The following is a 57671-nucleotide window of genomic DNA, read 5'->3' as shown; positions in this document are numbered from 1 at the left end:
GTATTTTTCAGCCCCCTTCCCCCGGAAGTCATATCCGCAATCCCAATCCCGTTGTCCCGATAGGTGACCAGCAAATAACCACCTCCGGAATCAAAGGATAAATGCGCCCGGCCAGCCCCGCTGTGTTTCTGCATATTGACCAGTAATTCCTGTAAAACAGGAATAAGCTCCGCCTTGGCGGGGTCACTGACCTTTTGCCAAAGACTTTCCTCATTACCGGTCACTGCAAGCCGGATCGACCTGCTCTTGAAAGCACCCGCCAGCTCCGCGATCTCCGCACTGAAAGGACGCTCAGACCGCTGATCACTTTCATGCGCAATATCCCGCGACCGCTCGTACATGGTTTCCAACTGGTCGAGTAAATCTTCCCTGACCAGCTGCTCGCCATACTCCACCTCATTCATCACCCGGTAAATACCATTGGCGACCACATCATGGACCTTCCTGGAAAGCAGCAGTTTAGTTTCCTGCACCCTTTGATCGGCTGCCCGCTTCATGCGCTCCCTTCTTATCCGAAACAGGAAGATACCCGCGGCTGTACCAGACGCGATTAGCCCGATCAATGCAGTCAGCTGGTATTTTTTTGTCGTATTTTCCTGCTGCAAACGCAGGTTGTCCGCTTTATTCTTTTCCGTATCATACCGGATCATGGCAAACTGGTTTTTCGCCGCTTTGCGGGCAAACATCAAACTGTCACTAAGCGCCTGGTAACGTAAAAAATAAGGCCTGACTGCCACGGGGTTAGCCAACCGCGCCAGCTTCTGCAAGGCCTCCAGTTCATCATCGGCACTTTTCAGCCGCCGCGCCATCACCAGCATCTTATCTGCATAATACAAAGCGGAATCCGGACGGGAAACCATGTAAAAATCAGCCAGGTGGGCAAAACTCGAATTCTGTCCCCAGGTATCCTTTTCCCTGACCCGGATAGCAAGCGCCCCGCACAGATCCAGAGCTGCATCATAATGGCGGTTCCTCAGCCATAAAGTCGTAGCCAGATTCGTCAAAGCACGCGCGTATACCGTGCCCTTCCGGTCGCAAAGCGCAATCACCCGCCGGTAACTGGCGAGCGCCTCCCCATACCTTTGAAGCTTTTGAAAGGCATTGCCCTGATTCGTTAAGATATACTGCAATAATTCGGGCGCCCTTGTATAACTAAGCGCCTGCTCGCAATATGCAAGCGAAGCAGCATACTCCCGCAGCGCGTAGCTGCTCATGGCCAGCTCATTGAAATCTGTAGCCAGGTAATCGCGGTCTTCCGGCCTGCGCTCGTCAAGCGACCTCAGAGACATTGTCAAACTCTCCTGCGCGCCGTAATGATCTCCAGCATCCGACTGGATCAAGGCCATATTATAAGCGGCCAGGGCCGCCACCCGCCTGTCCTTCGTATTTTCCGCCAGGCGGTTAAAATGTAAAAAGGCAGAATCCCGGTTAACCTCCAGCAATTGATAAGCCTGATGATAAGCGGCGCCGTAATCGGCCACCATTTGATTCTCCTGTTTCCGGCAGGAAAAAAACAGCAGTGGGATAAGGAGCAGGGATAACAGCAGTTTCTTCATGCTGATTTTTGAAACCAAGATACAAAAAAAACAGGCACCGCTGCGGGTGCCTGTTTTTAATTATTAATGAATCGGGGGCGGAGGTATATGTCCGCCATCTCCTCCGGTATCATTTTGCGTAGTTACCGTACCGTTATTATCATGTGGTTGCGCCGGGCATGAACATGCCAGAAAGAGCGCCCAAAAAAGCTCAAACATTTCTTTAAAATTTAAAAGGTGATTAAATCCGGCAGCCTGCCCCGGAGACTATCCCCGGAGCACCATCTGCCGACCGCATAAGAGGCGCCTCTTATAGTTTTTTGGGAAGTTTGAGCGCAGATCACGGAAGCCTTAAACCGCTTCCCAGGCCGGTTACCAGATACCGCTCTCCCCGCTCGCAGAAATCGTTCGAATCGATTTCTGCAGCAAACATAAAACGAGTCAATCAACTTTTTATCAAGCGATTACGGAACTTCCATCAATTCCGGAGCGATTCCACCCTAATTCCGGAAATGTTGGCCGGTTTAAAAAAAACTGTTAGCTTTAGCCATCAATCTGGCTGAAAATGACCCAGGATAATTACAGAATTTTGGTCCTCGAAAACTTCGATCAACAAGCAGAGGCACGCCTATTGCCGCAGGAACTGGTATCCCCCACCCGGAAGAACCTGAAAGCGCATGCCCTCCACGTTTGTACGGAACGATTTGACCCTAAAGACGAATTAATGCTTCGCGCTGTTTTCGGCAAGAAAGATAACCGGGAAGCCTATATCAGGGCCATTGAAATCTCCAGCGCGGAAAAGTTCCGGACCTTGAATAATTTCCTGAATGACCGGGAAATCTACACCGATTTTAAAAACATCAGCCTGCTGGCCTGGCTGATCGATTTCCAGCCGCGGCCCTTTCATCATGATTTGACCATTCCCGACAAATCCGTTCAATTGCCCCCGCGGCCGACAACACCTGGGGAAGATCCGCCGACGATCACCAAAGCGAAAGTGCGTCGTTACCTTCCGATCTTCTATGCCCTGGCGTCCTTGCTCGTTCTAACGGCAGGTTATCTGCTCTGGGATCATAACAAAGTAAACCACGCCTTGGGGTGCATGATCTGGGCGGCTGATCATTACGAAGCTACCAACTGTAAGGAGATACCGGCAAACACAACGGCATACCCGGTTAATCAGCAGCTTATACAAACTTTCCGGAAGATAACCCAGCCGGATACCCTGACACTGCATTCTATCGGAAAAGTCTGGTACGCCAAGCACAATGGCCGCGTAGAGTTTTTTACATGTTCCGGCATCCACCCGTTAGACACCAATAAACGACTGTTGCCCATGTCTGTACACATTCTGGAAAAATATGTCTACCACATTACCAACTGAAATTTCACTGATATCATGACCATTCTAATATGAGCGTGATGAAATAACCCTGTCTATTATATAGCGGCTATGCCCTGAATGTTACCCTAGATTACCGGATTGTACAGTCCGACCATTTGATTATAGATAAGAATTTAGTGTGTAGACTGGAAGATATTGAAGCTCCCTAATGGGGAAAAGATAACGTATATTACTTTATGGATATGGCCCTGGCTTATAGTAAAACAGATAAAGCCTTTACACATTAACCAAAAAAGCCCGGTCGGTGTCGGGCTTTGCTGTTATTTCCAGTTTTTCAATACTGTGTTATAGAAGATATTCTTCACTATCCGATCCTGTGATATGGGCTTATCATTTTCATTACCATCTTTATCACAATAGTTGACTTACTTAAACAAAACACTTACATCTAACCAGCCATCATGATTTATGTCGTTATTAGCCATTATTACAGGTATTGTTAAGATCAACCTTTTTACAATATGTTATGACTGTGCTATTTTTTGTTGGTACCGCTTCAGCATCTAAAGCGGTACACGCTGGATACGAATTGCAAACGTAAAGGGTTATGGTCAAACTCAATACCTTTAATCATATAGTTAAATCCTACTTTTGTGAATTTAGCTATTTATCCTAAACGCTAAGACCATATTAACTTATTACAACTCAATTTGTTTATCCGCTGTCCTAAGTCAAACACATTCAGAGACATCGGATAAAGCCTATTTGTCAAATATAGCATTTATTTCAGGATTCGTTTTTAAATATTCTACTTCTATGGAGTCACCCACTTTAAAATGAGAACTTCCCGAATTACCAACGAAGGTTCTTCCACCAATATCAAACTGATAATAATAGTAAAATTCGTGAGATACGGGACTGTTTGGCAAGTAATACTTTTTATTAATTATCACTGCCTTTGTTTTAACCGGATTTTTTTGAAGCTGCTCATAATCATTGTTGCTATTAACACAGGATTGCAAAAAGCTCTGTATTAGCAGTATTTTAACTGTCAAAATAATTTTATTTTTATTACGGTTTAACATTTGTATTGTCTTTAAGTCCGTTCAATGATGAGTTAGTTTTACCATTAACTACGCCGGTAGTAACAGTTCCTACAACGTTTTTAATTTCTCCTGCCAAAACATTTTGACCTTCTCTAATCTCTTGACCAATTACACTTCTTACTCTGGAATTTAAGCCAGTCGATTTCAAAGCATTGGCAACTCTACTTCTACTAACTGTCACTTTGCTGGCAATTTTATTTATTGTTTTACCTCCAACCTTGTCTCCAACATACTTCGCTCCTTGTCCAATTTTTGAAGTAACAGCACCTGCAACTAAATCAACTGTGGCGTTTTTTGCAACATTTACAACATCTGTATTCACATTTACTTTCAGCCCCTCATTAGATGTTTTTATCTCCAATGTATTATTTATAGCGGCTACTCCTACTTTTATTGCAAGTTTGGTTCCTACGCTTTTTATGGCGCTTTCGCCATTCGTCAAAGCGCCTTCAAGTGCTGATGTTCCTATAGATACAAGATTTATATTCTTCGTCCATGGGTTACTCCGTTGACTTTGAGGTAGGGTGCTATTAGTCTGATAGTTTGCATATACTTGTGTACCATAGTCAACTGCAGCACCTACGACTGCCCCTATAACCTGTCCCCATATTTTACCATCTGGATCTGTACGGGAAATTGGGTTGTTTGCAACATAAATGTATGGATTATCTGATTCCTGGTCTTCTTCGTCTGCACTTGGATCTACAGTAGTCCATCTCCCAATTACAGGATCATAGAACCTTGCGCCATAATCATACCAGTTCACTCCATCCTGCAACTCCTTCTTATTGTAAAGATAGTTATTTTTTGTACTCGGCTTACTACCTATCGCCACATCCATGCCGAACGGATAGTAATCATCCGCCTGCACTTGTCTTGCCACACCCGAACCCGTATCAAAGTTCACCCGTGAGTTACCCAAATGATCCGTTAACGTATACTCGTAATTGTACGCCGATACGCCATTCGGTAAAGCCCTGCCTTCCTCCGTCTGGATAAAACTCAGTGCCGGTGCCGTCGAGGTCGTACCATCATATTCGATTCCGTCGATGTAATCCGTTGTCGACAGTCCCGCTACGCGTCTCAGCTTACGGCCCGTCGCATCATATACATACGTCATACCCATGCCCGCGATCGACTGCGGCAGATTCAGCAGGTTGTAAGTAATCGAGGTGATCCCTTTACTGTTATCCGAGTTCAGGTTACCGTTACCATCATAAGTATAGATCGCCGTACCATTCTTTTGTCCAGCGTCACTGCCCGAAGCGTCCGTCACCTGCTGCAGTTGGGTCGAGCCCGCAGCATACGTATAGCTCAGCTGGTCGCTTAACACATTACCCGAATAACGTGCCAGCGCCTTAATATTTCCCATCGCGTCATAACTGATCCCCGTCTCGTTATTGCCCGTTGTCGAGATTCCCGAGGTTAAACGGTTCAGCTGGTCATAAGTATACGTATACACATTCGTCGCCCCGCCATTCGTCTGCCATAGCTGGTTGGCGATATTCCCGTTGTACTGCTTGCCCCCTGTTCCTGTATTATAGTACAGGTACATATTAAACAGCGGCGACGTGCCCGACAACAGCCAGCCCCGTTCATTATAAGCATAGGCCACATCCTGACGGAAACTCCCTCCCTGATCTGTACTGTGCAAATGTTTTACACTCACCTGGCCCACCTCGTTATAATCAGACCTGGATACCAGCACTCTCGTGTCGGGGCTCTGGCCTCCGTTCTGAATCTGTTCCCAGCTATTCGTACGCCTGCCCATATGGTCATAATCGTAACTTGTCGTTACCGTTAGTTTGGCAACGGATGCATTGGCTGAGGTATAATGCTGGCGCACCACCACCGAATCGGTATTCAAAAAAGTATACGATGTCGTCACCACATCGTAATTTCCCGCCGTCAGCACCCCCCCAAGGTAATGCTGATGATAGCTTTGGGCTTCTCTGCCCTTATCATCATAGTAATGCACCGACGACAGCATATCCGGCGCCGTGTTGCCGATCGTATTCAGCACCGCTGTCCTGCTCCCGGTCAGCAAACCTGTAGGCTGGGCCATCGTGTTGGCTATTCTCGCGGTGAAAGGCAACTGCGGGAACTGATAATCATCATAATAATTCACCGTCAGCACCTTGCTCAGCGCCGGGTAACTCGTCACCCGATAACCCAACGAGTAAGTGACCACATCGGCATTCTTATCCGCTTTATCCCATTGATCCGCCGCATAGATTTGTCCCTGTAAATCCGATAAGGCCTTCACCGAGCCAGCGTTCCACAACCCTGTCATCACCACCCGGCCCTGCGCGTCATACTTGGTCACCGTCCACTGGTTCATTGTTCGCTGCACGCTATCCTGGCTCAGCACCGGCTGGTCCAGCTTATTATAGATCGTAAACTCCCAGCCTTTTCCCGGAATCTTTTTCTGCGTCAGCCGGTTCCGTTCATCGTAACGGTAAGTATATCCCAGGCTCCCCGTATAAACCGGTATGCCTGCGCCGTCAGGATTCGTCCCCGGGGGCAGCACATAAGCCAGGTTACCCATCTCGTCATATACATAGTACGTTGACAGCATCTGTAAAATACCACCGGCGTAGTTAAACGTCCTCTTCAGTACTACATGCCCGTCTTGGTCTTTATACTCCTCCGTCGTACCGCCTCGACCACTCTTCCAGTTCTCATCCTTACTCACGGTCACATACAGCCGGCCCGCTTTATAGTTGATGTCCGTCCCGTTTCCACGCTTCAGTGTCCGGCTACCGTTCGGATTCGAGGTAGCTATGTACATCGCCGCCAGGGTGCTGGTCGCTGTATCGGAACCGGCAAACGCTGTTACATTATTGGTCATATACACGATCTTCTGCGTATGCCCCGACGCCAGTTGCCAGTCCAATCCCGGAGCACCCTGCTCCAGCACCCGGTTCAGCGGGGAGGCCTCAAAACCAGTCACCGAATAGGGGTTAGCATTGGTAGCAACACCTGATGAGGGGGGCGCGTAAAAACCCATTTGGTCCGTCAAAGCGCTGCTCCTGTATTTACCGTCCGCTGTTCCCGAAGCCGCGTAAGGTAGGTATTTGACCGCCTCCCGGCCAAACTGGTCATAGACCACTGGCTGCACCACATCCAGACCCAGCGTGCTGCCCTTCACCTGTATCGTCTGCGACAGACGTCCCAGACCGTCAAAATACTGAGCCGTCTGCATTAGCTCACAGGTGCTTCGACCCGCTAGGTCCGTATTTTGCTTCATCCCACTCTTACTCGGTATCGTCGTCACGATAAAGTTCTTATCACTGCTTAAGCTCCCCGCGAGCGGCTGACAGTCCGGGCTCAGCGCATAGGCATGAAAATCGTCACAGCTCGTTGTTGCTGTAAAGCTGAATCCCGTGCTTAATATAATGCCGCTGTAGCTATAATATTCTCCGGAGTTAGCAGCTCCGCTCATCGGCGCCGTTACCAGGACCGGCACGGTCGAAGCGGGTGTGCAGGTCCCTGTCCCGCCGGTACCACCGCCCGTTGGTGGATTTTGAGGGTTTACCGTTACCGTGGCCACCGCGCTCGTCGCGCTTTGGCTCCCACTCGTAATCAAGACCCGATAATACGTCGTTGAGGTCAGAGAGGCTGAACTGAAGCTCTGTCCTGTACCGACTGCCGGCCAGCTTAACCCGCCGTCCGTTGACTGTTGCCACTGGTAACTGTAAGTTCCTGTACCACCGCTTGCCGGTCCGATTGACAGCGAGGCTGTCCCGTTATAAGCGATAGTTTGCGATCCCTGGATATAAGCACCCGGTACTACGGCAGGCGGTGGATTTACCGTCACCACAACAACATTGCTCGTCACATTTGCCCCCATATCCGTAGTAATCATATGATAATAGGTCGTCGATGTCAGGTTAGCCGGTTTATATTCCAGCGCATTAACCGCCGGCGTCACATCCTGCCAGCCCGAAGAACCGTTGGGCGACCATTGCCAATTATAGCTATAAGATCCGTCGCCCCCCGTAGCCGCGGCGCCTTGAAGCGTCCCCGCCCCTCCATAACTGATCGTTTGATTCGCGGGACTGATATTTCCGGATACCAGCTGCGGATAAACCGTTACCGTAGCTGTATTACTGGCTACTGCTGTTCCCGTACTGGTGGTCACCAGGTGATAATAGGTGGTGGCGGTGAGTTCTCCCGGGTTATAATTTAAACTGGAGACTCCAACGTCTGACCAACCAGATCCGTTAGCTGAGGACTGCCATTTATAGCTGTAGTTACCGTCACCGCCTGTGGCCGCAGCAGCGGTCAAAGTCTGTGTTGACCCACCGGAAAAAGCTTTTTGAGTAACCGGACTGATATCTCCACTCACTAGCGGTGCGTATACATGTACTGTGAGCGGTGCGCTGGTACTCGCACCATAGCTATTGGTAGCTTTACAGCCAATGACTACAGGCCCCGAATATGTAGCGCTCCAGGCTATTTGCGCCGATCCAAAAACCGCATTTATCGTTCCGGCATTAGCCGGGATTAAAAACCAGTTAAAATCGGTAGCGCCCTCTCCCCCAATGGTGTGATAAGGATACGAAGATCCCTGAAGTACTGACGCCTGGCCGGCAATAGGTGTAAGCGGCCCAGGAGCATTGCTTCCCCCGCCCGGTGCGGAATTCGTATGTACCTGCGCATGTATCCGCAGTTGACATAAAAGCATCAGCAGCAAAGGTATTCCGGTAATCGCAGCTTGCCGCAATATATTTCGGATATACATCCGGCTGCCGCTAACTGTTAATAAAAATCGTTTCATTGAGTGATAATGGTCTGTAGATTTATACTTTTATTATTGCCCCTGATAATGGTAATCCATATGCCGGATGATGTTTCCGTTCTCATCCTTTACATTCATCAGCCGCTGGAAACTGTCATATTCGTACGTCGTCGTCTTGCCTTTTGCATCGGTTGTGCTGGTCATACCTATTGACGGCTCATAAGTACTGGTTACCATTGTAGCGTTTAACGGGTAGAGCCGTAACTCATCTATGTTGCCCGTTCCGGAAATACTGACCGAATTCACTCCGCTCACACGATGAATATAATTAGTCCAGCCATTTACGGTAGCGTTTTTGATGGGATAGCCGCTTATCGTCCCGGCTATGGTAAAAGGAGCGCCGTTCTTCGTCCAATAGGATAATTCATAAGTGGTTGCCGCTGTTAATCCGGATTTGCTGACCAGCCCATTGGAGAGCGGATAAGAAAACCTCCCGGTTTTTGCAAGGGTAGTACTATCCCGCTGCGCCGATCCAACTATCCAGTTACCGGTATTATCCGCTTCAAATGAAGTAAAGGCGATATCTGCCGGGTCGCTATTTTTAATTTGTGCTACTGGATAAAGCTGGTCATAGTCCCAGATATAACCCGTGGAAGGCCCGTTTATCAGTGACTCCGACAGGACCTGCCCATGATCCGTATAAGCATTGAAAACAACCCGATCTTCGGCAACATTGCTGCCTTGTTTCACATTATATAGATGTGGCAGCACCAGTCCGTTAGGGTATATTAGGTAGCTTGTCTTTATCGTGGAAACTTCAGCACTTCCTTTAGTAGTGTGCCGTAAAAGTACCGGGGAAAGATTGTGCTGAGCGATCAATGCCAGGCGGGCCGTTTCTTCTGCACCCGTAAGGGCTATATCCTGCGGATAGTTTAACGTAATAGTATTTATTTGGCCATCACCAGCAATCGACGTCGATTTGGTCAGTAAGGCATGTTCGGGGTTACCATATTCGCTGGTGTTAATGTCCTCTATATAATCCGAGCCTGCAGTATTATAGGTCCAGGTCCTTACCGTATCCGGGTAGACCCAGGTACAGAAGTGCGAATAGGATATCAAGTCATAAGCATCGAATTGTGTTTGGTTGGGGGGAGATGTCTCGCAGGTTGCTGAATATTTTTTGTTGACAATATAGGATTTATATTCCTGGTTGACACGGGTATCCTCTTTATAATGGCTGAATACCTTCTGAACCGGAACTTTGATGCTACCATTCATTTTAAAGGTATAGGTATAGAATTCCCTGCCGTTTCTCCAGCTGTAATCACTTAGCGGAGCACTGGGCATAGGTTCTCCCAAAATTGACTGACCGGGTATATCCGCCTGGAGTTGAAAATGATGTTCAACACCCCCATTTTCAAAATTATCCCCGAACGATTCCAAAACCGAGGTGTAGTTGACCGGGGTGGAATAAGCATACAGATTCGTTTGCGAGTTCGAGTACATGCTGTAGTAATCGTATATGGTCGGGGCACAGATAGGCCCCCCGGAGCTTGTCAAACTCTGTGAATACACGTGCAGGTATTTTTCGAACTGAGGTATAAAAATCCTTGAGCCGGATGATTTGGTCGGATCTTCAGGGTTATAGTAATAATAATGTTTGATTTGTGCCGTGCCGCTATTATCTCCGGGTGTTGTAATTACTTTACTGATGCGCAGGCCTGCCACCGGCACATTCTCAAATGGAGCCACATAAGTATCGTCGGGATAAGAAAGATTGGCTGAACCCTGAGCCCCCGCACCACGTGGTATGATCTGCAATTGATAAGTGTGGCCGCTGGTTAATAAAAATGCATCAGGGTTAATAGATTGCCCCAACGACAAAATCTGGGTAAAAACCGTTGTACCTGCCGTGATATCGAATACACTGACCGTGCACTTGTTATGCAATTCATCAACCGGGTTTCCGGAATGCGGGTCATAAACACATTGGGCATGAAGCGTTGCTGATTTATTCGAAGACAGTTGAAACGGCGGCGACGTAAGGGTATTAGGAGCAAGCTGGTCAATTCCAACACCGGTGAGATAGATAGTTATTTTGGGCGTATTACCCACGCGTTGCTGATAAGTTGTATTGGCTTCATAAACTAAGGAATCATACCCTCCTGTGGGATATTTGATCCTGTTTAATAGCCCGCTGGTCGCGCTCACGGGATCCGAGTTCCGGTTGGCGGTAGCACCGGGCAGAGCGGGTTGCCATTCATCATAAACCGGTTGGGGTATCAGCGTGGTACTATTGTACGCACCGTTAAAATATCCATAGGCGTCCTGGGCGTAAGATAACCTTGGCGGAAGAAAACCCAGTCCGTTATAAGAAAACTCGTGTATTCTGGCCTTGCTACCGGATGAATCCCACTCTGATATTCTGGTCAGAAACGGACGGTTATCCAAAGAGGTGTCCGCAGTTGTATAAACGTTTGAAAAAAGAGTTGAAGCTTTCGCAGTTTGGTATTTAAATGAAAAATATTTGAAACGAACAGCTTTACCACGCTGGTAAACTTCCATTGCGCTTAGAAGCTTGTCCCCGATATCCGGCCGGTCTGTATATAAGAACTTTAGCTTTCCACCGGATGTGGAGTTAATTTCCTGCAGATAAACCGTATTGGTTTGTAACCAGGACAGGCAGGAAGTATTGGGCGGCGCCGATGGTGAGTAGGAAGCCCCTTGAGGCAAAGAAAAATTCCCGCTATATGCATACATTGCCTCGTTAACCCCTGTCTTATAAAGATAGCCTACATGGTCATATTTGAAGTTTAATGTATCCCGATTGGGATGGATTACTTGTGTCAGGTACCATGCAGTCGGTACAAAGGACGCATAGCTTTTACCACAACCGCTCTGATATTTATTGGTTGTTTCGGTGGCGGAAGCGCCACCAAAGAAATACTGCTCACCCGCCGGTGTCGTTATTTTGAAGTTCCATGAGCCCGTTTCGGAAAAATCCTTTTCGATCCGGAGTGCGGAATGGTTTAATGGAACCGGGTTAAGGTTGTCATCCAGCAAGAATTTTCCGGTATAGCCGTTAAAATTAAAAGAGAAAATATCAGGTTCAGCATCATTGGCATCACGGACGTTTAAGGTTTCTACAAAATTAATAAGATTTTGGGTCCTTTGGGGGAAATCTTCCGGCGGGATCAGTCGCTGAACCTTTTCATCGGCGGCTCCCATTACCGTACGGGTAATTACGCCACCTGCATTCAACGACCATGACATACCCACCCGGGAGGCGATCTCATCCACCTTTAACCCATTACTGAAATAACTTAGGGATACCGGTAACTTTAAATTATTGGAAACATATTGATATATTGGAATATTGATATTCAGCACACCCGTAGTCAGCCCTATATCCAGGCCACCATATTTTCCCAGTGACGCTGCATCAGGAGAAGGGGGAAGTATGTCTGTCAACTTGCTATAATCAGCCGCGGTAGCCCCCGACCCGGGCTGAACAGCCAGCGATGATTTGACCTGCGCATACACGAACCAAGGACTGCCGATGGTCGTCATTAACACCATACAAATCCCTAAAACTTTACTTTTTATCATGTCGATATCTTATTCTTTTATTTACTACCCGATTTTTTTATTCAATCTTTGACCTCTTTATCGCTTCCTGCTGTTGCATCAGATTCAACAGTTGAGTATGGGCGAGCGTAGAAATAAATAATGAGGCTACAATTGTTAAGTAGGTTCATTTCATTTGAGCTAGTAATCGGGTTATTGTTTGCCTTTGCTGATGAGCTGTCGCAATTGCTGCTCGAGTCTGTCAATCCTTCTCCCCTGTTTATCAATGGTTGCCTTTTGCCTGGTTTCTTTCTCGTCTTTTTCAATCAGATACAACGTTAGCTCCTCGACTTTTTTGAGTAGTAATTTGTTCATCTCACCCAGGTTAATCCCCTCTTTGGTGATTTCCTCCGCCGAAGGGATTTCGGGCAGGTGCTGGTTATTATTGATGTAGTTCTTGACTTCCGTTAATGAACGCAAATCATAGTTCTTTTTAAAAACATAGTCGGGCCAGGTGCCATAGGTTTTCACCGTCACAGCTGTTGCAATCATGGATCCGTTGACAGCCAACTTATATCCTTTTGGATCCGTAGTACCGATTCCAACGTTTCCGGTCGGATCAATCACCATACGGCTGTCGACATTATTACTGCGGAACGATAAGTAAGCTGCTCCTGCAGCACTGTTGAAGCCATTGGATGTATTACTGGTATAAACGCCACCTGTTGACGTAAAATATTGATTTGTATTGACTACTCCGTTAACATCAAGGGTATAGGCCGGGTTGGATTTTCCGACCCCAACAAAACCGCCGTTCGGATTCAGGCTCAGCATGTAAGCTAATCCCAACCCGAGTTTGTCAGTAGCCTGAATCCAGGTATTCACGCTGTTGGTGCCAAAGTCTATCACCGCGTTGTCACCACCCTCGATGCGAAGCCCGGCTCCAGGTTGAATATTACCGGTTGTTGCCGGCAAGGCATTTACCCCACTTCGGACGGTGAGTTTAGGACCAGCGCTTGTGCTTGTCGTACCAATACCAATTGGCCCGCTAGTTTGCCAAGGAGTGTTTTGGGCATAAAGTTTAGACCCGATAAAAAAAATGATCAAAAATAAAATGTAAAAATGTTTCATATAATGGCTTGGATTGAATTCGGCTATTTATTGCTCTTTAAAATTTGCAGCTGGGCTTTGATGGCCTGAATCGCTGACTTCTGCTCAACTAATTGCTGTTGAAGTGCTGGGTTTTCGGCTGATTGTTCTTATTCTTATATTACGGCAAGTACTATTTTATTCCTGAAAAGATTTTAGCAGTCATGTGCGTTCTCAAATATGAAGAGACTTGTAACCAATACGACTGATTCCAGCTTATTGTATAGAAATAGACCACTATTCTCCTGTTAACAAGAATAACGTAGGGCAGATATCAAAAAAGAAAATTTCAGTGCAGTGAACTTTTTATGTTAAAATTGACTTATTCAGCGCAGGGATGGCAGGTCCTTTGAGCCGCATAAATGTGAATTGAATAAAAATAGATTTGGGGCATGACAGGGATAAGGTGAGCCCCACGGACGTGTTAAGGTGTTTTGGTTATCATAGTGAATCAATAATAGGTCGTCAAATATAGCTAAATATTATATGGTGCAAAATATAAAAATATAATGTTCACGGGAGGCGTCACCTCCTGCCTTTCCGGTTATTTCAACCGGTATTTTTTAATATCATAAGGAATTGCCAGGTAAATAATTATTTTTGCAGTGCTAATATTATTTTAGCGTATAATGAAACTTAAACTTTTACCATTTTCCCTTATTTTTTTCTTTTTCCTGATCGAAATCATTTCATCCTGTAAAGAGTTTATCGAGCCCTCCATCACTAAAAGAGCGATGATACTGAATGCCCCGGGCGACAATTACCAGAGCACGAGCTATTCGGTCAATTTTTGGTGGGGTGATGTGGAAGACGCCCTGTATTACCGCCTGCAGGTGGTCACCCAGCGGTTCGATTCTATCGGCGGACTGGTGCTGGATACCCTGGTCAAAGACACCAAGTTTACACAAACGCTTGACCCGGGTAACTATCAATGGCGTGTCAGGGCCGAGAATGGCAGCACCCAAACCGCTTTCAGTACCCCCAGGACGCTGATCATCCTCGCCTCAAGCCTGACTAACCAGACCCCGGTCCTTTCCAGCCCCGCCAATAATACGGTAGTCACCCTACCGTCCGTTACCTTTAAATGGGGAAGTCTCTATAAAGCGACGAGCTACCATTTGCAGATAGATACCAATAATTTTATTAAAGAAGACGCCCTGGTCAGCGACCAGGTCCTGCCCGGCCAGCAATTTACCTTTCGGCTGCCGAAAGAACAGACCTATCAATGGCGGATAAGGGCGGAAAGCGACTCCAGCCAGTCCAAATGGTCCGCGATCAACCAGCTGACCTTTGACGCCTCCGCTCCCGACATTGTATCCCTTAACCAGCCGCAGAATAACACGACGGTCAGCTTACCGGTTAATCTCTCCTGGAACGCCGTCAGCACCGCGGTAAAATATAAATTATATCTCTACCAGGCTGACGGAACCACTTTAATCACCGGCTTTCCCGTTACGGTCAGTGCTATCACCTACCCTTATAATTCCGGCAATACCGGTGATCGGATCAGTTGGAAAGTAAGCGCGCTCGATGCCGCGGGTAATGAGGGGAAAGCCAGCGAGACCAGGACTTTTACGTTACAGTAAACCAAGCGATGAAAAGTAAAAAAATGACTTATGTTTTAGCTGTCGTGACCGTTTTGATCTGGGGAGCCATCATCTATCGCGTCATCGCGGCGCTCAATGATGATCAGGTACCGACCACTTTTACCGAACCTCCGCACAGGGAGCGTTACGACGATTATAAATTACCCAAAGACACGACGAAATTACACGGCGCTTACCGGGACCCTTTCGGTATGACCGTAGAAAAGTTGCCGGATACGGCAACCCTCAAGGTAAAAGCCATAAGCCCCAAACCCCTTCCGGTAACAGCCGCGTTTCCCGCTGTCAACTGGGGAATTTTCAACTACCGGGGCTATGTGCGGAACGCAGGTTCCAAAAGGCTTATCGCGGTTATTGCCGTCAATGGTAAAGAAATCATGCTCAGCGAAGGGGAAAGTGCCGGTCAGGTTAAGTTATTGAAAAACATGAGAGATTCCGTAAAAATCTATTACCAGGGACGAACAAAGTTTATCGCCCTCAATACCGCTGCCTTATGAGATCAGCCCTTTTATTGTTCCTTATCTGCAGCCCGCTCATCCTGATGGCCCAAAAAATGCCGGATTACGGTAATACCCAGGTCCGCATCAACGATACCGATAAAACGATACGGGCAGGCATCGAGGCTGTCCCCTCCAATCCTAAAACCTATCCCGATCTGAACTATTACTGGCTCGGGGGAGGCATTATCCATCAGTTACAGGGAGGCTACAGCGGCCAGTTGCTTCACGGCAGCTACCAGGAGTATGATCTCCGTAAGAATTTGAGGATGCAGGGAACATTTCAACGGGGTCTGAAAGATGGTATCTGGAAAACCTGGAACGAATCCGGAAAACTTGTGAGCATAGTCACTTGGGATAAAGGTTGGCTAACCGGCCCATTTACCCTCTACACAACGGAGGGCAAGGAGAAAACCTCCGGGTACTATGATCATAACCTGTTGGACGGACCATTGACCACCGGCTTAGAAACAGACTCTCTCAAAACGGTGCGCTATAAAAAAGGAAAGATCGTACCGCCCAAACCACATAAACTTCTGCAACGAATCAATATTTTTAAAAAACATAAAAAGCCGCAGGCGGCTCCGCCGCCCAAACCCTGATCATGCTCAAGGCCTCCGCTTTATATATCGTTATTATCATCGCGCTGGTGATCGCCCTGCTTTGTTCAGCATTGATCCTTTCCGCTTATTTTTACAAGGTTGAATACCAGCAAAAATTCCGGCATGACCGTTTGGCGCATAACCTCCGTTCGGGGGTCAATATCCTGCTCAGCGATCAGGACAACAGTTACCTCCGGGCACAGCCTATCAGTCTCTTCGATAACGAGCAGGATTCTGTATCCTTACAAAAATATCCCTGGGGCATATTTGACATCGGTATTGTCAAGGCGTTCATCCAGCGCGATACCTTATATGAGGTATTTAGCATGGCCAACCGTATCGATTCGACCAAATGGTCCGCCCTTTATCTCATCGATGAAGATCGCCCGCTTTCCCTGAGTGGTAATACCACGATACGAGGTGAAGCTTATTTGCCCAAAGCCGGCGTCAAAACCGCTTATGTGGACAACCATTCCTACACCGGGAATGAAAAACTGGTGCAGGGCAAGATCCGCAACAGCGAACGGACGCTGCCCCTGCTGTCTGAACCAAGATTACAGATCCTGGCTAAACTGAAAAACGGAGGTCTAAGAACGTCTCTTCCCTTACCGGAAACTCAGCGGGTTGGGCGTTCGTTCCGGGTATCTCCACTCATCGTAAAATTAGGAAAACAAGCGGTCAGCCTGCAAGATTTGCAATTAAGTGGAAATGTGATCATCTATTCCGATACCACCCTGGTCATCGAAGGCAGCGCTGTACTCCGAAACGTCCTAGTCTTTGCTCCCGGCATTGTCGTCCGGGAAGGATTTCACGGCAATTGTCAGCTGTTCGCTACCGACTCAATCAGTATCGCCCCCAATTGCCGCCTGGAATATCCGTCCTGTGCTGGCGTCCTACGGGACACCTCAGCGGTGATCGGTTTTCCGGAAAAGATCAGCATTGGAGAAAATTCCGCGTTGGAAGGATTAGTTTTCAGCTACGAGAAAACCAAAGGCAAACTACCGCCGGTCATCAGTTTAGGTAAAAGCAGCCGGATCACGGGGCAGGTCTATTCCCAGGGGATTCTATCGCTCAAGGATCAGGTCCTGATCCAGGGTAATGTCATGACCTCCCGTTTCTTATATCAGAACAACTTTACCGCCTATGAAAATTACCTGATCGGGGTTACCTTTGATGCTCCCGCCTTGTCACCTTATTTTCTCATCAGCCCGATGTCGCCGGTATCGGCGAACGGCCAAAAGATATTGCAATGGCTAGAAACCCGATAAAGCATCGAACCCTACTTCGGGCCTCTTCACTGACAGAAGTCGTCATCGCGATGGTCATCATCATGCTGGTCTTCGGCATCGCCATGACCATCTATGCCAATGTTATCCGCTTATCGCTCTCGGTAAAGAAAATGAGGGCTCAAGCCGCGCTGGAAGAAGCATTATCCGGCGCTATCAACACAGGAAAAGCCGAAAATCACACAGAACAGGCGGACGGGTACCGCATCGAACAAACCGTTCAGCCCTACGGCACCGCGCCCGGACTGATCGTTATTCAACTAACCGCCATTGATGACCAGCAACAACCAATAGCCAAACTGCAACAAGTCCTGATCCATGAATAAGCGCCCCGATAAGCTACCCGCTTTTACCCTCCTGGAAACCATCATCGCGATGGGAGTGACCGCTATTGTGATCGGTTTTACCTATTCCGCCTATATCATTGTGACCCATTCGTATCTTTCCTTTTCAACGAAAAATAAACACATGCAGACCGTGATCCTGCTGGATAAATTATTGCAAAGGGATTTTAACCGGGCTGTGCGCATTACTGCCGGAGACCACCTCATCCGCTTTCAACTGGACAGCGGCGCGATTCAATACGAGTTCCAAAGAGACCGGGTCATCCGGAACCAGGGCAAACCCGATACCCTGCCGGTACAAATCCTCAACCTGCGTACCGCCTTTGAACAGCAGGAAATTGACAGCACAGCATCAGACACCGCCAGGCTGATCGATGAAGCGCAACTGGCCCTTATTTTGGAAAAACAACAAATCCAGTACCATTATCACAAATTATACAGCTCCGCAAACCTTTTTAACGCTAACCCCTATGCCATCCATTGACCTCAGCAGGTACGAAAAAAAGAAAAAACAGCAACCACACCGGAAAACCGAAAGCTTCGATTTCTTCGCCTTCATGAACAAGGATATTACGTTCGGCAGTAAAGAACTCAGCGATAAAAAAAAGGAATACCTGTACCTGGAACTCTATTCGCTGCTGGATGCCGGCATCGACCTGAAGAACAGTATTGAGCTGATCGCCGGCGGTCAGGAGAAAGAGGCGGATAAGGCATTATTTACGGGCGTCCAAAACAACGTTTTAAAAGGGGCATCGCTTTCAGCCGCGCTCGGAAAAACCGGCAAATTTTCATTGTACGAGATCTATAGTATGGAAATTGGCGAAGAAACCGCCCGGTTAACCGAGGTCCTGGAGGACCTGGCCAAATATTACCAGAATAAGATCCAGCAACGGAGAAAAGTGGTCTCGGCGCTCACCTACCCCAGTATCGTGCTCTGCACCTCGATGGGCGCGGTACTATTCATGCTTAAATTCGTAGTCCCCATGTTCAGCGACGTCTTCCGGCGTTTCGGCGGTGAGCTGCCCTGGATCACCCAGCAGATCGTTGATCTCTCCAATGCCCTGGAAATGTACTCCCTTCCTTTCTTTCTTGTTGCCGGCTGTCTTGGCGGCCTGTTGTGGTATATCCGTAAAATGGAACGCTTCCGGAAGATCAGTTCAGCCATCGTGCTCCGTATACCGGTGGTAGGTGCCCTGGTCCAGAAAATATACCTGGCCCGCTTCTGCAATTCCATGCGGCTACTGCTCAGCGCCCATATTCCTTTGCTCCGGGCCATCAGCCTCAGCCGCAAAACCATTGGTTATTACCCTGTAGAGTCCTCACTGGAAGCTGTAGAACAGGAAATCCTTCAGGGACGTTCGCTGAACGAGAGCCTGCGCGCATTCCGGATTTATCCCGTTAAAATGATCATGCAGCTCAAAATAGCGGAAGAAGGCAATAAGCTGGACGTTTTTTTTGGCAGGCTCGCCGAACAGTATCTCAAAGACGTCGACTACCAGACCAATACGTTCAACAACGTTATGCAACCCGTCCTCACCCTCATCATCGGCCTGATTGTCGGCACCATCGTGATTGCCATATATCTTCCGATGTTCCAGTTGAGCAACACCATCCAATAATTTGACACCAGTTAAATAGCTAAACGTAAGCTTATACGTTACCGGTGATTTCTTCAACTTTGCAGAACTTGTCAGCATTATTCACCATGGCTGAAAGGGGATAATTATCACTGGCATATTCACGCCACTTGTAACGATACCTTGTTACATACCGATTTTAGAAGCACCAAGAACTAACCCCTAACAAAGAAAATACTATTAATATCACTGCAAGCAAATTTAGTAAGCAGCTCAAAAAAACAGCTTTGACAGTAAGCAAAATCTGGTCTTCTTTCCCTTGACGAGAAATAATTCCAAAAGGGTCAGCTATATTTGAACTTACACGATGTTGATGTCTATATGATCATAGAAACATCCGTTACCGATTTAATACTATGGAAGTGCCCCCTATTACGTCTGCCGCAGAAGACGAGCCAGCAGTTCCATAGGTATATGTTTGCTCGAACACCGAATCAATCAATATGATCAACGATAGGCTACTCATGAGAAAAGATCTTAGAAAATGTATAAGTAGTCCTAACAGTGCGTTTGATTTGTAACAAAAATACGATGGGACTACAACGCTGTCAGATTTGGTAGATAATAAGAACGCCCTGGCTGTTCATTATAAATTTTGATGTTTAACTATCTTCAATTCTATTTCGCCGCATTTGCTCAACCAAGTCAAGTGAATCAAGCGGACCTGTTAAAACACCATCCCAGTTTTTTTTACAGATATCCACAAATCGCCGTTTATTGATGAGCCAAAATTTATTAGTCGAATCGTTAAAGTTTCCGTATTGCGCGTCCTCTTTACTATTATATATATTTCGTTGTAATCATATTATAGAAGGTCCCCAATAACCAATGCCCCCCACTTTAGCATGACTGTCACCGGGTGTTTAAATAATCAAATATTTTTAATGATTTCCCTCCCGGATGAAATAATGTTTGCCTAAACTTTTGTACCCCAAAATGTTTAGGAAGGAACATGACGCCAGGTGTAAAATCAAACTAAGCGTTAAGAATTTTGCTCTCCTATCTTTTATTTACAACTGTTTTCAATGACATCGATGATGATTAAAAAAGAAATATCAAAGGGATACGACGCAGCCCGGATTCTGTTTCGAACCCGGGGAACCCGGCATAGTTCATGTAGGCACTAACTGCGAACTTTTTTCACCAGGTGTTCTATCCTGGCTTTGGCAGCTTGGTTAAGGGCATGTCCGGCGCTTACAAAATCGGTTATTCACCTTCAATATAACCTTCAAAAGGTCTACTGCCATCTGATCGAGCAGCTTAGATCAGTACAACAATTGATCTATTTTATAAAATCTTATATATCTATAACAACAATTTTTAATAAATCATACCTGATGAGAAGCTTGACTTAATGGAGTGGTTATCAGATCTGTTATGGCAACACACCGATGTACTTATAATAATTCGTAGGGTTAGTTTTAGAAACAAGAAACTTTACCTTTGAATTTAACTTTAAACTATCGAGTGTATACGTAACATAATTAATATGAATAATTTGGTCATTATATAAGACATTAACCACTACTTCCGTGCCGCTATGAAGCGTGTTAAATCGTTTCACGGTTCCGACAACCAGTGTTGAATTCTTTAAAGCTTTATTTAAACTATAGTGTCTATAAATCGTCGTTAAAATAACAATTATTACAAATACAATCAGCAACCATATCTTTGGTATGAATTTCATGAACGATTAATATTTTTAATAGACTTTTAAAGGATTTAATCCATAAGCTCAAAAAAGTTCATTTTGAAAGAAGAAAAGACACCTTGCTGGGTTCTTAACCAGCATTCTGATTGTCAATGGGAAGACACATCTTTCAACTTCAATTCAATTTTATTTTGCCGCATTTTTTCAATCAACCCAAGAGAATCAAGCGGACCTGTCAAGATACCATCCCAGTTTTTGTTACTGGTATCCACAAATCTGCTTTTATTGATCAGCCAAAATTTATTGATCGAATCGTTAGAGATTTTGTACTCCGTTGTCTTTGCGATTATGTATGTTTTGTTATAATCATATTTCACGACGTCCCCAATAACTAACGCTCCACCTACTTTTGCATGACTGTCGTCGGGAGTCCAAATAATCGAATATTTATAATGATCTCCCTCCCAAATAAAATAATGATTACCTAAATTTTTATACCCAAAAATATCTAAAGAAGAGCAGGATACCGTAAATAAGATAAAACTAAGAATTAAGAATTTCGTTTTCATACTTTTTATCTATAATTATTTAAACGTCCAACACCATATATAGAAATTGGAAAACCCATTGTATTGTTGATTCCGTGTCTTGCCCTTTCTTGATAAAGGAGCATATTTCTTATTAAACCACCACCATAATCCCAATCATAATTATTTCCAGGACCATTTTTTACTGTAACATGTCCTTGTGGATCGAGTAAAGTCATCGTTGTTCGGCCTAACGCATAAGTCGTATTGTATGATGAAGCGCTCCCATCGAAGCGATAAAGTAGATTAATTGGCGTCTCAACATTCATACCTTTTATAAAATCACTAATGCTGGTTGTCCCGAAATCTAATTCAGCAGCATCTAAATAAAGATAATCATCCGGAGTCGCTTTAGTATATATCTGATTTTTTACATTTAAGCCCAGATTGGGATGACTTTTCGCCCATGCGATACCTTCTTCAGCTGTAACTATACCGTCATAATCCGGCCTGGTTGCTATAGTTTTAAAATGAGTACTCTCTCTGTATAAAGCATTTTCGGATAAGCTTGACAGTCCCAAATCCATACGCAACGCAGTTTGATGATCCATACCCTGAGTGAAATCTTCAGCATTCATAACAATGGCATGGCCTAGTAACCCCTTACTATCTGTCCCCAAAAAGTTACCATCTGTATCATAAACTGGATTGTAACCACCTGTCGGATCAATGCCAATCACCGGGTTATTCCCCATACCTTCATATGGAGAGGCATACTGCCCTTTAGGATCAACACTCAACCACCGACCTATCCTACTGTCATAAAACCGCAAGTCAAAGTTATTAAACCCTGTAATTGGATCTTTTTCAGCATATAGCCCCTGGTATTCATAATGGTAACCAATCCCACCTTTACGGGCAATAAACCCGTAAGGATAATAGTCATTGTACTGTATAATATCTGCCTGGCCGCCAACTTTGTTGCGGTTTATAGCAACCCGTACACTACCTACGTTGTCCCTGATTTCATATACATAATTCGATGCCGACTTAAAATAAGTGCCGAGCCTATCGCTGCCGTATACAGGTTGCTCGGCAAGGGCCGGTGTTGGCAGAGCTGCGGTAGCTTTATAAATAGCCAGCGCATTGCCTGAAGGATCATATACATAATAGGTAGTACCTAACGAATTTACCATTTTGATGCGATTGCCGGTTTCATCGTAAGCATAAGTACTAACAGGTGCAGTCATAGCCGCATCGCTGTAGATACCGGTTACCTTGCCCGTTACGTCATATTGAAGATACACTTTGATACCAGTAGCACCTGGCTGTATTTCGCTCTTTAAACGTCCTATTTCGTCATATGTATAGGCTGCAAAGGCCGTGGGACTAGCTGTGCTTCCTACACTTGCCAACCTATTCGTATTTGCGGTATAAGTGTATTTTGAAAAATTATCACTTAACGCTCCGTTCCCATCTGTGCGCTGCAGTGTTTGTATATTCCCATTTGCATCGTAGGTGATGCCATTTTCAGCAAATTTGGTTGCCGGACTAAATGCACCGGTACTGAAATTAGGTGTCCCCCAGGTCGACTTGTTGAACTGGTATTTTGGATCATAAGTATACGCATACATCGTGGGATTTTGGATGGTCGGGTCAGCGCTTAGCACTGAGGCCGGCTTATTACTTTGCCAGCTCATCCCAGTTACATTTCCATTAAAATAGTTGGTTGATCCCGTGATAATGCTCGCTACGTTGCTGCCGTTGCGCATATAGTCACCATTGAAATATTCGAGTTGCAAGCCAAAAACATCCTTAGCAAAGCTATTGGATGCCCCGTCTTGTAAAGGATCCTTTGTCGCGTCACCGGTGGGACTGTTTATCGCCTTAAGCCAGCCTTGAGGAGTATAAACATAATCTAGCCCCTGCAGTTGGTCTCCGAGTTCGATACGCTTGAGAGGTCCATGTAGATAGTAATAATAATGCGCCTGTTGCACCATATTAACACCATCGGTACTGGTCTGCACATTAATCAGTCTCGCATCAGCATCATAAGTGTTGTAATGCAGCAGGCGTTCGGAAGCGGTACCTCGCTGGTATTCTACCACACTTACATTCCCCTGATCGTTGTAGGTGTAGTTCACCGTTTTGTACCCCGCTAAACCTGTAATCTGCTTCACCATCCATATTACTCTGCCATGATCATCATAATTAAACCAGGTGCTGCTATTGGCGTTTGTGGTAAAACTCACTGCGCCTTTCAAAAAGTCCGCATCCTGGATATAACCACTCAGACTTAAGTTGGTTGCAGGCAAATCATAATAGGTGTTAACCTGTGAAAGCTTCGTCGCTCCGGCTAAATCAGCAGAGGTCCCGGTTGCTTCGAGTAATGCAGTATTGCCTGCCAAGCCAGCAAATGTTGCACTGGTTACAGCATATTCCCCTGATTCCAACGGACGTCCGGAGATATCATAGTTGGTATAGGAGAATTTTTCGGCTTTACCAGTTCCCGCATTGGCAGCTACTTTTTGATATGCATTTTGGGAGAATCGGATCTTCCCGTCAGCACGGTATACAAATTGCACAGTGCCCTCATCAGGTGTAGAAGTAGAGATCAGTCGGCCTTGCAAGTCATACTGATATGAGGTAATGAAGGGAAGCTGGCTTGCTGATGTATAACTACCATAACCATTTTGTATCAATTGCTGCACACCATTCGGCGCGATACTCGCGATTAACTGACCTTTTTGATTATAATAATTATAGCTGATATCCGCATACTTATTAGTGTAAGAAAGCGTAACGTTACTCGTTCCGGTCGGGTTCGCTCCAGTTATTGGAGCAGGATTGGCTGTTAACTTATAATATCCTGCCGGTAATGAACCACCACTGGTAAAACTTGAGGTAATATCAGCCTCCGTGGTCATATTATATAATGAATACTGACTACCTGTTATTGTCACAGGTGTAGTTGCGTTCAGTCGGAAATATTGCATGGATGTACCTGACGGTTCAACGAGTTGTCCTTCCGCTTGATCATACAAAGGAACAATCGGGTTTTGCAAGGGCGAGATAAATAAGTTTTCTGTTACAGTGAAGGGATAGCCGGAAGTGATTTTGTACGAATTATGATCCGTGCCACTGTAATTATAACTATTTCCAATGCCTGTATAATCAGGTGCTACACATCCACATGAGACACCATCATGGTCATTTAAAGAAACAACATTTACTATATAGGGAGAAGAAATGGTTAAGCTATTAATAGACGTGCCAGTAGTGGTATTTGCGGCTGTAAAGCTATACAATGGCTGTTGATTACTGATGCTTATCGTGTTTGAAACAGTCAAATATCCGCCAGGGTCAGCCCTGCCCGTCATTAAACTCATTTTACCAGAAAGATCCGTGACGGATAACATACCGGTTCCATTTTGATCGGTAGACACTGATTGTAACGCCTGCCCGGCCAGCGTAGCTGGAGCGGCTCCCACTGTCGCAGATGGAAAAAACTGGTTGCGGATGGCCAGATAATTGTCCAGTTCATGCTGTACCGGAAAAGTACTACTCTGGATCTCATGTCCGCTTCCCATTTTTAACTGGTCGCCTATCCCTGAAGAACGTTTTGCTCCGCCAGTACCATCATGATAATATTCGCTCCGGCTATAAGGGAAACCTGTTATACCAACCATTGGTTCCAGGGTATTGTTATTACTGAAATACCAACCCAAGGTACCAGGTTCACTACTATCGAGTACATCAGGCGAATTTACCTTCGCAAATGGATTATTCGTATTGGATGGATCTCCGTCGAAATTCAGATAGCTATAGGGCCTGGTTCCAGCCGTCATAAAGTTATTGGAAAACTTAAAGATCGAATTATTGATAGGCGCTGCTAAAGTATTTAACACGCCTCTTCCCTGCAGATCATATAAGGTTTGGGTAGCCAGCACCTGGCTCGTGCTTTCATTCTTTACCTGGGTCTGTATCGATTTTCCATTATTGTCGAAAAAAGCTTTCTGGGTAGCGATCTCGTTACCATTCTCGTCGTAAGTCCGTGTTAGGATCCAATTCTTATCGCAGTCCTGGGCCTTAACGTTCAAAGTACTCAACACGCCGACTAACGCAGCCATGCAAATACCAACAGTTATCCTGGAAAATTTATCTTTAAAAATCATAAGTTTAACGGCTTTGCATGCATATTTTTTTTATTTTTTCAGAACCTTCAACGTCTAAATTTAACACCCACTCTCCCCCATCATAATCTATCTTAACCGACGTTACTTTCTGACTCGATAACAGTTTGAAGTCATCTTCGGGCAAACTATAAACAAGTTGGAGCTCGTTGACATTGCGCTTTTCTGTCCCTTTTGATCCTGTCCTCCCTATACTGGATAAGCTTATCATCTGTCCTGCGGAGACGATGTATAACTTGTTTTGCTCGTTAACCATTACCGGTTGAGCAAGCGCTGCTTTTACGGTTAAATTCAAATAACGCGTGTGCCGGAAACGGACAACTTCCGCTAACACTTGTTTGATTCCCAGGAACTCTGTTTTCGTCGGACTATAAATGATTTCCCGGGGCGATTTGGTCAGCAAATTCTTCACCGTATCTTTAGGCTCCGATTGCCGTCTGACGGAATCCATCTTTTTAAATGCCTGCTTCATAGAATCTACTCTTTGTTCAATCGTTTTCTTTTGAGCAAATAATGTTATTGGAATGGTAAAGAATACCAGGCAACAGCATTTCCGTATATATGATATTAAGTTCATCTTATTGAAATATTAAAATGGTGGGGATGGTTCAGGTATAAATAAACTCACGTCTGTCGTTGGAGCAAAATTGATCACATATCCGCTATCTGCCGTCGGGCTCACACCCCCAATAAATATTCTGGCCGAAGCGGTTCCGGGCAAAGCTTTGATAAATCCATAATCAACGGGCTGGCTATCAAGCGCACCTGCACTGATCGTGACGCCCTCCGCCGGACCTGGGAAGTAATTCGAAAGGCCATTTTCAGTCACCCCAACGCCTACCGCGGAGAAAATAGTTGTGGAAGCTGGATGAGGCAAGTGTCCGGTTACCAGCAAATGTCCCTGACCATCTACCTTTAAAGTGATCGTAAACTGTTCCTGGGGTGAAGCTGCTGTGGTGGTAAGTGACTGGGTGGTCGTCGCGATATACCCAATGTTTACATTATCGATGGCTGAGGGCAGAATTCCTCCATTCACCAACCGGATCGAAAAACTTCCCGGAGAAAGTCCCATAGCGCCCATATCCACAGGTGAACTGGCTTTCTGCCCAACAGCTATATTAACGTTATTACCATTCAAATAAATCTGGTTACCACCGGAAGGGGTAAAATAAGCCGCAACATAAGAAAACACGGTCTGCGGGTAAATGTCATTTAAATGACCGGTAACCCAAAGGTGATTATTCGCATCTACAGTCCCGCTTACGCTAAAAGTATCCGTTAATCCGAGTGGTGATGTTGTTCCGGTAACCAACGTATAATCTGAGCTTCCCCGAAAGCCATAATGATCGGTCGCGGAAACCGTAAAGCTAGCCGTACCTACAGAAAGCGGTGTACCGGAAAGGATTCCGGTGGCTCCGTCAAATGACATTCCGGACGGGATACTCCCTGAAGTAATAGAAAAGGTATATGGACCATAGCCATAATATCCAATAAAGGACTGGGAGTAAGGCACGTTAACCTGCGCATTGATGATGTGTTGAGGCCCAACAGTCACCGCCGGAAGCAGGTCTACATTCAGGGTGAATTGCTGTGTTGATGAATTGTTATTGGCATCGGTTACCTTCACACTCATCAGAAAGCTGCCACCTAACGCTGGCGTTCCGGTTATCGTCCCGTCGTTGTTGAAGGTCAATCCGCCAGGTAGTGTCCCCGCTTGTTTGCTGAATGTATATGGTGCTTTCCCGCCTGTAGCCGTTATAGTGTAAATACCCGGAACAGTTTGGACCATATGCCGTGTTGAAGCCCGGTAGAACGCCAGCGGTAACACAGGCAACACCGTGCCTAATAAGGTGCTCTTATTTTTCACACCATTTGCGTAAAGCGCATTTCCTGCATCCGTTGGATGTATTCCGTCCGACAAATTATTGATAGTTGCGGGAAATAGGTTTTCAAAATCTACATACTCACAATAGGAATGGGAGGTGGCGATGGCACGCTGTACATCCCTGAAATCGTTGGCTGATGGACCATTTGACGTTAGACCATCGTCCGCTACCGTTTCACCATTCCCTCCTTCATAAAACTCCGGCCCTGTCGACTGAATGTATATTTTGGCATTGGGCCGTAAGGCTTTCAATTGTTCAATCAATGATTTATACTGGGTGTAAAATACAGGTAAAGGCGTATTAAAACCGAAATCGTTTACACCAACCTGAAACCAGTATTTGTCTACGCCGAAAGAGGCCAATTTGCCGGCAAATGTCGTGGTAAGTTCCGGTGTCGCCACATCCGTATTCAAAATCCTCCCTGCATAACCTTCGGAAAATACCTCACCCGGAAATCCATAGGCTGGATTACGCTGTAAAGCCATCATCCACACGTTATTTTGGGCGTCATTTGAAATATTATAACCCGATAAGATCGAGTCGTGCACATAAACGATACTGCCCGGCTTGGCGGTTGTAGTTTGGGTTGTAGTCGTTCCCGGGAAATATACCGCCCGTAAATAAGTACCGGCCCTACGGGTATGAGGGTCAGCGGGCAGGTAGGTTCCCTGCCCCGGCATCATGACTTCCACTGTTTTATCACCGGCCGGCAAATCATCTGCCACAAACTGGATCACCTTGGCGATATCATTTCCTTCTACCTGGTAATATTTGTATAATGTTCCGTTGATAAAGATCGCGGGCCCGGATATATGAGATGGCGTATAACCGGAAAAAGGGATATAGGCAGATGGGATCACCCCATCAAGTGGTGTCGCGGTTCCGATTGTTCCCTGCTGGACCATGCAGTTAAAGTAGGCTTTATAGCTGTCATTTTTATTCTGCACCAATAGCCCCATATTCGTGGCATTCGAAGGCGCGGTGACCTGATAGACAGGCGGCTGGCCGGCAGGCGTATTGCTCGTTAAAGCAGTCGGCGCGCCTAAAGGACTACCGTTACGATACCAGACGATGGTCGGATTGGTTGTCAGTAACCCGGAAATGGTATAGACTTGTCCTCCTGTTACCTGCGTGTAGGTGCTCACCGATCCCGCACCAGCGACAACATTGCCATTGGCATCCCATACCGTGTTATTTTGTACCTGCGTTACCGGAAACAGGTTCACGACCCGTTTATCGTAAAAATCGCGTACATATTCGATCGCTATATGCGTTGCCGAGGTCTGGAACCGCATTCTGGCATATGCAGAGTGTTGCAGGTATTTTTTTCTCGGTGCATTGTATTGATCACTCCATCCATACCAATTCTTTTCCGCGTTTCCGATCATCGATGTCTCATCAGCTCTGAACCGGGTATAGGTCGTACCTAATCCCAGCTGGGTTAGATTCAGATTAAAATTGTTCTGGAACTGGACACTGGCCTGAAGCGATGAATTTCCGCCGTTCACCATAATCGCCGCGATCATTTCCACCTGCGGATACAGATTGGTGATTGTCCAGCTGTAATTCTGGAATGCAGAAGTCAACGTAAAGGTTTTACGCGCCTGAATGCTATTATTACTGGTTGAAAGCAACTGTATTTCGATCGTCCCGCTTCCTTTGGCCGAAAACGTAAGTGTACCGTTGATATAGGTTAGCGGAACCACGGTACCCGCGGTAGAGAAGTAGGCGAACCGTCCGGCGTTTAATCCGGCTTTTTTACCCGCGTTGATCGTTGTACCATCATCGTCCGCCATCGTATATCCTGGCGGCGCCTCCATCTTCCATTCTTTGTCCATCGGGTTAGGGGTAACAAATGACCCTGCGCCGGTAGACGAGGTTGGCGGTTGATCAACCGGAGGCACAGCGCAGAATCCAGACATTTTTGCATAGTTGTAACTGATGTCTTTAATCAGGGGGGTATTTGTTTTACCCAATACTTCTTTATATACTCTGATCAGACGGCCTATAGCGTCGTAACGGTAACGCGTAAATAAATTGTTGTTATCCAAAATGTAGGTCAACTCCCCGTTTTTATTGTCGTATACATAGGCAGATGCAGACGCAGCGACTGGTTGAAAGCGAAAGTCGTCAAAATACATGCTGACCGCAGACGCGTTTTTACAACCCACAACCAACGTAGTCCCGGTGACTGCTGAAGACGGCACCGTCATTTCCAACAGACACCAGTTGGCCGCTGTTTTAGAATAGGTCTGGGTCGGTGTAACTGTAGCGCCGTTTACCGTATAATATAACTGGGCCTGGTTAAAACCGCTTCCAGTAGCGGGCTTCACCCATACGGAAACGTGATAATTTTGCGCAGCGTTAAGTTTTGCCACGGGAACGCTATAGGTAAACCCGTTATTGCCGGCGGTTACAAGCAAACTATTGGTACCGGTATGGGCATTCGTGGAATCTACGACGATTGTTCCGGCGCCTTTGCTGATGTTATTGCTGAAATAGCCATTGCTCAGTAAGGCATCTTCTGCACCGGCGTAAGCTATCTCATTATATTTTGCAGGTCCGCCGGTGATCAAAGCTTTACTGCTGTTATAACCCATCCGGGTGGCAGCATAATTATTATTGATGTCACTGGCTTCCAGAGCCGCCGAATAAACATTATACTGGGTGATCTGACTTGTTTTTTTCCAGGACGCATTACTACTGCCTCCTGAAGCAAAATAGTCTACAAACGAAGAATAAGGTGTTAGATTATTAGCAGAACTTCCTGAAGACATCCAGGAGAGACTTTTCTCCATCCGCCAAATGTTGGATTGCGAATTATCGGCAACCGCGTTTTCATTGGGATCTGTAACCGGTATCGTGTTCGACCAGGTTTGTACCGAGGCCGTCACCACGCCAATAGGTGTATTATTATTGTCAACACTAAAAGTATAATTGGACGCCTGCTGGGTGAGCATTTGTTTATGTTGAACGGCACCAGTTACATCATCATGCGTTTTTAGCCCCAGTGCGGGGTAAGCAGTACGGTTACCCGCAGCGTAGGCCGGTGTAACCTGATTAACGAAGCGGTTGCCATAAGAATCCGACGTCAATGTTTTGGTAACCGCACCTGTATAATAATCGTAAGCCAGATTGGTTTGGTCCATACGGGTTCCATTCTTATAATCGATCTGTGTCGTACCGGTTTGGATGGTTGGGAACGTCTCTTTGTCGCTTAACATTAACTCACTTGAATAATAATTGACTCCAGGCGCGGAGCTGTTATAAACCAAATGCACGTTCCCATATCTTTCCTTGATCACGCCCATACTATTATAGCTGACGCCATTGTACGATGCGAGGCGCGGCTCATAGCCCGAGACCTGATTTTGAAAAGTGGTGTTACCCAGGTCATCGTGGAGATAATGATTGATCTTTTCTGTCAGCTTATTACCGTTATTGTCATACGTGATCACCCTTTTTAAATTCCCTATCCGACTCGTGTAATCTTTAATCGACCGATCCTTCTTCGCCTGAACCTTGGCAAAACTTGAGATCCCGTTAATAGATGGAAGCGCTGGGTAAGGCGGTGCGATATTTACCGGCCCCTGGTTGTTATAATCATAAATGCCGATCATTTCCGGTTTAAAAACCTCGTATTGATAGGTAGTTTTCCCATCCACCGGAACACTTACCCCATTGGACAGGACACTGTAATCTCTCACCGTCACATATTCGTACATCACCCCAGGAGATGGCAGCTCCCTGGCTATAGCCAGTAACTTACTCTCGTTTTTATATAGCTCCTTTTTTAAAATAGGGTCCGGATAATTGTTATTGGATGTAAAGGCCTTGGAATTAAATTGAGGTACCGTGAAGGCACTTGTGATATCAAATACAAGGGGTTCATAAGAAGTAATACCCGATGAGAAAGTATCTCCGTTCTGATTTCCAGGCATGGTATAATCAAAAGAACTCTTACTGACAAAACCATTCAGATCATCTGTTATCAGGTCCCTGACCCTGATCCCCCCCCCATAAAAATGCGTAGCTCCGTTAGCTACGGCGTTCCCGCTCAATATAACTGCGATGCTGTTTCCGGAATTTGTAGGAACATACGTTCCCTGTGCTTCATTAAGTATTTGAAAGCCGTTCACGCTTTGTATATCTGCATCCATTTTGGGGTCAATTCTGACCGTAATACTATTGCCGCTTATACTTTCAATAACAGGTTTTGTCGAATATGATTCTGAATTGATAGCACTTGCGGCGTTGATGACCGGATTCGTGATATTATAAGGATTCTGTATAACGGCCTTCGAGAGAACGAAACTAATGTTATCGCCGTTTTTATAGATCGTATTGATATCCAATCCTTCGCTATTGATCGCAAACGTGTAATCATTAACGCCATTCCGGGTAAAGGACGTCATAACTAAAGATCTGTTTTTATTCAGAACAGATCGGTTATACGTATTGCCCTCATAATTTATCGCTATTTCCGCGCCGATGCTTGATGCTATTTTACGTAGTGACCACACGTCCGTTGAACTGTTGGATATCGGGGTCGTAAAGCGGGATAAATTTTGATTGCCCGTTGGCGATGGAACGTAATCTGACTTGTAGCATCCCCAATTATCGTAAGCATCATAATTGAAAGGGGGATTTTTTGTCTTTTGAACATCCAAAAGCGTAAAAATGCTCGTAGGCCCCGGAGAATTATTCAAAAATAAAACTTTAAAGGTACTACCGCCATCTGAAGTTGACAATAAGGTACACCAATAGGTTGACCCTAAGATTTGAAACGTCAGGATATCACCGACACTAAACCGGTTGGCTGTTTTGACCTGGATCATGCCCGGCTGATTGGTCCCCGCCTGATTGGTAGGCGCCTGTGTAATGAATATATTCCCCTGATTAACCGGATCCGAAGAATCCAGATCATATTGAAATTGCATAGGCGGCGTCATGGGAATCCCGCCCTTCCCCTGAAAATCAACCGATAGCAAAGTCAGTTTTCCCAGTTTCCTAAGATTATTGTCAGATGTAAAACTATTGGGTGCGCCGGGGCTTAACGAATTATCGTAATTAAACGCGATTTTTCTCAGGCATTTTGGCGGAAGGGACTCTGCCAGCTGACTGATATCCGAAATATCAATGACATTAGTTGAATTGGCACCGGTACCGATGAGGTTCCCCGTAGCCCGAATCGTTGAAATTGTAGCGTTAAATTGATCATTTTTTAATAGTAAAATAGAATTGAGTTCCAAGGACTGTACGGAAGATCCATCATAACCAGCACTTGTTGTAGGAACGCCGCTGGAATTACCGTAGGATCTGGCATCAGGCCGTTGATCTTTCACAAACAAAGCCGTATGGGTCCTGGTTTTAACGGCATCCAGGTAGTAAACATCCTTTACACCTGAAGAACAGGAGAGGAACCTGTTGTCGAGGTCAGCCTTCATACCGATGCCGGGTGTTCTCCACTCATAACCATCCGTCCATTTTCCATAGACAAATTTCACCCAGTAACCCCAATCATTATTGCTGATCATACCGGCTGTCCCTCTGGAAACATAATCGGGTCCGGTTATCGCCGTTAAATACCACGTGTAGGCATAAGGTGTATTTTTAGCTAACGTGTTCGTGTTTGATCCATCTTTATTCTGCGTATAGACTACTTCCTGGCTACTATAGGCCGGTAAAGCGTAATGATAAGTAACGCCACTGGCATTGGTGATCATAAACCCCCCTATCTGATTGGGCAGGTTAAAATCAGCCCGATTGAATCCTCCGGTCTCATCGCAATCGATAAAGCCTCTTTGCGCCGCTGTTTTATTGATAATCTGCGCATTGGTGAAATATTCTATGTGATTCGTTCCCTCTAAACGGTTGGTGGTAGCATCGTACCCATAAGTCCCGTCATTATTCCCATATTGCGGATTTCCGTCAAAATTATAGCTCTGATCGGCGCTCCAGGGCTGCCCCTGCCGGTAAGAGTTGGAAAGATCGTTAAGAAAGCGGAACTGCCATTTTTTACCGAGTGTCGGAGGTGCTGCGCTTGAGGAAATATTCTGACCATACACATCGTTACTTTGATCACCATTATTTTTCCTGTTCTGATTAAACAATACAGTTGCAAAAGCATAGGGGCGCATATTCCCTCCGAGACCTTGGGCTGTAACGCTGTAATTGTCAAAATTGGGGTAGGTTCCGCCTAACTGTTTTAAGGGATCAGGATTGTCGATAACGTTCGAATTTACCGGATCCAGCAGGGAATAGTTATCATCATCCGTCGTGTTTAGATCGGCGATAGCGTTAATGGACGAACGGTTATTTATTACCCCGTTAGCGGTAAAATTACTACTGGTGTTTGACCAATATCTCACATGCTGATAACCTAAACTGATGCTTACGCCCGGAGTAATCGGAATCGGAACGGAAAAGCCATTAGACGATGTACTTATTTTGCCCTTGTCTGCATCATTTACTGAGGCAATCGCTCCACCCCCAACCGAGAGGGAGGGTTTGATATTAGAAGTACTCAGGGATGCGCCAAGTACGGAGCTGGCGGAAGTGCTAACTCCTCCGCTTAAAGTGCCGCTTACCGTTTGAAAATTGGTTTGTAAACCAACGCTTACACTGCTTCGCAAACCGGTACCTCCAATAGCTCCCGCTGAGTAAAAGAGGTTCGTACCTACATATCCCCCACCAAATGGAGAAACCCCTATTTGCGCGCCAATTCCCAATGGTGATTTGGGCCCAAAACTTTCACCTACGCCCATTGAGCCGCCGACACCAAATCCCCGGTAAGTGTCCTGGGAGAATGACAAGCCAAAATTTACAGAAGCAGGGGTTCCCGTAAAACCGATGTTAACACCTATAGAATAAGTTGACTGGGATTGTCCAGCCCAATTATTGAGCATTGTTCCGCCGCCTCCGCTCCAGTCATCCGGATATCCGTTGACATTTCTGGCGATCGAGCCGGGATTCAGTGACCAGCCTAAACCCACCCAGGAAGCTTCTTCATTCGGTTGGATACCCGCATGATAAGACAACGCCAGCGGGTATCCCCCTTCCGGGCCAGGCACTTCCAGTAATGGCAGGCTATAGGTAAAACCTCCGGTTAATGGATTCACCATATCCGTGGTATCGATTGGTTCGAAATTGGTCGCTTCTGGTGCAGTCGGCCCGGCGGTTAAAGCATAAGCCACCACTGGCGCAAACATCTGGTTAAGCAGCGTAAAAAGCATAAAAAGGGTAATAACCCTCTTGACGTGGATTTTTCTCTTTTGGATGTTCAACATAAAGGTTGTAGTATTAATTCATCACTGCCGGTGGCAAATCGTTAATATCTTGGGTATTCATTTGAAAGTTCAGATCGCCTGTACCTAATCCGAACTCTTTAATTTTGATATATAAATGTTTCACGTTTTTGAGCTTGGCCTGATCAAATACCAGCAGTAACTGGTTAGCATGTGCCATGCCATAGGTTTGTTGAAACAGGCATCCTTCAGGAGACACTGGGTCATTTTCATCTGGGGTCAGATTAATATAATTGGTCATCTGGAATGACATCACCTGTACCAGTTCGCTGTATTTTGTAAAGGGTAATTGTTTTAACACTTCTTTATTACCTGCCGACAGTCCGAACACAAAAAAGACCTTGTTTTTTATGGCGCGATCCATGTTATTACCCGTTAATTTCGGCCAGTTCCCAGAATTGATTTTCATCAGTGCCCCGGGCTTATACCTGAGTTCCGCTTTAATGCCATTAATTTCCAACGTCTTGACTAAACCGTTCTCCGGATCGTTAATGTATTGAATCAGATCAGCCCTGGTATTTATTTTCGTTTTGCAGGACGTCCCCAAGCCAATAACAATTAAAAATGCACTGCTGCACCAAATCCAGTTTACTTTTTTCATTATTTTTTTTCAGTTGAATATTCGTTGTTCAACTCTTCCAGCACCGCCGAAGTGATATCAAGACCATCTCTCGCGTAAGCAATTGACCCTGATTGATTGGCGATTAATATCATTTTATAGTTGTGTTTTTTTCCATAGGTAACTAAAAAAGCATTAATCTGGGCAACTACGCTTTGTGTTAGTTTACCGTCCTCCTGTTTAGCATTATCCTGAATACCTCTTTGATAATCACCCAGCTGTTTTTGCTTTACCTGAATGAGTTGTTTGGCAAGAGCTTGTTCTTTAGGTGACATCGTGGCCAGGGTTTTTTCGTACTTCTGAATGGAGCTTTTTACCTCATTCGTTAAAGTATCCATATTATCCTGCCATACCTTGGCCTTTGCCTGAAATGCCTTTTTGGCCTCCAATGAACCTTTATAATCGTTAAATATCTTCGCAGAATCTACATACGCTATTTTCTCATTGCTGAAAAAATAACTAAATAATAAAAAAAGGACAACGCAGGCAACAGCTATATGATAAGCGAGAGTGAAATAATTGACTTGATTTTTGTTTGTAATTTGTTTGGGCATATATAAATTGTATTTGTATTTCGGACAGTGAGAGGATCGTTAGTCACCTCCATTTTGTTTTGCATAAAAACCAATTCCGCTAATTTCATATCCATTCTTTTGTCACCATGTCCGTTCTATTTTCTTTTTTGATCCGGCAATTAGACAAACTTCAAACAACTCGTGACACTATTATGATCCGGGAAGATGGTTCGAAATAAATAAAAGCATTAAAATATGGAGCGACTGCCTGAGGTTATCATGTCGATATCAGACGCTAAGCATAACGTCCTGTTAAAAACAGCTTTGACGGATTATCGTATAACAGGTCGTTTGGATTATTATAAGTGATAATATTCATTATGATAGTTTAGATGGACCAAAAATAATAATATTTTTAATTTAAAAATTAAATATTTTAATAATAACTATTAATTATTATTAAAATATCAATAGATAAATTCAAGACAAATAATTAACCAAAAGATCATATATTAATTAAAAAGAAATTAAATAAAACATCTTTGGTTATCAAGAATCTTATAATTTTAATCCATCATGCCTTTAAATTATCAGGCGCCCAAAGAGATAATTCCCGATTAAAATATACCAGGCCTAAGTATTGTCCGTTACCCGCAAACCAAAAGAGGACTTCATAATAGCATGAAATAATTTGTCATTTATTGCTAAAGACCCGTTTGAATTAAATTCCCTGGATCAGTGATGGAAATTTACTTCCTGATCTCCATCAGAACATCCATATTCAGCTTTCCTGCCTCGGTTTCCGCACCTTTGCGCTCCTTTTTAATGACAACTGAGCGGGGCATGCCTAGCCCCTTTGACAATTCCAAATCATACCAAAACCGGTTCAGTGCGAAAAAATCACCGGTGAAGCTCAGCTTTTGTAAGATGGCGTTCGGTGTATGGTAAAGCGTCTCCTCCACCGGAAGCCCCGTCAGTTTCACCCCGTGCTTATCTGCTAAAGCAGCAATCGTCGTAATGGTATTGCTCCGGAAAAGAGTGGTATCGGATTTGTAAAGCGCAAGAATTTTTTCCAGGCTCCTGGATTGATGTTCCAGGTAACCCGGTTGATAGGCCAAGGGCTCTCCGGCCGACACTTGACTATTTAATTCCCGGTAAACCCTCCAGTCTGCGATCGTCCTCGAAAAGGCCAGCCGGTAACAAATGATCAGTAAGACCACGGAGCCGGCGATCAGCAGATAATCTTTTTTATAGGGCCAGTATTTCCACATGTCAATAATTGATATAAAGGGTAAATTCCCCGGTATTTAATTCATGGTTATAATTGAAGCTGGTTAACTGCACGCTTTTCACCCAGCTGCGGCTTTTGATCCTGGCTATCCATTCATTGACGGGAATGATTTTTGGCGAAATACCTTTAATTTCTATCCGTCGTTCTGAAAATAGCAGTGACCGCCGGTTACGGCTCTCCCGATCATCAATTGGATTGACCGAGACCTGCTGCCAGGAAATCTCGCCGGGTAATAGGGAAGCTATGTCGTCGATCCAGGCACTTTTATGCATTCCTCCATCCCAGCCTAGTTGCTGCAGCAAAGCTTTTTTCCGGTGAATACGCCCGGACAACTGCTGCCTGACACCCGTGGTTATCGCCGAGCTGCTGACCTGCGTGGTCAGCGTTTCATTCTTGTCTTCCAGCCAACCGTATGTCAGATAGTTGCCTATTAATAACAGTAAACAAGTCAGCAGCACGACAAATCCCCTGACCTTAAATTGCCTGAGCTCCAAATCCTGTTCGTAGGCCGTTTCAAGCCCCGCTACTGAAGCCCTCACCGGCTCCAGCTTCAGCGACAATACCAGCTGAAAAACCGCCGCATAGGCCGTAAGTAATACCTGATCGATCAGCTCGTTATCCAGCTTAATGGGATAAGGAGCCAAAGCATCGCCTTCACTGTAGTGATAGTCCACCCATTCTAAAGCTTCATTGCGTATGATCCGGTGTCCGTTAAAAACAATCTCCTCATTATAAATATTCAACTGGGGCAGGATATGCTGTAAGGGAAATGGCCCCAGACTCAGCATCAGCACCCGGTAACCGGCCTGTTCTATTTTGTCGATCCAGGCATCAGCATCCGCCCTACGGATAATCGCCGCGAAGGAAATATCCGCTGATCGAAAATGCTGGATATAAAAATTCTCCATGGCCGCGTCAGGCAGCAACTGGGCAAATTCAGCTGTGCCTATCTGTCCAACACCCGCCAGTTGCTTGTACATCACCGCTCTCCCCGCCAAATTCAGTGAAACCGGCAGTTTCGGGCTAAAGTGCTTGGGCAGTTCCGTAGTACCCGAAATGGCGATGTTTTTTTTCTCCAGGTGTAACTGTTTCTCTTTCACCTGTACCTGGCAGCCCTGCAGCGTAAATCCGCCGTCGTCCAGCAAGGTCACCGAGATACCAACCGCCTGGTTAATGGCATAATAAGATTCCAGCAGGTTCATGATTAACGAATAATAGTTGATTTAATGAACAATACCGTGATCACCTTCGCGTGAGTCTTTGTCCGACTGCTGAACAGCCATTTGAGTATCGGTATCTGAGAAAGCACCGGAATCCCGGAAGAATTATCATCAATTTCCGTACGCTCCAGGCCGCCCAAGACAATCGTATCCTCGCTGTGAACCCTTAAACTGGTTTCAAACTTACTTGTGGATTCCGGTGGAGGAGAACCATCCGTTGGAATCGCTGTAAAAGATGATGTATTAACACTGATGCCGAGCGTGACCTGATCATCTCCCGATACAATCGGCTTAATATTCACGACCAAATCTGCATTCACTTCCTGGAAAACATTGGTAAATATAGACTGCGCATTAGAAACGGAGGGAATGACATTCTGCGTTGTATTTTTATAGTAACGTTTATCACCCATAGTCAGTTTCGCGACATGACCATTTAAAGTCGCCATCTTGGGAACGGAATTGATGTCAATATTGTTCTTAGCTTCCAGGGCGCTCAGGGTCAGGTAAAAATTCGGCGTCACGTGCCCGAGGTTAAGCGAGGTTAGTTTGCCCATACTGCCTAGAAAATCGTTCAGCGGCTTGGAACCGAAGGTATAATTCAACCCGGACAAGACTGTGCCTCCGGTCTTGACACTGTCTGAGACACCAGCAGAGATTCCCGTAGATACCGTACGTGTCTTATGAACATCGATCATCATTACTTCGATCAGCACCACCGGAACCAGAACATCCAATTGTTTGATAAACGTTTCTACTTCGTTGATCTGCGCAGCGGAACCGGAAAGCATGATCGTATTCTGTTCCCGAAACTCTTTGATTTCCATCCCCCTTTTCCAATCCGCCGGTATCATTGATACTACCGTATCGATCGACCGGTTTTGCATATGAACGGCTTTAAAGGTCCTCAGTCCTTCCAGTTTGCGATCACCGATCAAATACACCCCTTTTTCCGGATGGAAGGTATAATCACTGCTCTTAAATAACAATTCTAAAAAGGTCTCATAATCGACATCACTGACGTGTATCGTGATCAAGCCCTTTATTTCTGAATAAAGCGAATAACTTTTTCCGGCTTCCTGAGAGGCCTGTTTCACCAGGTCGATGATCGGCGCATTGGTGGCATCTACTGAAATGAGTTTTCTTCCATTCTGCATGCGTACAAAAAGGCCATTGGCTCCGGGTACCGAAGGTCCCACAACTTTATATAACTTTCGTACACTGGTATTACGATCTCCGTTGACATAAAGCTCTTCATTTTCCCCGAGTGGCTGAAACAAATAGAAGTTGTCGTTCGTTCTGACCATTTTAATCTCGTTGCTATAAGCCAGTTTTTCCATAGCCGTTTCAAAAGGTGCATCGCGGATAAAGGAGGACACCTTTTTATTTTGCAGTGAAGCCGGTACGATGACGTTTTTAGCCGACACCTCGGTGATCTTCCTGGCTACTGCCGGCAAACTATCGTTATCCAGCTCCAGTGATAACAGATTACCGGACGCTGTATATTTGATATTAGGCACCCGGGGCAGATGCTTTACAGACAGATTTGGATCCCGATAGGGTGTAACATAGATAATGGACCCGACCACCGCAATATCCAGGCTGTATTTCTGCGCAAGCAATACCAGGATGTTTGCCGCCGTAGCGTCATTGAAAGTATCATAGACTGGCAAGGTCAATGCCGGGTCGGCGCTGATGTTCAGATTATTGGAACGAGATAATACGTTCAGGTATTCCCTGATCGAAACTCCGGTCACTAACAATTGGACCTTTTGATTCAATCCGGGAAGCTCTGTTTTCAGGTTATCCAGTTTTTGTTGAATAGCCTGGATCCGATCGGCCTGTTGTCCATAGGTCTTGATCCCACCACTGATAAAAAAAAATAAAAAAAAACAAGTAAAAGTCTTATACATACCCCTCCTAATAATTGAACAGCAGCGGATAAATCTCCTCTAAAGTGGTATCTCCCGCGCTGAATATATAAAATGCATTCTCCGCAAGGGTTTGTATCCCCCGATCCCGCAGCAACTCCCTGATTTGCGAGTTCCCGGCTTTAATCTCCCGCGCCAGTTCCAGATCAACCGGTATCACCTCGTATACCGCTTTTCTGCCCTTGTAACCCGTATAAAAACAATGTTCGCAGCCGCCCGCTACATAATGATGTCTCAACTCCAGAAAAGGCTTGAACTGCCCCGGGTAAAGGCGCTTGTCAAAATCTTTTTTAAGCTTGCAATTCGGACACAACAACCGGATCAATCGCTGCGCCGCAGCGGTATTCAGCGTATCCGCCACCTGGAACGGCGGAACCCCCATATCTGTCAACCTGGACACAATCCCCCAGGCGGAATTCGTATGAATCGTCGACAACACCAGGTGCCCGGTCAGGGCAGCCCGGATCGCCATGCCGGCAGTCTCCGGGTCGCGGATCTCTCCCACCATGATTACATCCGGGTCCTGCCGCAGGAAAGTCCGGAGTGCAGCTCCAAAAGTCAGCCCGATAGATTCCCGCAACTGTACCTGGTTTACTCCTTCCAGCGTATACTCCACCGGGTCCTCGATTGTCAGTATATTTCGCGTCTCTTTATTCAGTAGCTTTAACGTGGCATATAACGTCGTCGTTTTACCTGACCCGGTAGGCCCGCTGATCAGCAGCAAACCATTAGGTCTTTTGGCCCCTTGCAGGTAATGATTCAGATCCATTTCGGAGAAACCCAGGCTGGTCAGTTCGATCCCTGTCGCGTCATTATTGAGTAATCTCAACACTACTTTTTCGCCATAAAGCGTCGGTAATACCGAAACCCGTATATCAAACTGATACTGCTGATAGCTGAAATTGATCCTGCCATCTTGTGGGAGCCGTTTCTCCGCGATATCCAGTTCCGCCTTGATCTTTATTTTATTGATCAGCGCCGGGTAATCTTCACTGTTCAGCAGATGGCGTTCTACCATATTGCCATCGATCCTGATCCGGACGCGGCATTTTTTCTCATAGCGTTCAATATGAATATCACTGCTTTTCAGATTTTTAGCTTCCCTGATCAGGCTGACCAGAAAATCCTCCGCGTTTTGATTGACCGGCGTCAGCGGCGCTCCCCCTTTCGCTGACTCCTGGACATAATACTGGGACAGCAGCCTCGTTACCAGTTCTTCTGCAATGGGATATAATTCAATACGGCAGCCCAGCACGATCTCCAGTTCCCGCCGTAAGCCATCAGTGTCCACCTTTTCTCCGCAGTAAAGTTCCAGAAATCCAGGACCGGCATGTTTAGGCAGTACACGATAATGCCAGGCCTGTTGCCGCCCCAGCATATGCAGGTGGGCCGTAAGCAGCGTAATTTGCCCGCCTAAACCTGGATCCATGACATATAATAACGTAATAACCAGTAATCATCCATAACACCCAGGTGAAAATACCACCAGTCGGCCGCTAAAAGCAGCATCAACAATAAAGCCTGAAACCCGGCCAGCGGAATATACTTGTCTTTATTAAATCCAACAAAAACAGCATGGCAAACACCAGTGAATAGTAAACTGACCACGAAAAAAAATAAAAAGTTAAGCACCGATAAATAAAGGGCAAGGATCAGGAAAAAAAAGATATCGCCCCATCCCAGATATTGCTCGGTAATATTCACAAAACGAAGATGTTTCAGTAGCAAATACAAAATCAGCAGTGAGAGTATAACCGTCAAAACCCCCATATTCACGAGCAGCGACTCGCCCACGACAGCCAAACTTTGGCCGGAAAAATGCCGGACAGCAACAACTGCCACAAACAGCAAGGAAAAAATGATCCAGGATACTCCGCGATAGCGCATATCCTGCAAGTACACGACCGCCAGCAACAACAACATTAACAATCGAAAAAACAGCAGCACCTTAATCTTTTGTTATTTCCCTGACCGTATTGTTCTCATCGATCTCCCAAGTATTGAAAGTACCGTTGCCGTTAAAGTCAACCACCGACGTTGCACGCGCGATAAAACCGGTATTGGTCGCGCTGGTGATCTCTATGCGGTAGTTCGCATGAGCGTTCTTATCATCTGTGACCAGCTTTTCCTGAACATAACCTAAATCGTCAAAATTATTGGAATACCTGGAGAACTCATAATAATAACTCTTCTCCAGCGTCTGGAGATGTTCCAGCTGCTGTTTGGCCTCCTGCGCTTTTGCACGGGTAACGACCGGCAATAAATACGGCAGCGCCAAAAAGGTAAGTATCCCCGCGATGATCATGACGATCAGTACTTCAGAAAGGGTAACAGCTTTTAGACGGGTATCTGGCCTGAACTTTAATCGCTTCACGGTTTAGGATATTATATACTTATATTACCTGCAAAAATAATAAATTGTATCAGATCAACAAATCCGGTAATATTATTTATGCAAATCAAATCTTCATTCCATCACCTTTTCCGTAATTAACGGTATAAGGTGATGACACCACGCATATGTCCTCAATATATTGCAAATCATACGTTATTGAAACATATGAAAAAGAATACCCGGGACTACAGCTATCGGAACGATAACCGCAACACTATCCACGACAATTCCAAGATCTTATTTATATTATTTTTATATTAATCAACAAAATCGTTTTGTATAGGAATTGATCGGATTTAACCATAAACCAATGTCGCTGGGATACCTGTTCATTATTTTCCTAAAATAACTTTGCTTCGGTATTGCGGCGGCGGATATCTTCATCGGTAGTCAATATAAAATGTGTTTTCATGTTTTGTTCAGCCATCTCCTGTACTTCTTCAATCGTATCACGTAAAGCCTGTTCATAGTCTGAAAATGCTATCGCGTAATCACTATGCTTCGCCAATGCATCCGCCAACGCTGCCGCACCCTGCATCGCTAATGATCCACCCTGACCTGCCGCCGGCGACAGGCAATATGCTGCATCACCGATCAATACGACACGACCTTTTGACCATGACGGCATTTTGATCTGGCAGAATTGATCAAAATAGAAATCCGCCTGGCTAACCTCCGCCAGTAATTCAGGAACGCGCCAGGCCTCATCGGCAAATTGTTTAGCAATGATTTGTCGCTGCGCCGCCATATCCCGGTAATCATAAGCAATCTCCTCAGCCAGAAACATAAATATAATATCCGTTTTGCCATTATAGGCATTTAGCATCACCGACTTATACGGTACGCTGAAAGTCTGCATGGTACGCTGAAGCACCAGCGTTTTAGATACAATGCTGATCGAAAAATAAGCGCCCAGGAAATGCGCATAATCTTTCTCCGGCCCGAACCACAGTTTACGTGTACCCGAATGCGCCCCATCAGCGCCGATCACCAGATCAAAGCCCCTCGGCTCACCCTGTTTGAAAAACACTTTGATACCATCCGCCTGTTCTACCAACCTGCTGATACTATTGCTAAATAAGAACTCGACATTACCTAACTCAGCCATCAGGACGCTCACGAACTTATCTCGCTCGAGTTCCAGCTCATCAGATCGACTTGGAATAGCCATCATACCTTCGGTAATATCCGCCGCGTTTTTATACTCGATGCGATCAACACCCAAATGATGCGCTTGGAGTTTTTCATATAAACCCATCCGTTTAGCAATGCTTACGGTTTCCTCATTCAGATCTACCGCCGCACCATTGGTGCGCGGCGTGGTTGCCAATTCGACCACCGTTACCTGGTACCCGACATGCTGCAGCCACCACGCGGCAGTGAGCCCGGCAATACTTGCGCCGCTAATTAATACTTGCTGATTTTTCATAAGTCAAAGGTCCACCTCGAGAAGCTGGAGAAATAGAAAAAACGCGACATTTACTTTTTAGAAGCGCGCACCTTTTTGGCAAATGCACCGGCGGTCGTGCCACTGTAGCGTTTAAACTCCCGGTTCAGATGGGATTGATCGGCGTAACCCAATTCATGAGCTAAGCTTCCTATCAATGTTTCAGGTTGCGCCCATAAGCGGTCCCGAACCTGTTCAAACCGTATTAAAGCGGCCACGTCCTTGACTGTATACCCTGAAGAAGCCTTAAACTTGCGCTCCAATGTCCGCACCGTAGCGTGCGCAGCCTCGGCCACCGCATGCACCGGCAGCGAACCCTTGGCGTCTAACAAGGCTTTGCCTGCTTTATGAAGTTCAGGTGATAACACCGGGGTTTCGAACCAATCACGCAGAACAACCAACGCTAACTCCACCTTATCCTGCGCCAATAAATCAGCCAAAGCCGGTTGCAATGAGGCAATCGGATGCCTCAAAGGCTGTACCGCAGCCTGGTCTGGTGTCACCCCCAGCAATTCGTTCAATGCCCAGGGCAAACACTTGACACCGATAATTTCGACCCGGCCTTTGCCTTCAAAAAAAATCGGCCCGGCTAATAAACTTACCAGAAAGGGAGATGCAGATACATCGTCGTGTCGCAAATTGCCAAAGAAAAAGATCAGCTCGGCATGACCATCGGGCAAAACCTCAAAGCCGGGGTTTTCCGTCGCAAAGTCCATTCCCCGATACCAAAACCCGCGGATGCTATTTTGTAAGGCTTCAGGAACCTCCAGTTCAACATGCTGCATGGCTAAAGATAAGAAACCTTGTAAAAAATTGACAACTTAAATTAATGATTTGGGGTGCAGCCAGGCATGATCACGGTTCTTTCCTCCCAACGATCATGTGGCGAACCTGCAGCGTCGGACTAACAAGATAAAATCCCCGAAAATGATGACATCAATTTGCTTTTGAGCACAAATGCAGCTTTACAGCTAACAGCAGCCTAAAATAGACTCACCAATATTGGGGACATACATGATTTATCCTACTAAAAATATTTTTAGTCCTAACTGCCCCTCCCTGTCACAATTTACTTTTGCCTCTAGAATTGAAAATTACTATTTAAGAAAAAAGCAAGACACTCATTTATAAAAATTTAACACTAAATTTATATGAAGAATTTTTTCAAATATTCAGCCATAGCAGTGATTTCTGTTATCGTATTAATCATTGCGGGTGTATCCTATATTGTGCTGGCTTTACCGAATGTAGGCCAGCCGGAAACCATTACCGTCGCTCTTACACCGCAAAGGATCGAGCGGGGCAAATACCTTGCTAATCATGTGGCCGCCTGCATGGATTGTCATTCCAGTCGCGATTGGAGCAAATTCGGAGGGCCGATAACTGAAAACGGAACCGGCGTTGGTGGTGAACAGTTTGACGCCAAGGTGGGTTTTCCCGGCCACGTTTATGTACCGAACATTACCCCTTATAATTTACACAGCTGGACTGATGGAGAGCTGTTTCGGGCAATTACATCAGGTGTAAAAAAGGATGGATCAGCGATATTCCCCATCATGCCTTGGGAAGCTTATTCAAAAATGAGCAGAGAAGATGTTTACTCCATTATTGCGTATGTACGTACACTGAAATCTCAAAAAACTGATTTTCCAAAACGGAAGCTGGATTTTCCTTTAAATATCTTAGTCCATACCATGCCTGCAAAGGCTGCATTGGGTCAGTTGCCCTCCGAACGCGACACGATAAAATATGGCGCTTACCTGGTATCAATTGCCGCCTGTAAGGATTGCCACAGCCAGGCTGATAAAGGTAAACTGATTGAGGAAATGGCGTTTGCCGGTGGTCATGCTTATGTAACGCCGAGCGGAGGCACAGTTAGAACTGCGAATATTACGCCCGATAAAACAACGGGGATCGGCAGCTGGACTAAAGCGCAATTCGTTAGCCGTTTTAAAATATATGCTGACAGCAGCAATAAACCAGCTGCGGTAAAACCCGGGGAGTTTCAAACCATCATGCCCTGGTACAAATATGGCACTATGAAAACCAGCGATCTTGAAGCTATTTACGCCTACCTCAGAACGGTGAAACCGGTAAAGTATCAATCTGTCCGTTTCGAGCCGAATGCAGCAGCTAAATAATCATTAATCCATTTGCTAAACTAAGTTTCGGCAATTAATTCGGTGCACATACAGTTAAAACCCAGCCACCGCTAGACAGGGAATAAGAAATGGCAATAGCAACAGTCGGAAGATACGGCAAAGTTTATTGCTCACCTTAAAAGTGATCTCTTTAACCTGTGAATTGACCGCTTTTAACCCGCGGCGAAATCAGGCTTGGCAAACTCAAAACAGCAAAGTAAACACTTACAAGTTTCTCTCATTGCATAGTCACGCGCGGCGCCAGGCACATGCTTGACTATGCAACTTTCCAACTATTCAGGCATTATGATCCCAAAAACTCGAATTACGATTTTTGATAGCAATCCACATGTATGTAATGATATCATCAAGGTGTTAAAGGAAGACCCCAATATGGAAGTTGCAGCGACGTTTACCACTATGGTACATTGTGTTGAAGCCGTGGTCGGCTCCCAGCCGCATGTGGTATTAGTTGATATTACAAGAATGGAAGATACAAATAGCATACGACTGCTCCATCAGCAATTTCCTCATGTGCACATATTGATTTACACCAAACTGGAGGACGATGAGATCATATATGCTTGTATCCTTGCAGGCGTCGGAGGTTACCTTTTAACTAATACCATCCTGCACTCCCTGGTAAAATCAATTCACGAAATGAAAGTCGGCGGGCGCCCTATGAGTCCACAAATCGCCAGACGAGTTTTTTCAATGCTACAACGAGGCTCACATTTAAAAAAACAACCCTCAGCGAAATATAGTAATCTTACCGCACGGGAAAAAGAAATTCTCAACTATTTGACAGAAGGCTTAAGCCATAAAATGATCGGCTTTAAGCTTAATATAGCATATTCTACCGTCAGAAGTCATATCAAAAACATATGTAAAAAAGTGGAAGTAAAATCGCTGACAGAGCTTGTTGGAAAGGCATTGCGGGAAAATATTGTGCTTGGGCCAAATGCGATCTAAGAGCTCAAGTATGCTAGCGTCTTTTAATAGGAAATCAACAAGCGGTCACGCTGATTACATCAATCTTACCGATAAGACAGCACACGACATCCATAAATATCCTGCTGCATGGTTGATTTTTTAGAGGATCAAGTATGAAAATAATCATCTTAATCACGTTTTAATTTCAGATAAACAACGATATGATCAGGAAAATCGGTCGACAGATATTAGTATTTCAACCGACATTCGTCAGCTATAGAAAATTAAGCGATAAGGCATCTATGTTAAAGTTAGCTGGCAGACATCATGCCGTGGCAAATCTCTTCTATAAGCTTCATTTAAATGGTTTTCCAGCACTGCTCAGCTGGCTGTTCATTCATTTGACTCCCTCTTAAACTATAACAATAAGATTAAAACCTTCTATGGTTGGATCATCGCCTGCCTGACCGGGGATCAGGCTTTGAGAATAATCTTCCGGCAAGACAAAAGAAAAAATCCTGCCCCGCGATAGCAAACATAATCCATAATACCTCGAAACACCTGTATTTATTAAAAATCACTTAAAAACATGAAAAATCACATCAATTACGCGCAGCTTTATTTAAGAATCGCGCTTGGGCTTGGCTTCATTTACCCCGTGCTCGACCGCATCGGTTGGCTAGGCGTTGCAGGACAACACAATGTAAGTTGGGGCAACTTTGATAGTTTCCTCACCTATACTCATCTTATGCTACCGTTTTTGAGCAAATCTCTTTCCGACATCATGGGTTTGCTGGCTACAATCGCGGAAGCAACATTCGGCATCTTACTGTTGATTGGCTTTAAAACAAGACTTGTGGCCAAAGGTAGCTTTGCACTTACATTGATATTCGCATTGTGCATGTTTACCTTTTTTGGGAGTAAGTCGCCTTTTAATTATTCTGTTTTTGCTGACAGCGCGGGTGCTTTATTATTATCAGCGCTTCCGGGTTACCGATATAGCCTTGATTTCTTACAATCCGGGGAGAGCAAAAAGATATTTTAGTGTTTGACGCTCCATAACGGAGTTTACTGTACGTGTTGTTGTTTTGTTTGAAGCCATTGAAGTTCTGAAGGGGACGACAATGGCATTTCAATGACTATTTAACGCCACCAACAGCCACCTTTAGAACACCATTTTCATCTTGCAATATCCCCATTTTTGACGATAGGTTTTGAGTTTCTATTAGCGGTAATTTGCACTGGAGATTGATAAAATTTAGTATCGCTAATTGAGGCTTATGAAATACAATTTTGAATATTCGAATACAAGAACTGTTCCGTTCCCTTGACTACTACTTCTTCTTTATGTTGGGTAAACACTATTCCGCATAAAATTTAGGGTTCTCTATTTATACGGAAAAATTTAAGATGCTAAAATCCAGGCAAACCGAACAAACCTATAGGACTTTTAAAGTCGATCCAAAAAAACAATTCTTATGAAAAAACTAAAGTCGTCGGCTTCCGGCCATACTCACTACTACATTATCATCAGCATGCTATTTTTACTATGTCATTCAAATATTATGGGACAAGTCCGTTATGGTGACAACAAAGTCGCTGGCCATTACCTGAAAACCCGCGGCCTCAAATTATATTATGAAAGTTACGGTCATGGCGAACCTTTACTGTTATTGCACATCAATGGAGGAAGTATGAAATTATTCTCCAATCAAATCCCATATTTCGCCAAACACTATCGGGTTATAGCCGTGGACAGCCGTGCGCATGGCCGCACAGTAGACACGCGGGACTCCTTGACTTTCGAAATGATGGCAGACGATTTTAATGCGCTGTTGGACAGTCTGCATTTAAAAAAGTGCAATGTTGTAGGCTGGAGCGACGGGGGCATAACAGGCATTGTCCTTGCGATGAGACATCCTGACAAGGTAAAAAAACTGGTAGTTTCCGGACCGAACCTATGGCCGGATACGACCGCATTGGTGCCATTTGTCTACCATTACCTAATAAGAACCGCTGATAGCCTGAAAAAACTTCCGGCAACTGTTGAAAACAAAAACCAACTAAAGGTTGTCGAACTTGATCTTCGTGAGCCTCATATATCTCTCCGGCAATTGCAGGGTATTACATGTCCAACATTGGTGATTGGCGGCGATCATGACGGAATTCCGATCCAACACCTGCTTCAGATATACCAACACATTCCGCAATCCTATTTATGGATTGTACCTAATTCGAGCCACTTTGTTGCTACTTGGAAAAAAGAACAATTCAATGCACGTTTGACTGAGTTTTTTAATCAACCCTACCGGAAAATTGAGGGAATGAATATTCTTCAATAGCGCTGGGTTAATAGATAGTTAGCGTGTGAAAGCTTTTATTAGTGATCACTCGGAAAATTTTAAAATGGAATAAATTGATCTCCGTACTGCCCCCATGACTATTTAAAATAAGAAAATACACTACTCTACATGATTATACGAACATTAAAAAACAAAAACAAATGAGCGAGCTATCTATTAAAATTAAATCAGACCCCATTTTTAATGCTATTTATGAAGCTTTTCGCACTGAATTTCCGCAATTCGTCTATGGAAGCAACGAAGATGTTTTGGCTTTCAAAGAAAAAGAAGTAATGATTGGCAGAATATTTTTTCTGAAGGATACAGGTAATACCGTTCGTTTTGCGCAGCTTTTCATCGGCCGCAAAAACGATGAAGAAAAGTTCGGCCATTTTTTTGAAAATAAACTAAAGACCCAGCTGAACGCCAAGGCTGCTAACATTGAGGCAAAAGTAGCTATTCTGCTGACCACGCTTGCCATCAAGAGTTATGACCTGGACGACGAAACCTTGAAAACATACGTTCAGCAAAGCACTGAAAACTAAATAATCAAACCGTTCAGTTTAAACCCGGATCGAACCTTATTTAAATAAATATCTCACATAACAAATGTGCCGGCTGTTCAAACCGGCTTTTAATCAGCTCATGAAAAAAACAGTTTTAGTAACAGGCGCATCGTCCGGACTTGGCCGTGCTATGGCTATAGCCCTTCAAGTACAGGGCCATACCGTCTATGGAACGAGCCGCGATGTCAACAAGATTGCACATTCCAATTTTAGACCATTAGAGATGGATGTCACCGATGAGGCCTCGGTAAACGCCGCTATCAAAAAGGTAACCGATACGGAAGGCCATATCGATGTACTGATCAATAACGCGGGGAACGGTATAGCCGCCCCTCTTTATTCTGTACCTGTAGAGTTGGCGAAGAGGCAGTTCGAAACCAATTTTTTTGGCCTGTTAAGGGTCAGCAGTGCCGTATTGCCGGGTATGATAGAGCGAGGTCAAGGCCTGGTGATCAATGTTGGCTCACTGGCCGGCCTGTTCGGCATACCCTACCAGGGTTTGTACAGCGCCTCGAAATTCGCAGTAGAAGGTTATTCTGAAAGCCTCCGAATGGAGCTCCAGAATACTGGAGTCAGGGTGAGCGTACTTAATCCCGGCGATTTCAAAACTGACTTTACCGGAAATCGCGAGAAAGCGCTGTTCCCGCTTAACAATGACAAGCTTCGTAACGAATTTATGGCTGCTGTGCAGGCAATGGAAAAAGATGAAAGTGTTGGTGCTGACCCAACCCGCCTGGCCGCCAAAGTTTGTCAGATCGTAGGCGAATCAAAACCCAAACATAATTATCTTATAGGCGCGATCGGACAAACGATAGTGCCTACACTGAAGGCAATTTTGCCAGGAGGATTATTTGTGAAATTGATGAACGACCATTACGGGATTAAATAATCAGTTTATCATTTCTTAAATAATAAAGAGGGTATTTGATGCTACCCTCTTTATCGCTTTGAATTATAGTATGGATTTAACGACTCCACCATCGACACGAAGTGCGGCGCCATTGGTGGATGAAGCTAGGGGACTTGAAATATAAGTCACCATATTTGCGATCTCTTTCACATCTGAAAATCGTTGTAAGAGTGATGTTGGACGCATTTCTTTAAAAAACTCTTTTTCTGATTGTTCGACGCTTATCCCTTTGGACGCTGCTAAATCTTTGATGAAATCAAACACACCTTCAGAAAGCGTTGGCCCAGGCATAATCGTGTTTACTGTAACACCTGTATTTCTGGTCAATTCAGCCAAACCACGGCTTACCGCATGCATAGCCGTTTTGGTTGTTCCATAGTGGATCATTTCATCAGGCGTGTTCACAGCAGATTCGCTGCTGATGAAAATAATACGTCCCCAATTTTTGGCCAGCATTTTTGGAAAGATATGACGTGATAACCTGACGCCGCTCAGCACATTTACCTCAAAAAACCTCAGCCACTCCGCATCGATAATATCGGTAAAGGTCTTAGGTTCAAAAATGCCCACATTATTTATAAGAATATCAATCTCCGGTAGCTGAGACAATAGTTGATCCACCTCATTGATCTCTGAAAAACTGGCTGCTACGCCAGATACTTCGGCACCGGCTACGTCCTGCTTCAACCTTTCAACCGCCTTTATTACATCATCATCTTTTCTTCCGTTAATGATAACAATGGCCCCTTCTACCAGTAACTGTTTTGCAATCGCAAAACCGATCCCTTTTGTTGAGCCGCTTACAAAAGCGACTTTTCCTTTTATTTGTAAGTCCATTTTTTATAGTTATTAATGTTTATTGAAGCTTTTCTTACCGAAAAAATAATTATCCAAACTGAATGTGCCGGCTCCTATAATGGCGAAAACCACGAATAACAGCAGGTATACAAAAGCGGTTTCTCCTTCTCCTGACGTGATATAATGCATGGCCGGGATATTCAGGACAACACCTTTATGTGCTACAATTGTGGCAACCAGCATCGTGCATGAGATAGCGGAAGCAGCATACCTGGTGAACAGACCGGATATCATGCAAAGCCCGCCAAAAAACTGTATGATTTTTGTCAGCACAATGCTGACAAAGGGAAATGGAATGTTAAAATGCGTTCCCCAGAAAACGGAAAACTCACGCATTCCATGCAGGTCCCATAAAATGGACCCATGGTACAAAAAGGTTAAGCCGATGGCGATACGTATCGGCGCTAGAAGGTCTCTATTACCGGATGATCTGTCCGTTAAAGGCGCTTGAAATGAATCTGTCATAATTATATAGTTCTTAGTTTCTAAACAGATCCAAAGATGAGCTTAGCGCGGAACTATAACCTTGCAGATACGATACATAAACTTGTAGAAGTGTTATAGATGATTTTTATCTCTCTATCAAATCAAGGTCATGTTCTTTCCTGAAGAAAGACGGATTTACTTTTTTCTTTTGCTTGAAATAATTAGACAGGTGACTTTCATCTGTAAACCCAAATTCATGCGCTATTTCTTTGAGTGTGGAATGATTGGATTGTAAACGTTTTTCTATTAACTGCAGCCTGTAGCTATGCACATACTCCCGGTAACTGATCGAGAAATTACGTTTGAAATAAATACTGAAATAGCTGTTGGAAATATCAAAATGGTCGGCAATGTTTTTTCTATGTATTTTCTCGGGATAATAGATATTCTGATGGATAAATGAGAGCAAGGCTTCCCGATTAGGCTGTCCTTTACCGATATGTACGCCCAATCTGGCGATTTCCTCCTTGATCATTCCAAGGATCGTAAGTACCTGGTAAAAAATAATAGTAGAAGTTGACAGATCAGTTTTACAGTTATAAGCCAAAATATTTTCTACCGTATTTTTCAATATCATTCTGCAGGGATCATCCAGATTTAGTTTCATTTCCTTGAGCAATTTGTGTCTCATGAGATCTTCAGGACGTATAGCCAGCAATTCTTCCGTTGTCAAATGCTTTTTATCCGAAAAATAGTCATCCGTAAATCTGATTGTAGCAAAACGTGTAGGTTCGACGATCTCAAAGAAATGTTCGTCCTCGGGACTCAATACAAAAAGATCCCCGGGGTTATAAGGATGACTGATATGATTAATCAGGTGGTTGCCATTACCCCTGAAGATGTAAATGATCTCAAAAAAATTGTGACTGTGTACAGGAGTAAGCGTGGAGATTTCTTCGAAATCCTCAACCATTAGCGTCTTAAATTGCTTAACGATTTTCATATTATGTAATTACAATTTTTTGATACAATACTACAAGATTCCAGTTAACGAATGTGTTGACCTTTGGTAAAAAAATAAATCATTTATGGAATTACAAGAGCTGTTGAAGTGGCGTTATGCTACAAAAGCAATGAATGGCCAAAAGGTCGATAAAGAGAAGGTAGAACGAATCCTGGAAGCAATAAGATTTGCGCCCTCATCTAATGGTGTACAGCCATATGAGCTGATCGTAGTCACTAATCCCGAATTAAGAGCCAAGCTGAGACCGGTATGCAACAATCAGAGTGTTGTAACCGATTCTTCACATCTGGTCGTGTTTGCCGCCTGGGAGAATATCACGGAAGAACACATTAACAATGTTCTTAACGATGTCCTTGACGAGCGGGGTAACTATCCTGGTGTTGATGACTTCCGCGCGTATCTACTGCAAACCTATCGATCTCAATCCACTGATCAGAACTTTATCCATGCAGCACGCCAGGCTTACATTGGCCTGGGATTCGGTCTGCTCGCGGGAGCGAACGAAGGCGTTGATACGACCCCAATGGAGGGCTTTGATCCTGCCGCGGTGGATGAGGTGCTCGGGCTTCGCGAGAAGGGGTTAAAAAGTGTTCTGATGATGGCGATCGGTTATAGGGATGTGGAAAAGGATTGGTTGGTGAACATGAAAAAAGTTAGAAGGCCTAATGCTTCATTTATAACTGAACTTTATTAAAGGTTAAATTAAAACAAAAAAGCGAAGGCCCCTCTGAAATCCTTCGCTTTTTTGTTTTCTATCTGTTTTTCCAAAGACCGCCTAAAATTAATGGCGGCTTCAGCTTTCATTAGCGCGATGATTGCGCACGTTTAATACTTATTGGTTGTAGCTTCCAATAGGTTAAAGACCTCCAAAGCCACTCAACCGGTCCCATACGGAAATAGATGAGCCAGATCGAGCTAAATATTAAATTAAAACACCAAACGATCGCCACGATATAATACCATTCGAAAAACTCCAGCTTCCCGTAGAGTTTTAAGGGCCCCCATGAAAAAATCCAACCACAGATCAGACTTGTCAGGATATAATTACTTAAGGCCATTCGTCCGACATCTGCAAATGGTTGAAAGAATTTTTTCAGGAAATTCACTCTTATGAGCAATAACATCAATGAGAGATTTGCTAAGGTTCCGGCAGCTAATTGTGTACAATAAGGAATCCACAGCCATTTTGAAAAAATGACCGCAGAAAATTGTGACTGTTGTAGTTGCCACAAACCAAATCCTGTTATTATAAAGGCGGTAGCATACCCGATCAGCATAACCGTGACATACGTTGACACCGGCATTTGATTATTTAAAAATCCACTTTTATATAACCCCATTCCAAAAATCATTGCTCCGAGATACGAAATGAATAACCCATTTCCCTTAAGCATTAAAAATCCTATTTCATTATTATAACGATCATGACGGCCTTCCCAATAACTAAGCCTGCCCGCTCGTATCTGTTGCTGTAAACCTGAAACCGCGGCTTGCTCTTCTTTGGCAGCGTCATTTATAAGCGCTGATTGTTCTTTTGTAGCATGTATTCCAGCCTGCTGAGCAACCTGTAATGCCGTAGCTGCTTTCAATGTATCTCTGACCCCAAAAGCATTCATAATGCCGATCGTTCCAAGGAGAACCCATAATGCTATACCGATTATAAACAGGTAACGCGCGGTTAGCCGCCGTAAGAAGAAAAGAACGATCATCGCTAAAAGCGCATAATCGACCAAAATATCACCGGGAAATAAAAAAAAACCATGACATAATCCTATAGCTAACAGCCACAAATTACGGCGATAAAAAATGCTGGCGGCACGTCCTGCCCTGCCGGTCGTTTCATAACGATCGGTGAGCATGATTACCCCCGCACCAAAAAGAATCGAAAATAAGCTTCGCATTTTCCCTTCGGCAAAAAGCCAGGTAATCCAAAGTATAAATTTATCAAGCGATGCATGCCAGCCGGTAAATGCCGGCTTCGCCATGCCAACGGGAACGTCGAATAAAAGCGTAGGAGATGCAAATTCATAAATATTAACGAGCAGGATTCCCAACAGAGCTATGCCACGAAGCGCATCGAGAGCGATTATACGATTGTTCGGATCCATGGGGCCATCCGGCGTCAGTACGCCTGTATCCAAAGTAGAATTGTTTTTTAAAGGATTGTGAGCACCACTAACTTCAAGTGGACTTTTTTTGTTAAGATTCATGTTTTTTTGTTTGCTGGATTGGTTGATTCTTTACAGGAAAATATCCATGCCACCGGGCAAAGTGGAGATTGAAGCCACTATGGTACAGTAGATTTGCCTGGACATGCCGGGGCAGTTTACCCTCCACTGAACTTTTATGTGATAACCACAAAAACCGCTTGTTAAGCGGTTTTTGCATATTGATATATTTGGATACAATAAAAGGGCATATCCTGTGATTATCACTTTTCTCACAGGGCTAAGCCGCAAAAAGATTGATAAGCAACACAACTGCTTATCTAAATTTGTATATGAAGCCACGTTGTACTTACTTTTTTAAAGAGGCCATATTTATCACAAAGCGATATTTGACGTCACCTTTCAGCAGACGCTCATAGGCTTCGTTTATTTGCTGAATATCGATGATCTCGATATCCGAAACGATATTATGCTGTCCACAGAAGTCAAGCATTTCCTGGGTCTCTGCAATACCGCCGATCATTGAGCCTGCGAAACTTTTACGGCCAGGAATCAGGCTAAAGGCAGATACAGGTAAAAGTTCGGCGGGTGCTCGCACCAAAGCGAGCGATCCATCCACTCGCAGCAGGCCCAGGTAAGCGTTGATGTCATGTTCCGCAGATACGGCGTCAAGAATAAAATGCAGTTTTCCCTGGTATGCAGCCATTTGTGCCTCATCAGTCGATAATACCACTTTATCTGCTCCCAGGCGTGCCGCTTCCACGAATTTACCTTCTGAGGTTGTAAATGCAATAACAGTCGCACCCATAGCCTTAGCGATTTTGATCGCCATGTGACCCAGGCCGCCGATCCCCACTACACCCACTTTCTTGCCGGGGCCTACTTTCCAGTGCTGCAACGGCGAATAGGTAGTAATACCAGCACATAGTAGAGGCGCGACCGCTGCAAGATCAAGGTTCTCAGGAATTCTCAGCACATACCTTTCGTCCACCACAATGCGCTCAGCGTAACCGCCTAATGTATGGGTGTTCAAATGTTCATCAGGCGAGTTATAGGTCCAGGTCATGCCGGGCTCACAATATTGCTCCAGTCCCTCTTTACAGTAGTCACATTCATGACAGGAGTCTACGATACATCCCACGCCAACCGTATCGCCGACCCGTAAGTTTTTAACCTGATCGCCTATCTTAACGATCTTTCCTACAATTTCATGTCCCGGTACGCAGGGATAAATGGTGTTACCCCATTCCCCGCGTGCAGTGTGCAGGTCGGAATGACAAACCCCGCAATACAGGATCTCGATCTCCACGTCATGCGCCGTAGGTTTTCGGCGGTCGATCCGAAGCGGAGCTAAAGATGCTTCGGCAGCCTCGGTACCAAAAGCCTTAATTTGAATTGTTTCCATGGTTTTGATTAGAAAATTTATGATTTGATTATTGTAATAAATCCAATTGCTATGATTTCACGATCAGCTCGGTTAGCTTACTCAGTCTAGCCTGATGTTCCTCCGCGAGACTGGCGTACTCTAATTCATATAAGTGTCCCTTCACGATAGGTACAAAATACGGGTGCACCCAGCTATTGTTTCTTTCAGGCGGAGGTGATCACCCCAGATGTACTTAAAGTCCGCTTTTCAAGCGCACCATTGAAAATCATTGTTTTCATCTCTTTATATTTTATTGATCATATTATTGCCAACCGCCGCCAAGCGCGTGATACAGGCTGATCACAGCTTGCCATTGCTCCAACTCGTCATTAATATTATCCAACTGCGCGGACAATAGGCTCTGTTCTGATGTAAGCACGTCCGTATAATTCGTTGCCGGACTGTATTTGAGCAGGGTCTGATTAAAATCAACTGACTTTTCCAATGCCGCAATCTGTAACCGCCGGTTGGTTTTACGG

General features: G+C 44.9%; 40 protein-coding genes and 1 pseudogene (1 of these 41 cut by a window edge). 15 read left to right on the top strand and 26 right to left on the bottom strand.

Annotated features, from left to right (window positions below; genetic code table 11):
- Nucleotides 1-1556 carry the 5' portion of an ATP-binding protein gene (locus AAGC65_RS01815; RefSeq protein WP_343110693.1) on the bottom strand. The gene continues 94 nt to the left of window position 1, outside the view, so only the first 1556 of its 1650 coding nucleotides appear in the window; it begins with the start codon at nucleotides 1554-1556; its stop codon lies beyond the left edge, outside the window.
- Between the two features lie 63 nt (nucleotides 1557-1619).
- Nucleotides 1620-1754 carry a hypothetical protein gene (locus tag AAGC65_RS01810; RefSeq protein WP_343110692.1) on the bottom strand — a complete coding sequence of 45 codons (135 nt, stop codon included), beginning with the start codon at nucleotides 1752-1754 and terminating at the stop codon, nucleotides 1620-1622.
- A 346-nt stretch (nucleotides 1755-2100) separates the two neighbouring features.
- Between AAGC65_RS01810 and AAGC65_RS01805 the strand changes: the two genes are divergently transcribed.
- Entirely contained in the window at nucleotides 2101-2919 is an 819-nt protein-coding gene (locus AAGC65_RS01805; RefSeq protein ID WP_343110691.1) for a hypothetical protein, read from the top strand.
- Nucleotides 2920-3641: 722 nt separating this feature from the next.
- On the opposite strand, the gene AAGC65_RS01800 is transcribed toward AAGC65_RS01805, so the two are convergent.
- The 4 genes from AAGC65_RS01800 to AAGC65_RS01785 all read right to left on the bottom strand — a co-directional run bounded on the left by AAGC65_RS01800 (nucleotide 3642) and on the right by AAGC65_RS01785 (nucleotide 13428).
- Nucleotides 3642-3965 carry a hypothetical protein gene (locus tag AAGC65_RS01800; RefSeq protein ID WP_343110690.1) on the bottom strand — a complete coding sequence of 108 codons (324 nt, stop codon included), beginning with the start codon at nucleotides 3963-3965 and terminating at the stop codon, nucleotides 3642-3644.
- Nucleotides 3952-8769: a DUF6443 domain-containing protein gene (locus tag AAGC65_RS01795; protein ID WP_343110689.1), complete on the bottom strand. Its 4818-nt coding sequence runs from the start codon at nucleotides 8767-8769 to the stop codon at nucleotides 3952-3954. Before AAGC65_RS01795 ends, AAGC65_RS01800 begins: the two co-directional genes overlap by 14 nt.
- A 33-nt stretch (nucleotides 8770-8802) precedes the next feature.
- Entirely contained in the window at nucleotides 8803-12339 is a 3537-nt protein-coding gene (locus AAGC65_RS01790; protein ID WP_343110688.1) for an RHS repeat domain-containing protein, read from the bottom strand.
- 171 nt (nucleotides 12340-12510) lie between these two features.
- Nucleotides 12511-13428: a hypothetical protein gene (locus AAGC65_RS01785; RefSeq protein WP_343110687.1), complete on the bottom strand. Its 918-nt coding sequence runs from the start codon at nucleotides 13426-13428 to the stop codon at nucleotides 12511-12513.
- Between the two features lie 647 nt (nucleotides 13429-14075).
- Between AAGC65_RS01785 and AAGC65_RS01780 the strand changes: the two genes are divergently transcribed.
- The 7 genes from AAGC65_RS01780 to AAGC65_RS01750 are packed head-to-tail and all read left to right on the top strand — an operon-like array spanning nucleotide 14076 to nucleotide 19398.
- The gene (locus AAGC65_RS01780; RefSeq protein WP_343110686.1) at nucleotides 14076-15032 is read left to right on the top strand and encodes a hypothetical protein; all 957 of its coding nucleotides are present in this window, start codon (nucleotides 14076-14078) and stop codon (nucleotides 15030-15032) included.
- An 8-nt stretch (nucleotides 15033-15040) separates the two neighbouring features.
- Nucleotides 15041-15547 (top strand): hypothetical protein, encoded by a 507-nt coding sequence (locus AAGC65_RS01775; RefSeq protein ID WP_343110685.1) that lies wholly within the window; start codon nucleotides 15041-15043, stop codon nucleotides 15545-15547.
- Nucleotides 15544-16149, top strand: a complete 606-nt coding sequence (locus tag AAGC65_RS01770) for a hypothetical protein (protein WP_343110684.1) — start codon at nucleotides 15544-15546, stop codon at nucleotides 16147-16149. The genes AAGC65_RS01775 and AAGC65_RS01770 overlap by 4 nt, the downstream gene beginning before the upstream one ends.
- A gap of 2 nt (nucleotides 16150-16151) precedes the next feature.
- A complete protein-coding gene (locus AAGC65_RS01765) occupies nucleotides 16152-17417 on the top strand; it encodes a hypothetical protein (protein ID WP_343110683.1) in 1266 nt (421 codons plus the stop codon).
- Nucleotides 17399-17761, top strand: coding sequence for a hypothetical protein (locus AAGC65_RS01760; protein ID WP_343110682.1), 363 nt, complete (start codon nucleotides 17399-17401; stop codon nucleotides 17759-17761). The genes AAGC65_RS01765 and AAGC65_RS01760 overlap by 19 nt, the downstream gene beginning before the upstream one ends.
- Nucleotides 17754-18263, top strand: coding sequence for a hypothetical protein (locus AAGC65_RS01755; protein WP_343110681.1), 510 nt, complete (start codon nucleotides 17754-17756; stop codon nucleotides 18261-18263). The genes AAGC65_RS01760 and AAGC65_RS01755 overlap by 8 nt, the downstream gene beginning before the upstream one ends.
- A complete protein-coding gene (locus tag AAGC65_RS01750; RefSeq protein WP_343110680.1) occupies nucleotides 18250-19398 on the top strand; it encodes a type II secretion system F family protein in 1149 nt (382 codons plus the stop codon). Before AAGC65_RS01755 ends, AAGC65_RS01750 begins: the two co-directional genes overlap by 14 nt.
- A 1818-nt stretch (nucleotides 19399-21216) precedes the next feature.
- Here AAGC65_RS01750 and AAGC65_RS01745 read toward each other — a convergent pair.
- From AAGC65_RS01745 to AAGC65_RS01680, 14 genes are all read right to left on the bottom strand, one after another.
- A complete protein-coding gene (locus AAGC65_RS01745) occupies nucleotides 21217-21636 on the bottom strand; it encodes a hypothetical protein (protein WP_343110679.1) in 420 nt (139 codons plus the stop codon).
- A 5-nt stretch (nucleotides 21637-21641) separates the two neighbouring features.
- The gene (locus AAGC65_RS01740) at nucleotides 21642-25769 is read right to left on the bottom strand and encodes an RHS repeat-associated core domain-containing protein (RefSeq protein WP_343110678.1); all 4128 of its coding nucleotides are present in this window, start codon (nucleotides 25767-25769) and stop codon (nucleotides 21642-21644) included.
- Between the two features lie 4 nt (nucleotides 25770-25773).
- Entirely contained in the window at nucleotides 25774-26259 is a 486-nt protein-coding gene (locus tag AAGC65_RS01735) for a hypothetical protein (RefSeq protein ID WP_343110677.1), read from the bottom strand.
- Nucleotides 26260-26376: 117 nt separating this feature from the next.
- Nucleotides 26377-34908: a putative Ig domain-containing protein gene (locus AAGC65_RS01730; protein WP_343110676.1), complete on the bottom strand. Its 8532-nt coding sequence runs from the start codon at nucleotides 34906-34908 to the stop codon at nucleotides 26377-26379.
- 67 nt (nucleotides 34909-34975) lie between these two features.
- A complete protein-coding gene (locus tag AAGC65_RS01725) occupies nucleotides 34976-35581 on the bottom strand; it encodes a hypothetical protein (RefSeq protein WP_343110675.1) in 606 nt (201 codons plus the stop codon).
- On the bottom strand, nucleotides 35581-36153 hold the full coding sequence (locus AAGC65_RS01720; protein ID WP_343110674.1) for an OmpH family outer membrane protein: 573 nt from the start codon (nucleotides 36151-36153) through the stop codon (nucleotides 35581-35583). The genes AAGC65_RS01725 and AAGC65_RS01720 overlap by 1 nt, the downstream gene beginning before the upstream one ends.
- Before the next feature lie 710 nt (nucleotides 36154-36863).
- On the bottom strand, nucleotides 36864-37385 hold the full coding sequence (locus AAGC65_RS01715; RefSeq protein ID WP_343110673.1) for a hypothetical protein: 522 nt from the start codon (nucleotides 37383-37385) through the stop codon (nucleotides 36864-36866).
- Between the two features lies 1 nt (nucleotide 37386).
- Nucleotides 37387-38607: a hypothetical protein gene (locus tag AAGC65_RS01710; RefSeq protein ID WP_343110672.1), complete on the bottom strand. Its 1221-nt coding sequence runs from the start codon at nucleotides 38605-38607 to the stop codon at nucleotides 37387-37389.
- A gap of 2 nt (nucleotides 38608-38609) precedes the next feature.
- Complete coding sequence (locus tag AAGC65_RS01705) at nucleotides 38610-40538, bottom strand: hypothetical protein (protein WP_343110671.1); 1929 nt, start codon at nucleotides 40536-40538, stop codon at nucleotides 38610-38612.
- A 7-nt stretch (nucleotides 40539-40545) separates the two neighbouring features.
- A complete protein-coding gene (locus tag AAGC65_RS01700) occupies nucleotides 40546-41985 on the bottom strand; it encodes a GspE/PulE family protein (RefSeq protein ID WP_343110670.1) in 1440 nt (479 codons plus the stop codon).
- Nucleotides 41970-42503 carry a hypothetical protein gene (locus AAGC65_RS01695; protein ID WP_343110669.1) on the bottom strand — a complete coding sequence of 178 codons (534 nt, stop codon included), beginning with the start codon at nucleotides 42501-42503 and terminating at the stop codon, nucleotides 41970-41972. Before AAGC65_RS01695 ends, AAGC65_RS01700 begins: the two co-directional genes overlap by 16 nt.
- A 1-nt stretch (nucleotide 42504) precedes the next feature.
- Nucleotides 42505-42930, bottom strand: a complete 426-nt coding sequence (locus AAGC65_RS01690; RefSeq protein ID WP_343110668.1) for a type II secretion system protein — start codon at nucleotides 42928-42930, stop codon at nucleotides 42505-42507.
- 361 nt (nucleotides 42931-43291) lie between these two features.
- Entirely contained in the window at nucleotides 43292-44380 is a 1089-nt protein-coding gene (locus AAGC65_RS01685) for an FAD-dependent monooxygenase (RefSeq protein ID WP_343110667.1), read from the bottom strand.
- 50 nt (nucleotides 44381-44430) lie between these two features.
- Entirely contained in the window at nucleotides 44431-45183 is a 753-nt protein-coding gene (locus AAGC65_RS01680) for a helix-turn-helix domain-containing protein (RefSeq protein ID WP_343110666.1), read from the bottom strand.
- A gap of 366 nt (nucleotides 45184-45549) precedes the next feature.
- Here AAGC65_RS01680 and AAGC65_RS01675 point away from each other — a divergent pair, with 366 nt between their 5' ends.
- The 6 genes from AAGC65_RS01675 (at nucleotide 45550) to AAGC65_RS01650 (ending at nucleotide 51269) form a co-directional block, all read left to right on the top strand.
- Nucleotides 45550-46539 (top strand): c-type cytochrome, encoded by a 990-nt coding sequence (locus tag AAGC65_RS01675; protein ID WP_343110665.1) that lies wholly within the window; start codon nucleotides 45550-45552, stop codon nucleotides 46537-46539.
- Nucleotides 46540-46818: 279 nt separating this feature from the next.
- On the top strand, nucleotides 46819-47511 hold the full coding sequence (locus AAGC65_RS01670; RefSeq protein WP_343110664.1) for a response regulator transcription factor: 693 nt from the start codon (nucleotides 46819-46821) through the stop codon (nucleotides 47509-47511).
- A 550-nt stretch (nucleotides 47512-48061) separates the two neighbouring features.
- Nucleotides 48062-48517: a DoxX family protein gene (locus AAGC65_RS01665; protein WP_343110663.1), complete on the top strand. Its 456-nt coding sequence runs from the start codon at nucleotides 48062-48064 to the stop codon at nucleotides 48515-48517.
- A gap of 433 nt (nucleotides 48518-48950) precedes the next feature.
- Nucleotides 48951-49814 carry an alpha/beta hydrolase gene (locus tag AAGC65_RS01660; protein ID WP_343110662.1) on the top strand — a complete coding sequence of 288 codons (864 nt, stop codon included), beginning with the start codon at nucleotides 48951-48953 and terminating at the stop codon, nucleotides 49812-49814.
- Nucleotides 49815-49975: 161 nt separating this feature from the next.
- Complete coding sequence (locus AAGC65_RS01655; RefSeq protein WP_343110661.1) at nucleotides 49976-50359, top strand: hypothetical protein; 384 nt, start codon at nucleotides 49976-49978, stop codon at nucleotides 50357-50359.
- Nucleotides 50360-50459: 100 nt separating this feature from the next.
- The gene (locus AAGC65_RS01650) at nucleotides 50460-51269 is read left to right on the top strand and encodes an SDR family oxidoreductase (protein ID WP_343110660.1); all 810 of its coding nucleotides are present in this window, start codon (nucleotides 50460-50462) and stop codon (nucleotides 51267-51269) included.
- Between the two features lie 63 nt (nucleotides 51270-51332).
- Here AAGC65_RS01650 and AAGC65_RS01645 read toward each other — a convergent pair whose 3' ends face one another.
- The 3 genes from AAGC65_RS01645 to AAGC65_RS01635 form a co-directional block, all read right to left on the bottom strand.
- Entirely contained in the window at nucleotides 51333-52127 is a 795-nt protein-coding gene (locus tag AAGC65_RS01645; RefSeq protein WP_343110659.1) for an SDR family oxidoreductase, read from the bottom strand.
- 12 nt (nucleotides 52128-52139) lie between these two features.
- Nucleotides 52140-52613: a DoxX family protein gene (locus tag AAGC65_RS01640; RefSeq protein ID WP_343110658.1), complete on the bottom strand. Its 474-nt coding sequence runs from the start codon at nucleotides 52611-52613 to the stop codon at nucleotides 52140-52142.
- A 106-nt stretch (nucleotides 52614-52719) separates the two neighbouring features.
- Nucleotides 52720-53577: an AraC family transcriptional regulator gene (locus AAGC65_RS01635; protein WP_343110657.1), complete on the bottom strand. Its 858-nt coding sequence runs from the start codon at nucleotides 53575-53577 to the stop codon at nucleotides 52720-52722.
- Nucleotides 53578-53662: 85 nt separating this feature from the next.
- Here AAGC65_RS01635 and AAGC65_RS01630 point away from each other — a divergent pair, with 85 nt between their 5' ends.
- Nucleotides 53663-54292: an NAD(P)H-dependent oxidoreductase gene (locus AAGC65_RS01630; RefSeq protein WP_343110656.1), complete on the top strand. Its 630-nt coding sequence runs from the start codon at nucleotides 53663-53665 to the stop codon at nucleotides 54290-54292.
- Nucleotides 54293-54401: 109 nt separating this feature from the next.
- On the opposite strand, the gene AAGC65_RS01625 is transcribed toward AAGC65_RS01630, so the two are convergent.
- From AAGC65_RS01625 to AAGC65_RS01615, 3 genes and pseudogenes are all read right to left on the bottom strand, one after another.
- Complete coding sequence (locus AAGC65_RS01625) at nucleotides 54402-55808, bottom strand: DUF418 domain-containing protein (RefSeq protein WP_343110655.1); 1407 nt, start codon at nucleotides 55806-55808, stop codon at nucleotides 54402-54404.
- A 307-nt stretch (nucleotides 55809-56115) separates the two neighbouring features.
- Nucleotides 56116-57171, bottom strand: coding sequence for an NAD(P)-dependent alcohol dehydrogenase (locus AAGC65_RS01620; protein WP_343110654.1), 1056 nt, complete (start codon nucleotides 57169-57171; stop codon nucleotides 56116-56118).
- 283 nt (nucleotides 57172-57454) lie between these two features.
- Nucleotides 57455-57671: pseudogene (locus AAGC65_RS01615) on the bottom strand (TolC family protein); the annotation flags it as partial.

It is taken from the genome of Mucilaginibacter sp. (genome assembly GCF_039207105.1).
Taxonomy (GTDB): domain Bacteria; phylum Bacteroidota; class Bacteroidia; order Sphingobacteriales; family Sphingobacteriaceae; genus Mucilaginibacter.
The sequence above is the reverse complement of the archived record's forward strand: the minus strand, read 5'-3'. Positions and strand labels throughout refer to the sequence as shown.

Excerpts from the sequence above, each read along its gene's own strand:
- AAGC65_RS01630 (WP_343110656.1), top strand. The coding sequence starts at position 53,663 with ATGGAATTACAAGAGCTGTTGAAGTGGCGTTATGCTACAAAAGCAATG.
- AAGC65_RS01670 (WP_343110664.1), top strand. The coding sequence starts at position 46,819 with ATGCAACTTTCCAACTATTCAGGCATTATGATCCCAAAAACTCGAATT.
- AAGC65_RS01765 (WP_343110683.1), top strand. The coding sequence starts at position 16,152 with ATGCTCAAGGCCTCCGCTTTATATATCGTTATTATCATCGCGCTGGTG.
- AAGC65_RS01810 (WP_343110692.1), bottom strand. The coding sequence starts at position 1,754 with ATGTTTGAGCTTTTTTGGGCGCTCTTTCTGGCATGTTCATGCCCGGCG.
- AAGC65_RS01710 (WP_343110672.1), bottom strand. The coding sequence starts at position 38,607 with ATGAACCTGCTGGAATCTTATTATGCCATTAACCAGGCGGTTGGTATC.
- AAGC65_RS01740 (WP_343110678.1), bottom strand. The coding sequence starts at position 25,769 with ATGATTTTTAAAGATAAATTTTCCAGGATAACTGTTGGTATTTGCATG.
- AAGC65_RS01705 (WP_343110671.1), bottom strand. The coding sequence starts at position 40,538 with ATGTATAAGACTTTTACTTGTTTTTTTTTATTTTTTTTTATCAGTGGT.
- AAGC65_RS01750 (WP_343110680.1), top strand. The coding sequence starts at position 18,250 with ATGCCATCCATTGACCTCAGCAGGTACGAAAAAAAGAAAAAACAGCAA.
- AAGC65_RS01655 (WP_343110661.1), top strand. The coding sequence starts at position 49,976 with ATGAGCGAGCTATCTATTAAAATTAAATCAGACCCCATTTTTAATGCT.
- AAGC65_RS01795 (WP_343110689.1), bottom strand. The coding sequence starts at position 8,769 with ATGAAACGATTTTTATTAACAGTTAGCGGCAGCCGGATGTATATCCGA.
- AAGC65_RS01745 (WP_343110679.1), bottom strand. The coding sequence starts at position 21,636 with ATGAAAACGAAATTCTTAATTCTTAGTTTTATCTTATTTACGGTATCC.
- AAGC65_RS01735 (WP_343110677.1), bottom strand. The coding sequence starts at position 26,259 with ATGAAGCAGGCATTTAAAAAGATGGATTCCGTCAGACGGCAATCGGAG.
- AAGC65_RS01700 (WP_343110670.1), bottom strand. The coding sequence starts at position 41,985 with ATGGATCCAGGTTTAGGCGGGCAAATTACGCTGCTTACGGCCCACCTG.
- AAGC65_RS01780 (WP_343110686.1), top strand. The coding sequence starts at position 14,076 with ATGAAACTTAAACTTTTACCATTTTCCCTTATTTTTTTCTTTTTCCTG.
- AAGC65_RS01715 (WP_343110673.1), bottom strand. The coding sequence starts at position 37,385 with ATGTGGAAATACTGGCCCTATAAAAAAGATTATCTGCTGATCGCCGGC.
- AAGC65_RS01625 (WP_343110655.1), bottom strand. The coding sequence starts at position 55,808 with ATGAATCTTAACAAAAAAAGTCCACTTGAAGTTAGTGGTGCTCACAAT.
- AAGC65_RS01660 (WP_343110662.1), top strand. The coding sequence starts at position 48,951 with ATGAAAAAACTAAAGTCGTCGGCTTCCGGCCATACTCACTACTACATT.
- AAGC65_RS01645 (WP_343110659.1), bottom strand. The coding sequence starts at position 52,127 with ATGGACTTACAAATAAAAGGAAAAGTCGCTTTTGTAAGCGGCTCAACA.
- AAGC65_RS01620 (WP_343110654.1), bottom strand. The coding sequence starts at position 57,171 with ATGGAAACAATTCAAATTAAGGCTTTTGGTACCGAGGCTGCCGAAGCA.
- AAGC65_RS01685 (WP_343110667.1), bottom strand. The coding sequence starts at position 44,380 with ATGAAAAATCAGCAAGTATTAATTAGCGGCGCAAGTATTGCCGGGCTC.
- AAGC65_RS01725 (WP_343110675.1), bottom strand. The coding sequence starts at position 35,581 with ATGAAAAAAGTAAACTGGATTTGGTGCAGCAGTGCATTTTTAATTGTT.
- AAGC65_RS01650 (WP_343110660.1), top strand. The coding sequence starts at position 50,460 with ATGAAAAAAACAGTTTTAGTAACAGGCGCATCGTCCGGACTTGGCCGT.
- AAGC65_RS01760 (WP_343110682.1), top strand. The coding sequence starts at position 17,399 with ATGGCTAGAAACCCGATAAAGCATCGAACCCTACTTCGGGCCTCTTCA.
- AAGC65_RS01680 (WP_343110666.1), bottom strand. The coding sequence starts at position 45,183 with ATGCAGCATGTTGAACTGGAGGTTCCTGAAGCCTTACAAAATAGCATC.
- AAGC65_RS01730 (WP_343110676.1), bottom strand. The coding sequence starts at position 34,908 with ATGCTTTTTACGCTGCTTAACCAGATGTTTGCGCCAGTGGTGGCTTAT.
- AAGC65_RS01755 (WP_343110681.1), top strand. The coding sequence starts at position 17,754 with ATGAATAAGCGCCCCGATAAGCTACCCGCTTTTACCCTCCTGGAAACC.
- AAGC65_RS01635 (WP_343110657.1), bottom strand. The coding sequence starts at position 53,577 with ATGAAAATCGTTAAGCAATTTAAGACGCTAATGGTTGAGGATTTCGAA.
- AAGC65_RS01805 (WP_343110691.1), top strand. The coding sequence starts at position 2,101 with ATGACCCAGGATAATTACAGAATTTTGGTCCTCGAAAACTTCGATCAA.
- AAGC65_RS01640 (WP_343110658.1), bottom strand. The coding sequence starts at position 52,613 with ATGACAGATTCATTTCAAGCGCCTTTAACGGACAGATCATCCGGTAAT.
- AAGC65_RS01675 (WP_343110665.1), top strand. The coding sequence starts at position 45,550 with ATGAAGAATTTTTTCAAATATTCAGCCATAGCAGTGATTTCTGTTATC.
- AAGC65_RS01665 (WP_343110663.1), top strand. The coding sequence starts at position 48,062 with ATGAAAAATCACATCAATTACGCGCAGCTTTATTTAAGAATCGCGCTT.
- AAGC65_RS01720 (WP_343110674.1), bottom strand. The coding sequence starts at position 36,153 with ATGCCCAAACAAATTACAAACAAAAATCAAGTCAATTATTTCACTCTC.
- AAGC65_RS01770 (WP_343110684.1), top strand. The coding sequence starts at position 15,544 with ATGAGATCAGCCCTTTTATTGTTCCTTATCTGCAGCCCGCTCATCCTG.
- AAGC65_RS01790 (WP_343110688.1), bottom strand. The coding sequence starts at position 12,339 with ATGATAAAAAGTAAAGTTTTAGGGATTTGTATGGTGTTAATGACGACC.
- AAGC65_RS01775 (WP_343110685.1), top strand. The coding sequence starts at position 15,041 with ATGAAAAGTAAAAAAATGACTTATGTTTTAGCTGTCGTGACCGTTTTG.
- AAGC65_RS01785 (WP_343110687.1), bottom strand. The coding sequence starts at position 13,428 with ATGAAACATTTTTACATTTTATTTTTGATCATTTTTTTTATCGGGTCT.
- AAGC65_RS01800 (WP_343110690.1), bottom strand. The coding sequence starts at position 3,965 with ATGTTAAACCGTAATAAAAATAAAATTATTTTGACAGTTAAAATACTG.